This is a genomic window from Streptomyces sp. C36 (assembly GCF_040932295.1).
In the GTDB taxonomy this organism is placed as follows: domain Bacteria; phylum Actinomycetota; class Actinomycetes; order Streptomycetales; family Streptomycetaceae; genus Streptomyces; species Streptomyces triculaminicus.
Genome location: NZ_JBFQGI010000006.1, coordinates 56,912 through 110,898, shown reverse-complemented (window position 1 = coordinate 110,898; position 53,987 = coordinate 56,912). Strand labels below are relative to the sequence as shown.

Annotated in this window: 61 protein-coding genes (2 of these 61 running past the window's edge); 32 read left to right on the top strand and 29 right to left on the bottom strand. The window is 71.4% G+C overall.

Going from position 1 to position 53,987, the window contains the following annotated elements; all coding sequences use genetic code 11:
* The 4 genes from AB4K12_RS19635 to AB4K12_RS19620 form a co-directional block, all read left to right on the top strand.
* Positions 1–629 carry the final stretch of an AAA family ATPase gene (locus AB4K12_RS19635; protein ID WP_368435396.1) on the top strand. The gene continues 2,233 nt to the left of window position 1, outside the view, so only the last 629 of its 2,862 coding nucleotides appear in the window; its start codon lies off the left edge, out of view; it ends in the stop codon at positions 627–629.
* A 146-nt stretch (positions 630–775) separates the two neighbouring features.
* On the top strand, positions 776–1,726 hold the full coding sequence (locus AB4K12_RS19630) for an alpha/beta fold hydrolase (RefSeq protein ID WP_368435395.1): 951 nt from the start codon (positions 776–778) through the stop codon (positions 1,724–1,726).
* A gap of 142 nt (positions 1,727–1,868) precedes the next feature.
* Entirely contained in the window at positions 1,869–2,702 is an 834-nt protein-coding gene (locus AB4K12_RS19625) for a hypothetical protein (protein ID WP_368435394.1), read from the top strand.
* Positions 2,703–2,906: 204 nt separating this feature from the next.
* The gene (locus tag AB4K12_RS19620) at positions 2,907–3,125 is read left to right on the top strand and encodes a hypothetical protein (RefSeq protein WP_368435393.1); all 219 of its coding nucleotides are present in this window, start codon (positions 2,907–2,909) and stop codon (positions 3,123–3,125) included.
* Between the two features lie 134 nt (positions 3,126–3,259).
* On the opposite strand, the gene AB4K12_RS19615 is transcribed toward AB4K12_RS19620, so the two are convergent.
* The 4 genes from AB4K12_RS19615 to AB4K12_RS19600 all read right to left on the bottom strand — a co-directional run bounded on the left by AB4K12_RS19615 (position 3,260) and on the right by AB4K12_RS19600 (position 7,520).
* Entirely contained in the window at positions 3,260–4,678 is a 1,419-nt protein-coding gene (locus AB4K12_RS19615) for an amino acid permease (RefSeq protein WP_368435392.1), read from the bottom strand.
* Positions 4,679–4,829: 151 nt separating this feature from the next.
* Positions 4,830–5,759, bottom strand: a complete 930-nt coding sequence (locus tag AB4K12_RS19610; protein WP_368435391.1) for an anti-sigma factor RsbA family regulatory protein — start codon at positions 5,757–5,759, stop codon at positions 4,830–4,832.
* Between the two features lie 144 nt (positions 5,760–5,903).
* Complete coding sequence (locus AB4K12_RS19605; protein ID WP_368435692.1) at positions 5,904–6,716, bottom strand: SigB/SigF/SigG family RNA polymerase sigma factor; 813 nt, start codon at positions 6,714–6,716, stop codon at positions 5,904–5,906.
* A gap of 354 nt (positions 6,717–7,070) precedes the next feature.
* Entirely contained in the window at positions 7,071–7,520 is a 450-nt protein-coding gene (locus tag AB4K12_RS19600; protein ID WP_368435390.1) for an SRPBCC family protein, read from the bottom strand.
* Between the two features lie 171 nt (positions 7,521–7,691).
* Here AB4K12_RS19600 and AB4K12_RS19595 point away from each other — a divergent pair, with 171 nt between their 5' ends.
* The gene (locus tag AB4K12_RS19595; RefSeq protein ID WP_368435389.1) at positions 7,692–8,123 is read left to right on the top strand and encodes a GNAT family N-acetyltransferase; all 432 of its coding nucleotides are present in this window, start codon (positions 7,692–7,694) and stop codon (positions 8,121–8,123) included.
* Positions 8,124–8,327: 204 nt separating this feature from the next.
* Complete coding sequence (locus tag AB4K12_RS19590; RefSeq protein ID WP_368435388.1) at positions 8,328–9,275, top strand: glycosyltransferase; 948 nt, start codon at positions 8,328–8,330, stop codon at positions 9,273–9,275.
* A gap of 28 nt (positions 9,276–9,303) precedes the next feature.
* Here the strand turns inward: AB4K12_RS19590 and AB4K12_RS19585 are convergent, their stop codons facing one another.
* The 3 genes from AB4K12_RS19585 to AB4K12_RS19575 form a co-directional block, all read right to left on the bottom strand.
* Positions 9,304–9,603: a hypothetical protein gene (locus AB4K12_RS19585; protein WP_368435387.1), complete on the bottom strand. Its 300-nt coding sequence runs from the start codon at positions 9,601–9,603 to the stop codon at positions 9,304–9,306.
* A gap of 111 nt (positions 9,604–9,714) precedes the next feature.
* On the bottom strand, positions 9,715–9,948 hold the full coding sequence (locus tag AB4K12_RS19580) for a hypothetical protein (protein WP_086572687.1): 234 nt from the start codon (positions 9,946–9,948) through the stop codon (positions 9,715–9,717).
* Positions 9,949–10,092: 144 nt separating this feature from the next.
* A complete protein-coding gene (locus AB4K12_RS19575; RefSeq protein WP_368435386.1) occupies positions 10,093–11,265 on the bottom strand; it encodes a PP2C family protein-serine/threonine phosphatase in 1,173 nt (390 codons plus the stop codon).
* A gap of 137 nt (positions 11,266–11,402) precedes the next feature.
* Between AB4K12_RS19575 and AB4K12_RS19570 the strand changes: the two genes are divergently transcribed.
* On the top strand, positions 11,403–11,834 hold the full coding sequence (locus tag AB4K12_RS19570) for a protein phosphatase (protein ID WP_368435385.1): 432 nt from the start codon (positions 11,403–11,405) through the stop codon (positions 11,832–11,834).
* Positions 11,835–11,855: 21 nt separating this feature from the next.
* On the opposite strand, the gene AB4K12_RS19565 is transcribed toward AB4K12_RS19570, so the two are convergent.
* Entirely contained in the window at positions 11,856–12,218 is a 363-nt protein-coding gene (locus tag AB4K12_RS19565) for a cupin domain-containing protein (RefSeq protein ID WP_368435384.1), read from the bottom strand.
* 134 nt (positions 12,219–12,352) lie between these two features.
* Positions 12,353–13,228 carry a class A beta-lactamase gene (gene bla / locus AB4K12_RS19560; RefSeq protein ID WP_368435691.1) on the bottom strand — a complete coding sequence of 292 codons (876 nt, stop codon included), beginning with the start codon at positions 13,226–13,228 and terminating at the stop codon, positions 12,353–12,355.
* 164 nt (positions 13,229–13,392) lie between these two features.
* Here bla and AB4K12_RS19555 point away from each other — a divergent pair, with 164 nt between their 5' ends.
* The gene (locus AB4K12_RS19555; protein WP_368435383.1) at positions 13,393–13,938 is read left to right on the top strand and encodes a hypothetical protein; all 546 of its coding nucleotides are present in this window, start codon (positions 13,393–13,395) and stop codon (positions 13,936–13,938) included.
* A gap of 230 nt (positions 13,939–14,168) precedes the next feature.
* Positions 14,169–14,939, top strand: a complete 771-nt coding sequence (locus tag AB4K12_RS19550; RefSeq protein WP_368435382.1) for a hypothetical protein — start codon at positions 14,169–14,171, stop codon at positions 14,937–14,939.
* Between the two features lie 76 nt (positions 14,940–15,015).
* Here AB4K12_RS19550 and AB4K12_RS19545 read toward each other — a convergent pair whose 3' ends face one another.
* Positions 15,016–15,792, bottom strand: coding sequence for a hypothetical protein (locus AB4K12_RS19545; protein ID WP_368435381.1), 777 nt, complete (start codon positions 15,790–15,792; stop codon positions 15,016–15,018).
* Positions 15,793–16,008: 216 nt separating this feature from the next.
* Between AB4K12_RS19545 and AB4K12_RS19540 the strand changes: the two genes are divergently transcribed.
* A complete protein-coding gene (locus AB4K12_RS19540) occupies positions 16,009–16,449 on the top strand; it encodes an enediyne antibiotic chromoprotein (protein ID WP_368435380.1) in 441 nt (146 codons plus the stop codon).
* Between the two features lie 68 nt (positions 16,450–16,517).
* Here the strand turns inward: AB4K12_RS19540 and AB4K12_RS19535 are convergent, their stop codons facing one another.
* Positions 16,518–16,889 carry an arsenate reductase family protein gene (locus AB4K12_RS19535; RefSeq protein WP_207246397.1) on the bottom strand — a complete coding sequence of 124 codons (372 nt, stop codon included), beginning with the start codon at positions 16,887–16,889 and terminating at the stop codon, positions 16,518–16,520.
* Positions 16,890–17,028: 139 nt separating this feature from the next.
* Here AB4K12_RS19535 and AB4K12_RS19530 point away from each other — a divergent pair, with 139 nt between their 5' ends.
* Complete coding sequence (locus AB4K12_RS19530) at positions 17,029–17,220, top strand: DUF5133 domain-containing protein (protein ID WP_362255990.1); 192 nt, start codon at positions 17,029–17,031, stop codon at positions 17,218–17,220.
* Between the two features lie 67 nt (positions 17,221–17,287).
* Here the strand turns inward: AB4K12_RS19530 and AB4K12_RS19525 are convergent, their stop codons facing one another.
* From AB4K12_RS19525 to AB4K12_RS19510, 4 genes are all read right to left on the bottom strand, one after another.
* Positions 17,288–18,022, bottom strand: a complete 735-nt coding sequence (locus tag AB4K12_RS19525) for a TrkA family potassium uptake protein (protein ID WP_368435379.1) — start codon at positions 18,020–18,022, stop codon at positions 17,288–17,290.
* Positions 18,015–19,388 (bottom strand): TrkH family potassium uptake protein, encoded by a 1,374-nt coding sequence (locus tag AB4K12_RS19520; RefSeq protein ID WP_368435378.1) that lies wholly within the window; start codon positions 19,386–19,388, stop codon positions 18,015–18,017. Before AB4K12_RS19520 ends, AB4K12_RS19525 begins: the two co-directional genes overlap by 8 nt.
* 164 nt (positions 19,389–19,552) lie before the next feature.
* The gene (locus AB4K12_RS19515; RefSeq protein WP_368435377.1) at positions 19,553–20,200 is read right to left on the bottom strand and encodes a response regulator; all 648 of its coding nucleotides are present in this window, start codon (positions 20,198–20,200) and stop codon (positions 19,553–19,555) included.
* Entirely contained in the window at positions 20,185–21,444 is a 1,260-nt protein-coding gene (locus AB4K12_RS19510; protein WP_368435376.1) for a sensor histidine kinase, read from the bottom strand. The genes AB4K12_RS19515 and AB4K12_RS19510 overlap by 16 nt, the downstream gene beginning before the upstream one ends.
* 151 nt (positions 21,445–21,595) lie before the next feature.
* On the opposite strand from AB4K12_RS19510, the gene AB4K12_RS19505 reads away from it, so the two are divergent.
* Positions 21,596–22,036: a hypothetical protein gene (locus AB4K12_RS19505; RefSeq protein ID WP_368435375.1), complete on the top strand. Its 441-nt coding sequence runs from the start codon at positions 21,596–21,598 to the stop codon at positions 22,034–22,036.
* A 73-nt stretch (positions 22,037–22,109) separates the two neighbouring features.
* On the opposite strand, the gene AB4K12_RS19500 is transcribed toward AB4K12_RS19505, so the two are convergent.
* Positions 22,110–22,982: a LysR family transcriptional regulator gene (locus AB4K12_RS19500; protein ID WP_368435374.1), complete on the bottom strand. Its 873-nt coding sequence runs from the start codon at positions 22,980–22,982 to the stop codon at positions 22,110–22,112.
* A gap of 192 nt (positions 22,983–23,174) precedes the next feature.
* Here AB4K12_RS19500 and AB4K12_RS19495 point away from each other — a divergent pair, with 192 nt between their 5' ends.
* The 4 genes from AB4K12_RS19495 (at position 23,175) to AB4K12_RS19480 (ending at position 26,126) form a co-directional block, all read left to right on the top strand.
* Positions 23,175–23,870, top strand: a complete 696-nt coding sequence (locus AB4K12_RS19495) for an SDR family NAD(P)-dependent oxidoreductase (RefSeq protein WP_368435373.1) — start codon at positions 23,175–23,177, stop codon at positions 23,868–23,870.
* Between the two features lie 241 nt (positions 23,871–24,111).
* On the top strand, positions 24,112–24,576 hold the full coding sequence (locus AB4K12_RS19490) for a hypothetical protein (RefSeq protein WP_368435372.1): 465 nt from the start codon (positions 24,112–24,114) through the stop codon (positions 24,574–24,576).
* Between the two features lie 280 nt (positions 24,577–24,856).
* Positions 24,857–25,234 (top strand): DUF6355 family natural product biosynthesis protein, encoded by a 378-nt coding sequence (locus AB4K12_RS19485; RefSeq protein ID WP_368435371.1) that lies wholly within the window; start codon positions 24,857–24,859, stop codon positions 25,232–25,234.
* Positions 25,235–25,391: 157 nt separating this feature from the next.
* Positions 25,392–26,126: a tyrosine-protein phosphatase gene (locus tag AB4K12_RS19480; protein ID WP_368435370.1), complete on the top strand. Its 735-nt coding sequence runs from the start codon at positions 25,392–25,394 to the stop codon at positions 26,124–26,126.
* A gap of 5 nt (positions 26,127–26,131) precedes the next feature.
* Here AB4K12_RS19480 and AB4K12_RS19475 read toward each other — a convergent pair whose 3' ends face one another.
* Together AB4K12_RS19475 and AB4K12_RS19470 are read right to left on the bottom strand one after the other, a co-directional pair.
* Positions 26,132–27,022, bottom strand: a complete 891-nt coding sequence (locus AB4K12_RS19475; protein ID WP_368435369.1) for an HNH endonuclease family protein — start codon at positions 27,020–27,022, stop codon at positions 26,132–26,134.
* Positions 27,023–27,331: 309 nt separating this feature from the next.
* Positions 27,332–27,904, bottom strand: a complete 573-nt coding sequence (locus AB4K12_RS19470) for a TetR/AcrR family transcriptional regulator (RefSeq protein WP_368435368.1) — start codon at positions 27,902–27,904, stop codon at positions 27,332–27,334.
* A gap of 148 nt (positions 27,905–28,052) precedes the next feature.
* Between AB4K12_RS19470 and AB4K12_RS19465 the strand changes: the two genes are divergently transcribed.
* Together AB4K12_RS19465 and AB4K12_RS19460 are read left to right on the top strand one after the other, a co-directional pair.
* Entirely contained in the window at positions 28,053–28,790 is a 738-nt protein-coding gene (locus AB4K12_RS19465) for an SDR family oxidoreductase (RefSeq protein ID WP_368435367.1), read from the top strand.
* A gap of 93 nt (positions 28,791–28,883) precedes the next feature.
* Entirely contained in the window at positions 28,884–29,258 is a 375-nt protein-coding gene (locus AB4K12_RS19460) for a VOC family protein (RefSeq protein ID WP_368435366.1), read from the top strand.
* A gap of 151 nt (positions 29,259–29,409) precedes the next feature.
* On the opposite strand, the gene AB4K12_RS19455 is transcribed toward AB4K12_RS19460, so the two are convergent.
* Positions 29,410–29,721 carry an SH3 domain-containing protein gene (locus AB4K12_RS19455; RefSeq protein WP_107431169.1) on the bottom strand — a complete coding sequence of 104 codons (312 nt, stop codon included), beginning with the start codon at positions 29,719–29,721 and terminating at the stop codon, positions 29,410–29,412.
* A gap of 147 nt (positions 29,722–29,868) precedes the next feature.
* Positions 29,869–30,906 carry a hypothetical protein gene (locus AB4K12_RS19450; protein WP_368435365.1) on the bottom strand — a complete coding sequence of 346 codons (1,038 nt, stop codon included), beginning with the start codon at positions 30,904–30,906 and terminating at the stop codon, positions 29,869–29,871.
* A gap of 238 nt (positions 30,907–31,144) precedes the next feature.
* Between AB4K12_RS19450 and AB4K12_RS19445 the strand changes: the two genes are divergently transcribed.
* A complete protein-coding gene (locus tag AB4K12_RS19445) occupies positions 31,145–31,633 on the top strand; it encodes a hypothetical protein (protein WP_368435690.1) in 489 nt (162 codons plus the stop codon).
* Between the two features lie 71 nt (positions 31,634–31,704).
* Here AB4K12_RS19445 and AB4K12_RS19440 read toward each other — a convergent pair whose 3' ends face one another.
* Positions 31,705–32,196 (bottom strand): hypothetical protein, encoded by a 492-nt coding sequence (locus AB4K12_RS19440; protein ID WP_368435364.1) that lies wholly within the window; start codon positions 32,194–32,196, stop codon positions 31,705–31,707.
* A 122-nt stretch (positions 32,197–32,318) separates the two neighbouring features.
* Complete coding sequence (locus AB4K12_RS19435) at positions 32,319–33,047, bottom strand: Crp/Fnr family transcriptional regulator (RefSeq protein WP_368435363.1); 729 nt, start codon at positions 33,045–33,047, stop codon at positions 32,319–32,321.
* Between the two features lie 187 nt (positions 33,048–33,234).
* Here AB4K12_RS19435 and AB4K12_RS19430 point away from each other — a divergent pair, with 187 nt between their 5' ends.
* From AB4K12_RS19430 to AB4K12_RS19420, 3 genes are read left to right on the top strand one after another with little or no spacing between them, the layout of a single operon-like run.
* Positions 33,235–33,978, top strand: coding sequence for a hypothetical protein (locus AB4K12_RS19430; protein ID WP_368435362.1), 744 nt, complete (start codon positions 33,235–33,237; stop codon positions 33,976–33,978).
* A 29-nt stretch (positions 33,979–34,007) separates the two neighbouring features.
* The gene (locus AB4K12_RS19425; RefSeq protein ID WP_368435361.1) at positions 34,008–36,158 is read left to right on the top strand and encodes a hypothetical protein; all 2,151 of its coding nucleotides are present in this window, start codon (positions 34,008–34,010) and stop codon (positions 36,156–36,158) included.
* 9 nt (positions 36,159–36,167) lie between these two features.
* Complete coding sequence (locus AB4K12_RS19420; RefSeq protein ID WP_368435360.1) at positions 36,168–36,704, top strand: Pycsar system effector family protein; 537 nt, start codon at positions 36,168–36,170, stop codon at positions 36,702–36,704.
* Between the two features lie 87 nt (positions 36,705–36,791).
* Here AB4K12_RS19420 and AB4K12_RS19415 read toward each other — a convergent pair whose 3' ends face one another.
* The 4 genes from AB4K12_RS19415 to AB4K12_RS19400 all read right to left on the bottom strand — a co-directional run bounded on the left by AB4K12_RS19415 (position 36,792) and on the right by AB4K12_RS19400 (position 43,210).
* Positions 36,792–37,898, bottom strand: a complete 1,107-nt coding sequence (locus AB4K12_RS19415; RefSeq protein WP_368435359.1) for an NAD(P)/FAD-dependent oxidoreductase — start codon at positions 37,896–37,898, stop codon at positions 36,792–36,794.
* Positions 37,898–41,308: a LodA/GoxA family CTQ-dependent oxidase gene (locus AB4K12_RS19410; protein ID WP_368435358.1), complete on the bottom strand. Its 3,411-nt coding sequence runs from the start codon at positions 41,306–41,308 to the stop codon at positions 37,898–37,900. The genes AB4K12_RS19415 and AB4K12_RS19410 overlap by 1 nt, the downstream gene beginning before the upstream one ends.
* A gap of 200 nt (positions 41,309–41,508) precedes the next feature.
* On the bottom strand, positions 41,509–42,210 hold the full coding sequence (locus AB4K12_RS19405; protein ID WP_368435357.1) for an SMI1/KNR4 family protein: 702 nt from the start codon (positions 42,208–42,210) through the stop codon (positions 41,509–41,511).
* A gap of 181 nt (positions 42,211–42,391) precedes the next feature.
* Positions 42,392–43,210: an NAD(P)H-binding protein gene (locus tag AB4K12_RS19400; RefSeq protein ID WP_368435356.1), complete on the bottom strand. Its 819-nt coding sequence runs from the start codon at positions 43,208–43,210 to the stop codon at positions 42,392–42,394.
* Between the two features lie 73 nt (positions 43,211–43,283).
* Here AB4K12_RS19400 and AB4K12_RS19395 point away from each other — a divergent pair, with 73 nt between their 5' ends.
* Positions 43,284–44,228: an AraC family transcriptional regulator gene (locus AB4K12_RS19395; RefSeq protein WP_368435355.1), complete on the top strand. Its 945-nt coding sequence runs from the start codon at positions 43,284–43,286 to the stop codon at positions 44,226–44,228.
* A 12-nt stretch (positions 44,229–44,240) separates the two neighbouring features.
* Here the strand turns inward: AB4K12_RS19395 and AB4K12_RS19390 are convergent, their stop codons facing one another.
* From AB4K12_RS19390 to AB4K12_RS19380, 3 genes are all read right to left on the bottom strand, one after another.
* The gene (locus AB4K12_RS19390) at positions 44,241–44,654 is read right to left on the bottom strand and encodes a VOC family protein (RefSeq protein WP_368435354.1); all 414 of its coding nucleotides are present in this window, start codon (positions 44,652–44,654) and stop codon (positions 44,241–44,243) included.
* Between the two features lie 143 nt (positions 44,655–44,797).
* Complete coding sequence (locus AB4K12_RS19385) at positions 44,798–45,736, bottom strand: oxidoreductase (RefSeq protein ID WP_368435353.1); 939 nt, start codon at positions 45,734–45,736, stop codon at positions 44,798–44,800.
* 170 nt (positions 45,737–45,906) lie between these two features.
* Complete coding sequence (locus tag AB4K12_RS19380; protein ID WP_368435352.1) at positions 45,907–46,737, bottom strand: SDR family NAD(P)-dependent oxidoreductase; 831 nt, start codon at positions 46,735–46,737, stop codon at positions 45,907–45,909.
* Positions 46,738–47,018: 281 nt separating this feature from the next.
* Here AB4K12_RS19380 and legP point away from each other — a divergent pair, with 281 nt between their 5' ends.
* The 9 genes from legP to AB4K12_RS19335 form a co-directional block, all read left to right on the top strand.
* The gene (legP, locus tag AB4K12_RS19375; RefSeq protein WP_368435351.1) at positions 47,019–48,149 is read left to right on the top strand and encodes a Dot/Icm T4SS effector Zinc-dependent metalloprotease LegP; all 1,131 of its coding nucleotides are present in this window, start codon (positions 47,019–47,021) and stop codon (positions 48,147–48,149) included.
* Entirely contained in the window at positions 48,146–49,141 is a 996-nt protein-coding gene (locus AB4K12_RS19370) for an MvdC/MvdD family ATP grasp protein (protein WP_368435350.1), read from the top strand. The genes legP and AB4K12_RS19370 overlap by 4 nt, the downstream gene beginning before the upstream one ends.
* A complete protein-coding gene (locus AB4K12_RS19365) occupies positions 49,138–49,479 on the top strand; it encodes a YbaY family lipoprotein (protein WP_368435349.1) in 342 nt (113 codons plus the stop codon). Before AB4K12_RS19370 ends, AB4K12_RS19365 begins: the two co-directional genes overlap by 4 nt.
* A gap of 174 nt (positions 49,480–49,653) precedes the next feature.
* Positions 49,654–50,616 (top strand): quinone oxidoreductase, encoded by a 963-nt coding sequence (locus AB4K12_RS19360; protein ID WP_368435348.1) that lies wholly within the window; start codon positions 49,654–49,656, stop codon positions 50,614–50,616.
* Between the two features lie 79 nt (positions 50,617–50,695).
* Positions 50,696–51,298, top strand: coding sequence for a TetR/AcrR family transcriptional regulator (locus AB4K12_RS19355; protein WP_368435347.1), 603 nt, complete (start codon positions 50,696–50,698; stop codon positions 51,296–51,298).
* Between the two features lie 138 nt (positions 51,299–51,436).
* A complete protein-coding gene (locus AB4K12_RS19350) occupies positions 51,437–52,813 on the top strand; it encodes a cytochrome P450 (RefSeq protein WP_368435346.1) in 1,377 nt (458 codons plus the stop codon).
* 109 nt (positions 52,814–52,922) lie between these two features.
* Positions 52,923–53,336: a hypothetical protein gene (locus AB4K12_RS19345; protein ID WP_368435345.1), complete on the top strand. Its 414-nt coding sequence runs from the start codon at positions 52,923–52,925 to the stop codon at positions 53,334–53,336.
* A complete protein-coding gene (locus AB4K12_RS19340; RefSeq protein ID WP_368435689.1) occupies positions 53,337–53,882 on the top strand; it encodes a terpene synthase family protein in 546 nt (181 codons plus the stop codon).
* Positions 53,883–53,958: 76 nt separating this feature from the next.
* Positions 53,959–53,987 carry the beginning of a cytochrome P450 gene (locus tag AB4K12_RS19335; protein ID WP_368435344.1) on the top strand. The gene runs 1,171 nt beyond the window's last position, so only the first 29 of its 1,200 coding nucleotides appear in the window; it begins with the start codon at positions 53,959–53,961; its stop codon lies beyond the right edge, outside the window.

The window sequence follows — 53,987 nt, the reverse complement described above, 5'->3', positions numbered from 1 at the left end:
CCGGCGCGGGCCATCCCGTCGTGGTGTGGGGCTCGACCGCCGACCGGGTGGAGGCGGCCGTCGCCGCGGGGGACCTCGCGGCGGCCCGCGCCGCCACGGACTTCCTCGGCCGGTGGTCGGCCGACGCCGCCTCCCCCCGCTCCCGGGCGCTGCTCGCCCGCTGCGAGGCCCTGGCCGCCGAGGACGGCGACGCGATCGCCCTCCTGAGGCAGGCGCTCGACCTGCTCGGCGAGGACGACGACCAGGACGCCACCGCGTACGACCGGGCCCGTACCGCGCTCCTGCTGGGCGAGCGGCTGCGCCGCGACCGGCGGGCGGGCGACGCGCGGCCCCACCTGCGGCAGGCGGCGGAGGCCTTCCACCGCATGGGCGCCGGGCCGTGGGAGCGCCGGGCGCGCGGCGAGCTGCGGGCGGCGGGGGAGACGACCGGCGCCGCCCGCCCCGCCGCCCTCGAAACGCTCACCGCCCAGGAGCTGCGCATCGCCCGGCTCGTCGCCGAAGGTGTGAGCAACCGGGATGTCGCGGCCCGCCTTTTCCTCAGCCCGCGCACCGTCGAGTACCACTTGTACAAGGTGTATCCCAAGCTCGGCATCACCTCGCGCGCCGAGCTGGCCCGCCTGCTGCGCTGACGGCCCGCCACCCCCACCGGTCCGGCGGCACGTGGACGGCCAGTGTTCCTACGGATGGCACCGGTGGGCCGGCACGGCAGAGTTCCACCTGTCCGCGGAACGAGCGGACGGCAGGACGAACCGACCGCGGAGAACAGGGGCAACGCATGTCAGCGACGTCAGAGATGTCGACGGTGGGACGCATGGTCGAGGTGGGCGGCATCGAGCTGTGGACCGAGGAGTTCGGGGACCCCTCCCACCCGCCGGTGCTGCTCATCGCCGGCTCGATGAGCCAGGGGCTGCTGTGGCCGGACGCGTTCGTCGGGCGGCTCGCGGCGGCCGGCCACCGGGTCGTCCGGTACGACCACCGGGACGTGGGCCGCTCGACCGCCCTCGACTTCGAGCGGAACCCCTACACCTGGGCCGACCTCAAGGCGGACGCGGTCGGCCTGATGGACGCCCTGGGGATGGGCTCGGCCCACCTGGTGGGCCATTCGGCCGGCGGAACGCTCGCCCAGTGGATCGCGGCCGAGCACCCCGGCCGGGTCGAGAGCCTCACCGTGATCGGCTCCTCGCCCCTCGGCGCCGGCGAGGCGCACGTGCTCGTACGCGCCCTCATGGGGCAGCAGCAGCCGGAGGGCAGCCTGCCCGAGCCCACCGCGGAGTTCGTGGACTTCTTCCGGAAGGCGGCCGCCGGCCCGCAGCCCGTCACCCGGGCCGAGACCGTCGACTTCCAGATCGAGCTCGCGCGCGTCCTGCGCGGCGCCGCGTGCCCGTCCGATTTCGACGAGGACGCCCAGCGCCGCCTGGAGGAGCGGCTCTACGACCGTATGCGCGACCCCCGTAGCGCAGCCAACCACCGGCTCGCCGGGATGGCCGACCCCGACGCCGAGCCGCAGGGCGCGTCGGCACGGGTGAGTGCCCCGACCCTCGTCGTCGAGGGCACCGCCGAACCGGTCAAGCCGGGCCACGGCCGGATCATCGCGCAGGAGATCGCCGGAGCCCGGCTGGTGATGGTCCCGGGGATGGGACACATGCTGACGGCGGACGCCGTCGAGCCGGTGGCGAACGCGCTCGTCGCGCACCTGGACGCCTCGGCGGGAGGACGCGGCGCGTGAGGGCGACGCGACCGGACGGACCGTCGGCGGCGACGCTCGCACCGGGCTCGCGGCCGGACCCTTCGCGGCCTTCGGCCACCCGGCCCGGGCCGGGTGGCCGCCCGGTCGCACCACCGGATTCCGACGGGCGAGGAGACGGACGATGACGGCGGACGCCGCAGAAGGACACGACTGGGGCAAGAGCGATTTCGAGGACGTCTACGACCGGCCCGACCCGCGCGCCTACTTCACCCGGCTGCGGCCGCTGGACTACCGGATCCCCCACCACGCCCAGCCCGTCTACCGGGCCCTGGCCGAGGAGCGGGCCCGCCGGGCCCCCTCCCGGCCGCCCGGCACGGTCGTCGACCTGTGCTGCTCCTACGGCGTCAACGCCGCACTGCTCAACCACGACCTGACCCTGGCCGACCTCTACGGGCACTACACCGGCCCCGCCGCGGCCGCGCTGACGACCGAGGAGCTCGCCCGGCGGGACCGGGAGTTCTACGCCGCGCGCCGCCGCGCGGACGCCGTACCGGTCGTCGGCGTCGACGCCTCGCCGCGGGCCGTCGCCTACGCCCGTGACGTCGGCCTGCTGGACGCCGCCTTCGCCGTGGACCTCGAGACCGCCGACGCCTGCCCCGACCTGGCCCGCGCCGTGGAGAACGCGTGGCTGATCACGGTCACCGGCGGCCTCAGCTACATCGGACCGCGCACCTTCGACCGCGTGCTGACGCACGCGCCCCGGGACGTCCAGGTGGCCGCCTTCGCCCTGCGGACCGTCGACTACGGGCCCATCGCCGGCGTGCTGCGCGACCACGGCCTGGTCACCGAGACCTCGCCCGAGCTCCACCCGCAGCGCCGCTTCACCGACGACGCCGAACAGCGGCGCACGGTGGCCCGTGTCACGGCCCTCGGCATGGACCCGGCCGGATACGAGGCCGAGGGCTACTACTACGCCCGCTACTACCACTCCGGCCCCGTGGAACCCCTCTCGTAACCCCGCCGCCGCACCTCGCGTCACAGGGGGCGCATGCGTATCCGGCAAGCGGGTACTCGGCAGGTCCCGCCGTATCCACGGCGGGCCGAGGCACCAGCCGTACGAGCCGGAGGTGGGTGGCATGGCCCGGGACAAGCACAGGAAGAGCGGTTCCGATCGGTACGAACGGACTGGCGAGGGCGGGACCGGAAAGGACCGGCGCTCATGACGGACCGGCGCCGCGGCGGCATCCCCCGCGACATGCAGGACCAGCAGGCGAGCGGCCCCCGGCGGGACCGGGCGGTCCCCAAGGGCGGAAAGGGGGCCCGCGACCGGCGCGAGGCCCGGGACGCCGGAACCGAGGACGCCGGCGAGAAGGGAACCCGGCGCCGCGACGAGGCGGCCGGCACGGTGGACCCGGCGACGGGCGAGCCGCCGGACTGACGCCGCGACCCGCGACCCGCGACCGCGGTCCGCGCCGGCCGCCGGGGCGGACCGCGCCCGGTGTGCGCGAACGCCCGAAGGCCGGTTCCCCGGGTGCGGGGAACCGGCCTTCGGAAGGCGCCGGAACGGGAAGGTCAGTGTCCGCCGGCGGTGGTGGCGGTGGCGGTGCGCTGGCGCACGTAGCCGGTCACGGCGAGGGCCAGTGCCAGGCCGCCGGTGAAGTACAGCTGGACACGGGTGTCGGTGTCGATGGTCATGAGCACGAGGACTCCGGCCACACCGGCCAGCGTCACCCAGGTCAGATACGGGAAGCCCCACATCCGCACCACGAGCTTCTCGGGCGCCTCGCGCTCCAGCCGACGGCGCAGCAGCAGCTGCGAGGCGGCGATGAAGCCCCACACCACCAGGACGACCGCGCCGACCATGTTGAGCAGCCAGGCGAAGACGGTGGTGGGCCACCAGTACGACAGCAGCACGGCGACGAAGCCGAACGCGGACGAGGCGAGCACCGCGCGGCGGGGCACCCCGCCGGAGACCTTGCCCAGGGCCTTGGGGCCCTGGCCGCGGGAGACCAGCGAGTAGGCCATGCGCGAGGAGCCGTAGATGTTGGCGTTCATCGCCGACAGCAGCGCGACGAGCACGACCACGTTCATGATCTGGCCGCCGGCGGGGACGCCGAGGCGGTCGAGGACAGCGGCGTACGGGCCCATCTCCGTGACGGTCTTGTCGTGCCACGGGATGAGCGTGACGATCACCAGCATCGAGCCGACGTAGACGATGCCGATCCGCCACATCGTCGTCTTCACGGCCTTGGCCACGCCGCGGGCCGGGTCCTCGGACTCGGCGGCCGCGATGGTCACGGTCTCCAGGCCGCCGTAGGCGACGACCGAGGCCAGCAGGCCGGTCAGCAGGCCGTCCGCGCCGTTGGGCAGGAAGCCGCCGTCGTGGAGGAGGTGCGCGGTGCCGGGGGAGTGGCTGCCGGGCAGGAGGCCGAAGACGGCGAGGGCGCCGAGGACCAGGAAGAGGGCGATGGCGCCGATCTTCAGGGCGGCGAACCAGAACTCGAACTCGCCGAAGTTCGCGACCGCGCCCAGGTTGGTGCCGCAGAAGAGGGCCATGAAGACCAGCACCCACATCCAGGACGGGGTGCCCGGGAACCAGCCCTGCACGATGTGGGCCGCGCCGATCGCCTCGACCGCCACGCCCACGACCAGCAGGGTCCAGAACATCCAGCCCGCGGTGAAGCCGGCCCACCGGCCGATCGCGCGGTCGGCGTGTACGGAGAAGGAGCCGGAGGCGGGGTTGGCGGCGGACATCTCGCCGAGCATCCGCATCACGAACATCACGAGAAGGCCGGACACGGCGTACGCGAGCACGATCGACGGGCCCGCCGCGGCGATGCCGGCGCCGGAGCCCACGAAGAGGCCCGCGCCGATGACGCCGCCGAGGGCGATCATCGACAGGTGTCGCTGCTTGAGCCCGTTCGACAGGGCGGAGCCCTGCTGCGGGGGGCTCTCCTCCGGCGTGCGGGGAGAGGAAAGTGTCCGGGTCATGGTCAAAGCCTGTCCATAATGCGAGACTGAAGAAGGCTCGAGTATGGACAAGCGAGAGGAAAGGGCGCTCGCCCGTCCGATATACGGACGGTCCGCTCACGCACCGTGATCACTCTGCGGCGGAGGCTTCGCGTCCCTTTGTCCGCTTCCTTCAGCGGCGCACATAACAGCGCGTGGTGGTGCCGCCCGGGAGGGTGTGGATCCGCACGAGGTCGCTGAGGTAGTGCACCAGGAGCAGGCCGCGCCCGCCCGGCCGGTCCGGCGGCGGTGGGCAGCGGCCCGCCAGCGGGTCGCCGATGTGGCCGCCGTCCGCCACCTCCCACACGACGTGTTCGTCCTCGGCCCAGATCCGTACGGTGCCCGAGCCGCCGCCGTGCAGCACGCTGTTGGTGGTCAGCTCGGCGACGGCCAGGGCGAGATCGTCCCGGCGCGAGGGTGCCAGGCCCAGCGCCACGGCGCGCTCGAGGACGAGGTGCCGGGCGGCCGGGAGAAGGTCGCCGTCGAAGACGAACGCGAAGGCGCTGGCACCGGGCGGCGGCGGGAGCGGCCGGTTGTAGGCGGCGATGACGCGGTCGGGGGCGTACGAGCCGCTCGGCGACTCCTCGCCGTCGGCGATGACCACCGGGTGGGTGGCGTACGCGTCCGCCAGCACCTCCGGGGCCAGCCCCGCCACGTCGTACGGGCACAGTATGGTGACCCGCCGGCCGGTGAAGGCGTGGTTGATCAGCGCCTCGTGCTGGACGCAGGCGGGGTACTCCACCGCGGAACGGCCGGCCCAGATCGGCTCACCGACGAGGCGGACGCGCACGCCGGGATGGGCGTCGGCGAAGGCCAGCAGGACCCGGGGGATGATCCGCCCCGGATTGCGCCCGGCCTGCTCCATGTCGAGGAACCGCACCGCCGCGCCGTCCGTGCCCAGCTCTCCGCGCAACTGCTTCAGGTTGTGCGACGGCACGGCCACCGCCACCGGCTCGCCGGCCTCCAGGCCGGCGCGGATGAACGACACATTGGCGGCGAGGTACTCGTACCGGTCCCGGTAGAACAACGCCGGATGTGTGAAGGCCTCGTCCGCGGCCGTCACGTCCCCCACCCGTCACCCCCCGATCGTCGACAAGCCGGACGACGATGTCTCCACGATACGGCGATGCACGACGAGGGGAAGCGGGGACGATGGGACGCGGCGTCATGACGCCGGCACCTTCCGTACGCCACGGCGCCTCACTGTTCACTGTTCGGCGAGCATGTGCGTCCGCAGCCGCGCGAGCGTTCGGCTCAGCAGGCGGGAGACGTGCATCTGGGAGATGCCGAGCCGCGCCCCGATCTGGGACTGCGTCATCTCCTCGCCGAAGCGCATCCGCAGGATCTGCCGCTCCCGGGTGTCGAGCTCGGGCAGCAGCCGCCCCAGGACCTGGATGTTCTCGACCTTCTCCAGGTTCTCGTCCATGGTGCCGAAGCGTTCGACCCACGCCCTGGAGACCGCGCGGGTCCGCTGGGGGGCCTCGTCGTCGGCCGGCATGTCGAGGGAGTTGGCCCGGTAGCCGTTGCTGGCGATCTGGGCCTCGACGACCTGCTCCTCGGACAGGTCCATCACCTCCGCCAGCTCCCTGACGCTGGGGGAGCGGCCGAGCCTGCTGCAGAGCTCGTCGGTGGCCTTGGCCAGCTCGACCCTCAGCTCCTGCAGCCGCCGGGGCACGTGCACCGCCCAGCTGGTGTCGCGGAAGAAGCGCTTGATCTCACCGGTGATGTAGGGAATGGCGAAGGTGGTGAACTCCACCTCCCGGGTGAGGTCGAAGCGGTCGATCGCCTTGATGAGGCCGATCGTGCCGACCTGGACGATGTCCTCCATCTGCTCCGAACGCGCCCGGAAGCGGCCGGAGACGAAGCGGACCAGCGAGAGGTTCATCTCTATGAGGGTGTTGCGCACGTACTGGTACTCGTGCGTGCCCTCCTCGAGGACCGCCAGACGGTCGAGGAACACCTTCGTCAGGGACCGGGCGTCCCGCGGGTCGACGCCGGCCGCGTCCTTGACCTCCGGCAGCCCCTCCGCCCGCCCGTGGTACTCCCGCGGGGAGTCGTTCTCCTCGGCCGTCGTCGACCGGGTCGCCTGTATGGTGCTCACGCGCGCCCTCCTTCGTTCGGCTGTCGGACGTGCGCCTGCCCCCCGCCCCCGCCCCTATTCCGCTGTGGGCGAAAAATTCTCCATGTCCTGTTCGTCATGTCAACGCATCGTGTCCACACGGGGTGGCGACGCGTCAGATCCTGGAGGCGGAGCGGGGTATGAGCGAGGCATGAGCGGGGCATGAGCGGGCACGCCGCCGCCCCCGGCCGGACGAGACCGGGGGCGGCGCGGCGCGCTCCCGTCGCCCGGGGCGCGCGTGCGTACCGAGGGCGGTCAGACCGCGCCGCGCCACTCGCCCGTCTCGATGCCCCGCGACTCGATGAAGGTCTTGAAGCGCTCCAGGTCGCCCTTGGCCTGACGGCGGACGAAACCGAGCTTGTCGCCGAGCGTGTCGACGAGCCCCTCGGGGTCGTGGTCGAACTGCAGCATCACCTTGGTCCGCCCCACGTCCAGATGGTGGAAGGTGACGACGCCCGCCTGCCGGACCTCACCGGCCACGGTCGTCCAGGCCACGCGCTCGTCGGGGATCTGCTCGGTGATCACCGCGTCGAACTCCCGCCGGACGCCGTCCGTCCTGGTCACCCAGTGGGTGAGCGTCGGCGTGCGCTGTTCGACGCGTTCCACGCCCTCCATGAACCGCGGGAACTCCTCGAACTGCGTCCACTGGTTGTACGCCGTGGTCACGGGGACGGCCACCTCGATGGATTCCTCGATCTTCGCCATGATGCCTCTCCTTCGACGTCGGTGACGGTCGGTCACCGGTGCGGCTGCCCTCGATCCCCGCGGTCAGACCTCGGGCGGCCGCTGTTTCCGGCCCGCGCCGCCGGGCAGCCGACGACCTGACGCGCAGGGACGACGCCACTGACGGCGGCCGGAAGCCATTAGGGTGCCCGCATGAAGATCATCGACCTCGCTCCCGGCGACGACCGCCTCATATCCGACCTCCTGCCCGTCCTGCTGCAGCTGCGCCCGCATCTGACGGAAGACCTCTTCCGGCAGGTCTACGAGGAGGGACACGGCCAAGGCCTGCGCTTCACGGCCGCGTACGGTGACGACGGCGTGTGCGTGGGCGCGGCCGGCTGGCGCGTCCTGGTCAACACCGTCGCGCTGCGGGCGCTGTACGTGGACGACCTGGTGACCGCCTCCGACGCGCGCTCCACCGGCGTCGGCCACCACCTCCTGGCGCACCTCCAGGAGCACGCCCGCGAGTCCGGCTGCCATCTGTTCACCCTGGACTCCGGAACCCACCGCACCGACGCCCACCGCTTCTACCTGCGGGAGCGGATGGCCATCTCCGCCTTCCACTTCCAGAAGGACGTCGGCTGACACGACCGCCCCGAAGACCGGCCGGCGCGGGCCCACGCCCGGGCCTGCCGGGCGGCGGGCCGCCCCCGTGAGCCCGTACGGCCGAACGAGGCCGAGCGGCGCGGTGCGCGATCCCTCATGCTGGTCTCGGCGGCCCTGCGCGCCGCACGCGTCGAGGGGGTGACCGCACCGGGGGGCCGACCGAGGGCCGAAGGGCTGAGCACAGTGACGATCAAGACCTTCCTCGAGCCCGGCACGGACCGCCCCCAGGACCTCGCCGCCGCCAGACAGGCCTGCACGACGTCCGGCGGCGCGCCCCCGCGGATCTCCGTCGTCATCCCGGCGCGCGACTGCGGTCCGACGATCGAGGGCGTGGTGCGGCCGGTCGTCGAGGAGCTGATGGCGGCCGGGGCGATCGACGAGGTGCTGGTCGTCAATCACCACTCCATGGACGACACCGCCGAGCGGGCGGCCCGCGCGGGAGCCCGAGTGATCGACTTCTCGTCGGCCGGCCCGATCACCGAGATCCCGGACTCCGGCAAGGGCTCGGTCATGTGGAAGGGCATCTGGGCCAGCGACGGCGACATCGTCGTCTTCATCGACGGCGACCACCTGAGATTCGACTCCTCCAAGGTCTCCCGGCTGATCGGCCCCCTGCTGGGCGACGCCTCGCTCCAGCACGTACGGGCCTTCTACGACCAGTACGGGGGCGGCCGCACCACCGAGGCCATGGCCCGTCCGATGCTGTCCCTGCTGCACCCGGAGCTGGCCGGCATGCGCCAGCCGCTCAGCGGCGAGCACGCCACGCGCCGCGCGACGCTGGCCGAGCTGGTGTTCCCCGTCGGGTGGGGAACGGAGTTCGGGATCCTCGACCAGATCTGCCGCCGCCACGGCGCCGCGGCGATCGGCCAGGTGGACCTTCAGTACAAGGAGCACGTCAAGGGGGACTGGGCGCACATCTCGATGCAGGCCTTCGAGCTGCTCTACGTGGCCATGCGGACGGAGTTCCGCGCGCAGGGCCGCCCGCTGCCGGAGCACTGGGGCAGCGTCGTGCTGACGCCCGGCGACCGTCCCGGCGAGGTCCTCCGGCGCCCCGCCCGGACGGCGGAACTGCCGCCGCTGATGAGCCTTCCGGGCTGGCCGGAGCGGGAGCGGCAGCGCCTCGGTCCGTGATCCGGCCGGCCCGGTGCGGACCCTTGGGTCACGCGACGCCGCGGCCGCCCCGGCCGGCCGCGCCGCGGAGCTCGTCCGCGCTCACCTCGACGAAGCCGGCCGTGCGCGTGGCGGGAAGGCTGCCGTCCGTGTCGACGAGGCTCCTGAGGCCTTCGACGCGCGGGCGTTCCGCCTCGAACTCCTGGACGAAGCCGACCCAGTGGCGCAGGAGGCGGGGAAGGGCGTCGACGTCCGTGAACGACACCTCGCGCAGGAAGGTGGCGCGGAGTTCGGGGTGGGGGAGCGCGTCACTGATGCCGTCGACGGTCCACTGCCTGCCGGTGCTCATCGGGTCCTCCACGCTTTCGCGGCCGGCTGTCACGGTAGCGGATGAAGGGGCCCGGGGCCTCGCCCTCGGGCATGCCCGCCGCCACCGTCGCCGCGGCGCGAGCGCGCCGGTTCAGGCGTGGTCGGTGAGCTGGGTGTAGCCCTTCGCCCGTGCGCAGTGGGCGCAGCAGAAGAACATGCCGTCCGTCTCCAGGCCGTGGCCCAGGATGCGGCATCCGCAGTTGTCGCAGATCGGCGCGAGTTTGTGGGCCGCGCATTCGAAGCTGTCGAAGACGTGCACGGCCCCTGCGGCACGTACCTCGAAGGACAGTTCGTAGTCGTTGCCGCAGACCTCGCACACCGTCATGTCGCTCATTCCTCGCCGCTCTCCCGGTTCGGGGTGCTGTCGCCTCTGGGGCGCTGGGTCGTCAGGATGCAACACGCCGGGTCGCGGAGACCGTCGGCGCCACGACGACGCGGGCACGGGGGCGCGGGCATCGCCCGTCCGGCCTCACCGCCCGTCCGCGGGCGGGCTTCCGCCGTCCTCCTCCGCCCCGTGGGCCGTGCCGGGCACCGGCACGAGCGGGTCACGCCGTTCGATGGCCAGGATGGCCACGTCGTCGCTCACGGATCCCCCGGCGTGGGCGAGCAGATCGCGGTGGACACGATGGACGAGCCGCTGCGGATCGGTCTCCTGCCAGGAGGCGATCCGTTCGGCGAGCGGGTAGAAGCGTCCGTCGGCGTCACGGGTCTCGATGACGCCGTCCGTGTACAGCAGCAGCACATCGCCCACCGCGTAGGGGAAGGACTCGGTCGTGTAGTCGTCCTCCGTCAGGGCGCCGGTCATGCCGAGCGGCAGCGCGGGGTCGGCGACCGCCAGGGCGGTGACCCCGCCCCCGCTCAGCAGCAGCGGGGGAGGGTGACCGCAGTTGATCAACTGGATCAGCGGCCGGTCGTCGGGGATGTCCAGGACCGCCGCGGTGACGAACCGTTCCCCGCTCGCGTCCGGCTCCGTCATCTCCCAGTACGAGGCGTTCTGCAGATGGGCCACCAGCCTGGGCAGCGGAGGGTTGCGGTGCGCCGCCGCGCGGAAGGCGCCGAGCAGCAGGGCGGCGTCCCCGATCGCCGAGAGCCCCTTGCCGCGCACGTCGCCGATCATGACGCGGGTGCCGTGCCGGGTCCGCGCGACGGCGTAGAGGTCGCCGCCCATGCGGGTCTCGGCCTCGGCGGCGAGGTAGACCGACGCGCACGACAGGGGTCCGATGCGGGCGGGGACCGGCCGCAGGAACACCCGCTGGGTCACCTCGGCGACCAGGCGGGCCTGGCTGAGCTGCCGCTCGTGGCCCTCCTGGGTGTGCCGGAAGATCACCAGGAGGACGGAGATGAGGAGCAGGGCGGCGATCTGGGCCTGGTGGTTCGGCGTCGTCAGGCCGCCGTGGAAGACCCCGATGACGACCTGGGCGGTCACGGCCAGGGCCCCGATGACGGCGGTGAGCGCCGCGCCGCCGATGGCGGCGGTGATGGCGGGCGCGGCGACCAGGAGCGGCCCCAGGTGGATGTCCGGGGGTGTCAGCAGATCGACCACCGTGACCAGGGCGATGAGCCCGAGCGGCACCGCGATGAGCGAGCGGCGGCCGAGCGGCCGTCGCCGTCCGGAACCGAACCGTCTCCGCTGAAGGGCCATGGTTCCTGCTTACCTCGTCGGCGCGCTCCCTGCTCACCTGCCTCGACCGTGACCCTCGTCGTCACACGATCCGCGTCGTCGCCGCCGGGGCGGCTCTCCACCTGGGCGCCCCGGCGCGCGGCGGCTACGGTGAACGGGTGGCGGGAACGTGGGCGATCGACGACGTGGGTGTTCTGCGGCTGCCCTCCGGGCGGCTGATCCGGGGCCGGGGGCTGCGCCGGGGCCTTCCGCCCGGCCCGCTCCCCGGCTTCGCCGTCCACCTCCTGGGCAAGCGGCCCCCGGAGGTTCCCTGGGAGTCCCGCTGGCTGCGCTGGCCCGACTTCCGGCTGCCCGCCAGCCCCACGGACGCCCAGGCGGTGCTCGGCGAGGCATGGGCGCGGGCGGGATGCGACCGCGTCGAGATCGCCTGCGGCGGCGGCCGCGGCCGCACGGGCACCGCCCTGGCCTGCCTCGCCGTCCTGGACGGCGTCCCCGCCGACGCGGCGGTGGAGTTCGTACGCCGCCACTACGACCGCCACGCCGTCGAAACGCCCTGGCAGAAGCGCTACGTCCGCCGCTTCGCCGACTGAGCTCCGGGGCCGGCGGACCGGTCAGCGCTTGGCGTAGTCGGCGAAGCCCCGCCAGTCGACGAGGACGCACGGCTCGTCCCCGATGACCCAGGCGTCGTGACCGGGCGGGCAGATCATGTAGTCGCCCGGCCCGAAGTCGTCCTCCTGGCCGTCGTCCATGGCGATGTGCATCCGGCCCGAGATGACGTAGCAGGCGTGGGAGGCCTGGCAGCTGTCGGTCCCGGCGATCGGCTTGATGTGCTGGGTCCAGCGCCAGCCGGGTTCGAAGGTGCCCCTGCCGACGGCGCCGGCACCGGCGTCCACCAGCTCGAGCTTTCCTTTGCCGTCCTCGAAGGGGCGGACTTCCTCGGGCGAATCGAGGCTCTTGCGTACGAGACCGGCCATCGGGCGCTCTCCTCGGTAGCTGATCGGCTGCCTCGAACGTAGTGGCCGCGGCGGCGGGCGGCGAGCCGTGCGCGGCGGGCGGGTGACGGTCCCCGCCCGCCGCGTCCCGGTGCGTTCCCGGGCGTTCCCGGCCGTCAGGCCAGGGCACCCACCAGGATCTTCGCGACCTCGGCGACCAGCTCGTCCTCACCCTTGGCGTCGGCGCTGTGCTTGGTCGTCAGAACGGACAGCACGAGGGGCGAGCCGTCGGGCCTCCAGGCGATGCCCACGTCGTTGTTGGTGCCGTAGCTTCCGGCTCCGGTCTTGTCCCCGAGGGTCCAGCCGGGGCGCAGCGCCTTGCGGAAACGGTCGGCGCTGGTGGTGTTGCCCAGCAGCCACTTCGTCAGCCGCTCGCGGTCCTCGGGCGCGAGGGCGTTGCCGAGGACGAGCCGGGCGTAGGTACGGCCGACGGCGCCGGGGGTCGTGGTGTCCTCGACGCGCCACGGCTCGGCCGAGTTCAGCGTGGGCTCCCAGCGGTCGAGGCGGGTGACAGGGTCTCCGACGGAGCGGCAGAAGCGCGTGACGGCGGTCGGGCCGCCCAGCTCACGGAGCAGCAGGTTGGCGGCGGCGTTGTCGCTCTGCTGGATCGTGGCCTCGCACAGCGCGGCCACGGTCATGCCGTCGGCGATGTGGTCCTTCGTGACCGGCGCATAGACGGCCTTCTTCACGTCGTCCAGGGTGTAGTGGACGCGCTTGGCGAGGAACGTCCCGTCGTGGTCGAGGTCCCGCAGGACGGCCGCGACGGCGAGCGTCTTGAAGACCGAGCACATCGGGAAGCGCTCGTCGGCCCGGTGGCGGACGGTCCGGCCCGTCCTCGGGTCGTACGCGAACACGCCCACGCGCGCGGAGTGCTCACGCTCGAGCCGGCTCAGCCGCCGGCGGATCTCGTCGTCGCCGGGCGTCGACGCGTAGGCCGTGCCGCTCGTGGCGAGGGCGGCGGTCAGCGCCGTTCCCGCGCCGAGCGTCAGCATCGCGCGGCGGGAGAGGGCGCCACGGGCGGTCTGCGGCAGTGGTGTCACGGTCGTACTCTTCTCTGTCGTTACGGCAAAGACGATCTTGAAGACGCCGGCAGTAGACCGTTCAGTTCCACTTGCGCGCTATGACGCCGATGACCGCCCTCGCGAGGAGAGTCCCGATGAGCGAGCCCACCGTTCCCGACCCGGCCTGGTGGCAGGCGGACCCCGACCGCTGGGAACTGCTGGCCTTCGACGGCCGCTACGACGCCGACGGCCTCCCGTACGACGCGGGCTGGAAGGACCGCGAGGAAGTGCTGGACCTGCTCCTCGCGGACCCCGGCCCCTGCTCCGCGGATTTCGCGCGCTTTCTGCTGCGCCAGGAAATCCTCGGTCACGGCCATGCCTGGGGGTACAGCGATCGCATCGGCATGGCGGCCCTGCTCGTCGCCGAACAGCGGCGGATCGAGGACGTCTGGCTGCTGTGGGAGGCGAAGTCCAGAAGCTTCGACACCTTTTGCGGGCTGCCCGATGCCTTCCTCGTCGTCAACGGCGTCGAACGGACCCTGGAGTACATACGCGGAAGTGATGACTCCGGGCGGGACTGGTGTCTCGAGGTCCTCGACGGGATGGCATCGGTCACGGACGAAGCCGTCGCGGAAAAACTCGTCCGCCTACGCGAGTACTACGGCGGGCTCAGGGAACTGCGGAGCGACGGGCCGGCCTGACACCGGACGGCACGCCTTTTGATTCGTTATCAGGAAAGGAATGCGCCCGCAAGCCTCGGTCGGATAGACGAGTGATTGCGCCGACGTCACGATTGAGGTCAGAGGCGAAATTATGTTGATCTGTCGGCCGGTGGGGGACGTAGATTGATCCGCACACGACGGTCCGCGTGAACGCCAAGGAATCCGGCGCGCGGGAGCGTTGTCTCACCGATCGAAAAGAAAGCTGTTCCATGCGTCGCATCACCGTCCGTCGTACCGCCATCGCCGCTTCCGCGATGTCGCTGGCCCTGCTCGCCGGCGCTTGTGGCTCCAAGGAGTCCGAGGCGAAGGACGAGCCCAAGGCCAAGGCCTCCGCCGGCGCGCCCGCCGCCCCGGCCGGGAAGGCCCTGTCGCAGGCCGAGCTGGAGAAGCTCGCGCTGGCCGAGAGCGACCTTCCGGGCCTCAAGGTCGCCGGCGCCACCAAGGCGGACACCGAGTCGACCAAGGCCATGGGCAGCGACAAGGCCGAGTGCAAGCCGCTGGTCGACGTCATGGCGATGCGCGGTGCCGGCAAGCCCGGCGCGACCGTGACCCGCAAGGCCATGAAGATGCCCGCGAAGCCGGCCGAGGGCGCCTCGGCCGAGGAGAAGATGAAGGCCGGCCTCGGCGCGCTCGGCACCACCGTCACGGCCGCCACGCTGGGCTCGCACGAGGGCCAGGGCGCGGCGGACGCCGTGGCCGCGGTGAAGAAGGCGGGTGCGGCCTGCGCCGGCGGCTTCGCCATGACGGCCGACGGTGAGAAGACGAAGTTCACCAAGGTCGAGCCCCTCTCCCTCACGGCGGGCGACGAGTCCGTGGCCTTCACCTTCGCCATGGAGGCGGAGGGCGGCGAGTCCGCCACCACCCACATGGTGGTGGCCCGCAAGGGCGGTACGGTCGCCTCCTTCTACTCCCTGAGCCTGGCCGGCAAGGCGGAGCAGCCCAAGGACGTCGTCGACGCCCAGATGAAGAAGCTCGGCTGAGCCTTCCGGCGAACGCCGCGGCAGGCCGGGCCCGTACGGGGGCCCGGCCTGCCGCGGTGCGTTCCGGGGCCGTCGCTCAGCCCCGGACGCGCACCCCGTACCGGGTGCGCAGGACGCGCACCTCCCAGTACGAGACGGCCGTGACCGACAGGGGGCCGCCGAGGAAGGCCGCGATCTGCACGGGCAGCGGCCCGTTGGGCAGGCCGTCGCCGAGCTGGACGAGGTTGAGCACCCACACGAGGACGGTGGTGAGCACGGCCGGCAGCGCGGCGTGCACGTCGGCGGTGTTGAAGGCGTAGCGGGCGGCGGGACCCGAGGCGGAGAAGAGGAAGCACGCCGACCAGACCAGATACGGAACCCCGACGACCAGGGTGAGCAGCCCGACCAGCATCTGGACGGCGACGACGTCCTCCATCAGCTTCAGCAGCCCGCCCAGGCCGAGGAACCCGCCGACGGCGAGGGCGGGAACGCCCAGGTACCAGCCGATGGCCTTGAGGGGGTAGCGCAGGCGTGAGCGGAGCAACGCCCGGTGCCGCGGCGGCGCGTACCAGATGAAGCCGACGATGACGAGCGGCCCCACCAGTATCAGGATCAGCGGGGCGAGGAACAGCTTGGTGAGCCCGTCCGCGAACACCGCGCTCCAGCCGCCGTCCACGCCGTAGACGGATATCAGCGCGAACGTCGTCAGCAGGCCGGCGATCGCGCGTGCCTTTTGCACGCGGCCTATGACGGGATCGCTCACCCGGCCCGTGCTGGGAGCCGCGAAGATGGCGACGGCCCGGGCGCGGGCGTGCCGGGCGGACCCCCATGCGGGGTTTCCCCGGATTCCCGCGGTCTGGTCTCTGAGCGCCATCGAGGCGTCCTCCCCTGTGAAGATCGATCTCGGGGGAGTTTATCGAGGGCCGCCGAGCCCTCCTCCGGCCCTCGCGCAGCAATATCGAAGATGCCCTTCCGCTCAGCGGCATGTGATCATTCCAGAGGATCCAAAACGGACGGAATAGCGGAAGTGCCGCCAGCCGCCCGTGAGTTCTCGTTTCCGACCACTCGGATGGGAAGGGACAACGACGCCATGGTGAATTTCAGGACCGGACCGTTACCCGGACTGGGCGCGGCCGCCGCGCTGGCCCTCGGCCTCTCCATCGCGGCCCAGGCCCCCGCGCTCGCCGTCAAGGCCGCACAGATCACGGTCACCCCGTCGGAGAACCTCAACGACGGCCAGAGCGTCACCGTCTCGGTGACCGGCGCCCAGCCCGGCGCGGAGTACTTCGTCGGGCAGTGCGCCAAGGTCAACGGAGCCGACGCCTGCAACTGGGGCAGCGCCACCCCCTATCGCACCGACGACAAGGGCGCCGCCACCTTCCAGCTCGTGGTGAACAAGGCGTTCCAGGGCAAGTCGCCCACCACCGGCGAGATCGTCGGGCCCGTCGACTGCGCCGCCGTCCAGTGCTACGTCGACTCGGGCGGACCGAACGAGCACATCGGCCAGGTACGGCTGAGCTTCGCCGGATAACGCCCCGCAGGACCGGTGGGTACGGGCAGAGGCCGCGTACCCACCACCGTTCCCGGGCGAGGCGGCGGCTAGCGGCGCCCGGACCGTGCCAGGGCCTCCCGCACGGCCTCCTCGGTACGCCCCACCACGGCCGAGCCGTCGTCCGCCGTGATGATCGGCCGCTGGATCAGCTTCGGATGCCGGGTCAGGGCCTCCACCCACCGCTCCCGGGAACCCTCCTCGCGAGGCCAGTCCTTCATCCCGAGCTCCTTGGCCTCGGCCTCCGTGGTCCGGGTGATGTCCCACGGCTCCAGCCCGAGCCGGCCGAGCACCGCACGGATCTCCTCCGCGCTCGGCACGTCGTCGAGGTAACGCCGGACCGTGTAGCCGGCGCCCTCCGCGTCGAGCAGCGTGAGGGCGCTGCGGCACTTCGAACAGGCGGGGTTGATCCAGATCTCCATGGCCCTACGGTAACCGCCGGCTCGCGCCCCACCCGCCCGGGGCCGTGCCCGCCGCGTACCCCCCGCGCATGACCGTACGGGTCCTGGGTAGCCGAGCCCTCGCCCCGGTCAGGGCGGCCGGGGCGGGAGGAGAGAACCCGTGGTGATGGCTCACCCTGCGGTGCTGACCAAACTGATCGAGGAGTACGAGGAACTCCGCGCGCTGTACCGGGGCGAGGGCGGTGAGCAGGTACGGCAGCGCATGGACGACGTCGCCTACACCCTGTGCGTCTCCACCGGCACGCGCGACGTGGACGCCGCGGTCGTCGCCGCCCGGCGGCAGCTGGCCTGACGGACCGGGGGCCGCGCCGCCCGCGGCCTCCGCCGTGCCGGGGCCGGCGCCCCCGAGGGGCAGCGGTTCACCGGTCGAGCTCGGTGAACCGCTCCACGGCCGCCGTCCTGCCGGTGACGACGATGATGTCACCGTGCTCGACGACCGTTTCGGCGGTGGCGTGGGTGAAGTCCTCGCCGGGCCGCTTGATTCCGACGACCGTCACCCCGTACTTGCCGCGCACCCGGCTCTCGCCCAGCGGCATCCCGGTGACGGCCCCCGGGGCGGCGGTCTTCACCAGGGCGTAGTCGTCGTCGAACTGGATGAAGTCCATCATCCGCCCGGTCACCAGATGCGCCACCCGCTCGCCCATGTCATGTTCGGGAAGCACCACATGGTGGGCGCCGAGCCTTTCCAGGATGCGGCCGTGCTGCCGGCTGACCGCCTTGGCCCAGACGTTGGGCACCTCGGCCTCCAGCAGGTTCGACGTCGTCATGATGCTCGCCTCGACGTCGGAGCCGATGGCGACCACGGTGCTGGTGAACTCGTGCACGCCGAGTTGCTGGAGCACCACCGGGTCCGTGCAGTCGGCCGCCACCGCGTGGGTGATCACGTCGCTCAGCTTCTGGACCCGCACCGGGTCGTGGTCCACACCGAGGACGTCCCAGCCGCGCCGCATCAGTTCACGGCACAGCGAATCGCCGAACCGCCCGAGTCCGATCACGACGACCTGCTGGCCGGCCGGGGGCTGGGGGCGCCGCGCGGTGCGCTTGTCACGGCGCGCTCTGAGGGGAGCTCTGAGGGGGTGCAGGTAGTCAGCCAATGACGGGTCGCTCCTTCGGTAGCTCGTAGCGGCGCAGGCGTTCGCGCAGCGCCAGCGCCGACACCAACGTGACCGGCCCGAGCCGGCCGACGAACATCAGCGCGATGAGGATGAGCTTTCCGGCGGTGGACAGCCCCGGGGTGATGCCGGTGGACAGGCCCACCGTCCCGAACGCCGAGACGACTTCGAACAGCACCGCCGAGAGGGACTTCCCCGAGACGGTGAGCAGCGCGAGGGTCGCCACGATCACCAGCCCGATGCTCAGCAGGGCGACGGTCAGGGCCTGGCGCAGGACGGACGGCGCGAGGCGCCGTCGCATCACCTCGGCGGCGGGTTCGCCGCGCACCTCGGCGAACATGGCGGCGGCCAGGACGGCGAAGGTGGTGACCTTGATCCCGCCGGCGGTGCCCGCGCTTCCCCCTCCGATGTACATCAGCACGCAGGTGGCCAGGAGCGTCGACGGCCGCATGGCGCCGATGTCGAGGGTGTTGAAGCCGGCCGTACGGCTCACCGCCGAGTGGAAGAACCCGTTGAGGACCTTCTCGTCCCAGTCGAAGGGGCGCAGCGTGCCGGGGTTGGTCCACTCCAGCAGGCACGTCAGCGCGGTGCCCGTCGCCAGCAGCACCACGGAGGTGAGCACCGTGAGCTTGGTGTGGAGCGACCAGTTGCGCTTGCCTTGAGTCCGTCTGCGGCGCCGGTGGCGCAGCACCTCGAGCAGGACGGGGAAGCCGAGGCCGCCGATGATCACGGTGAACGCCACCGGCAGGGTCACCCACGGGTCCTCGGCGTAGGGGACGAGGTTGTCGGGTCTCAGCCCGAAACCGGCGTTGTTGAACGCCGAGACGGCGTGGAAGAGGCCGAGGTAGGCGGCGTCCCCCAGGCCCCGCCCATAGGCGAGGAAGAGCCGCAGCGCGAGCAGCGTGCTCACCGCGGCCTCGACGGTCAGCGTGATCACGGCGACGCCGACCAGGACGCGCCGTACGTCCCCGAGGCCCAGGCTCTTCGTCTCCGCCTGCGCCGTCAGCCGCATCCGCAGCCGCAGCTTTCCGGAGATCAGCAGCGCCAGCAGCGAGGCCATGGTCATGATGCCGAAGCCGCCGAGCTGGATCAGGGCGATGATCACGCCCTCGCCGAAGCCGCTCCAGTACGTTCCGGTGTCGACGACGACCAGCCCGGTCACACAGGCGGCGGAGGTCGAGGTGAACAGGGCGGTGACGAAGTCCGCACCGCGCGGGCCCTCTGTCGCGACCGGCAGCATCAGCAGCAGCGCGCCACCCGCGATCACCAGGGCGAAGGCGCCCACGAGGGTCCGTGCGGGATGGATGGTCAGCAGCCACCGCAGGAGCTGCGCCGTGTGCCCTGCCACCCGCCGACCTCCCGCCATGATCGGCCTGATATTGCCGAATATCTGACGAAAAGGTACCCGGGGATCCGCTCACGACCGGGTCACCCCGCCGATCGGCGGGATCCGGCTCGCCGGACGAGTGCCGGCGATCAGCCGGCCCGGTGAACGTGCCCGCCCGGATCGGGCTACGGCTTGTTCAGGTAGGTGAGGACGGCGCGGACGCGGCGGTTGGTGTCGTCGTCGTCCATGATGCCGAGCTTGCCGAACAGGGAGGTGGTGTACTTGCCGATGGCGCTCTCGCTGAGGAAGAGGCGGCGGCCGATGGCCTGGTTGGACAGTCCCTCGGCCATGAGGCCCAGCACGGAGTGCTCACGTTCGGTGAGTTGGCCGAGTCCCCGGTTCGGGGAACCGTTGGAGAGCAGTCTCGCGATGACGGCCGGGTCCATGGCGGTCCCGCCGCCCGCGACGCGCTCCAGGGCGTCGATGAACTGGTCGGCGTCGAACACGCTCTCCTTGAGGAGGTAGCCGACGCCGCCGGAGCCGTCGGCCAGGAGCTCGCGGGCGTAGAGCTGCTCGACGTGCTGGGAGAGGATGAGGACCGGCAGCCCGGGTATCTCGCCGCGGGCGGCGAGTGCCGCCCGCAGGCCCTCGTCCGACTGGTGCGGCGGCATACGAACGTCGATGACGGACACGTCCGGACGCCATGTCCGCAGCGCGTCGAGCGTCTCGGGTCCGGTGGCGGCCGTCGCCACCACCTGGTGCCCGTACGCCTCGATCAGGCGGACCATCCCGTCGCGCAGGAGGTAGAGGTCTTCGGCTACAAGGATTCGCATGGCACCGTCATCCTGACATGGGTAGGGCCGCCCGGCGGGCTGGTGATCTCCAGGATGCCGTCGAAGACCGCGAGGCGGCGGCGCAGCCCCGCGAGCCCGCCGTCGGCCCGCACGTCGGCCCCGCCCCGGCCGTCGTCCTCGACCTCGACGACGAGGCCGGTCTCGTCCCTGGCGAGGCGGACGCGCGCCCGCGACGCATGGGCGTGCTTGACCGCGTTGGTCAGCAGCTCGGCGACGCCGAAGTAGACGGCGGACTCGATCGGCGGGTCCAGGCGCAGCGGGGCGCCGGCGCCGACGGCCACGTCGAGGGGGACGTCCAGAGCGAGGGCACGGACGGCGTCGACGAGTCCCCGCTCGTTCAGCACCGGCGGGCTGATGCCCCGGATCAGCTCGCGGAGCTCAGTCAGCGAGGCGGTGGCGCCGGCCCGCGCGTCCCGCATCAGCGCCCTGGCCTGGTCGGGGTGGGTCTCCATCAGTTTTTCTGCGGTCGCCAGGGAGAGCCCGAGCGCGACCAGGCGGGCCTGCGCGCCGTCGTGCAGGTCCCGCTCGATCCGGCGGATCTCGGCGGCCTGCGCGACCGTCGCGTCCGCGCGCTGGGCGGTCAGCTCCTCCACCCGGTCCGCCAGCGCCATCGCGGACGACGGGCGCAGGAAGCGGACGGCCACCGGCTCGACGGTCCGCCAGGCGTACGGGGCGGAGGCGACGGCCACGACCAGGCCGAGCGCCCCGACGAGGCGCCCGGCGGGCACCGGCAGGCGGAGCGCGAGAACCGCCGAGGCCGCCGCGGCCGGCGGGAAGGCGGCGACCACTCCCGCGGTGAGCGGCGCGATCCCCGTGAACCGAAGGTCACGCCAGGTGGCCGGGTCGCCCCACCACGTCCGCCACTTCTGATCCATGATGGCGTCCCGGCGGCTGCGCTCGTAGCCGAAGCCGTTCCACCAGTACCCGGTGGACATCCGCGTCACCGGCCCGGCCTGCCGGTATCCGGCGGGGATGACGGTGGCGGTCCACCGCGCGACGAGGAAGCGGATCATCCGGCAGACCGGGCGGGACAGGGCGAGCGTGCCCACGCACACCAGCACGAACGGCGCTGTCCACGACCACGGGTTGCCCGCGCCCCACCAGATCCCCAGCGCCACGGCGGCGGCCCACACGGCCGGGACCAGCATGCTCACGGCCGCTACGACGCACGCCTGCACGAACCCCACGCCGGCGCGCGCCACCCACGAACCCAGCTGTCTCATGACTCTTCCTCCGCTTGCCGTTCGGTGCTCCCACTGTGCACCGCGCGGAGCCCGCCACCGCCCCGGTCGGTCAGGGAGTGGGGCTAGCCCCACCCACCCGTGGGTCCAGGCCGATACCGCGTCGGTCGAGCGCTCCGTAGCGTCGGTGAGCATGGAAACCAACACCCGCACCATGACCGGGACGGCACACCTCAACAGCCCCCGCACCCAAGGGGCCTTCGGCACGGCGAAGATCAGCGTCAAAGTCTACGGCGCACTCAGCGCCGCCACCCTCGTGGCCGTCATCGCGGTGTCGAGCAGCGGTCACATGGTGAACACCTTCATGTGGGTCCGGGCAGTCCTGCTGCCGGTGGTCGCCGTGCTGATCCACCGCTTGACCGTCTCCGCGTCCCGGGGATCCCGACGGGCCTTCGAGCGCGTGAGCGCCCTCGCCGTCATCATGCCGATCGCGATCATCGGCGTCGACCTGATCCCGGGTGTCTGCCCGCCGTGGTACGCCGTGATGCAGACCGTCTGCATGCTGCCCATCGTCCGGGTCGCGTTCCTCACCCGCGGCTCCGCACTGCGCGCCGCCTTCCCCAAGGGGCGCTGATCGGGCGCCGGGCGCGTCGGTCCGCCATCGGCCGACACGTTCGGGCTGTCTCATCGCCGAGCACGGCTCCGGGTCAGTCCGTGGACGACACGGGCGCCCGGCTCGTGGGCCCGGGGTTCTTCCCCTCCGCACCGCCGGTGCCCCGGCGCAGAGTCGCTGTGGCGATGTCCAGGAAGTCCGATGCGGGGCCCGCGCGACTGCTCTCCGGTACCGCCAGGCAGGTCTCGACCGGCAGGGCGTCGGCGACGGTCAGATAGACGAGGCCAGGGCGGGAGTAGGAGTCCGCGACGCTGACGGGGACGAGCGCGATGCCCTGCCCGGAGGCGATGAGCTCGAACTTCTCCTCCAGCGACGACGTCCGCCGCGTCCTGCCGCCAAGCATCGGCTCACCGTCGAGATCGGCCGATGTGAGGGTGGTGCGGCCGGCCAGCGGATGTGTCACCGGCAGGCACGCGACCTTGCTCTCGTGCCCGATGGGGACGGTGCGCAGCCCCGAGTCGTCGAAGGGGCGCCGGAGGTATGCCACGTGCGCGCGGCCGTCGCGGAGCGGCGCGTCCCGTTCCCACCAGCGCAGCGGGAAGACATCGACGACGACCTTGGGATGCCTCGCCGTGAACGCCCGGATCGCGTCCGACACGTGCAGACCGGGCGAGAACGCGACGACGAGCCGCTGCTCGCCCCGCCGTGCCTCGTGCACGCGCCGCAGCGCCACGTCCACCACCGTGGTGATCCTTGACGCCTCGTCATACAGCTGTATCCCCGCGGGGGTCAGCTCCACGCTGCGCGTGGTCCGCGTGAACAGCGAGCATCCCAGCTCCTGCTCGAACGCGCGGATCTGTCGGCTGAGGACCGGCTGCGCGATGAACAGCGCCTGTGCCGCCCGGCCGAAGTGCCGGTGCTCGGCCACCGCGACGAAATAGCGGAGCTTCCGCAGATCCAGATCCATGCCGTAACGGTATCAATGCGGCTCCAAGGGTATTGGACGTCCGGCCGCCCCCACTCGGAGACTTGCGGCGTGCGCGCCGCACTCACTCCACGGCCGTGAACGACGCTCCGCGACAGTGCCGACGCCCTGACCGCGAGAGGAATCACATCAGTCGCACCCGGCCCGCCGGACCGCCTCAACTCAAGGAATCACATGAACGACACCCGCAGGACCGCCGTCATCATCGGGGCCTCACGGACCCTGGGCCTGGGGCTCGCCGCCGAGTACCTCCGTCGCGGCTGGGACGTCGTCGGCACGGTCCGCGGCAGCCGGCGCACCGGCCTCCACGACCTGGCCGAAGCATCCGGAGGACGGCTTACCGTCGAGTCGCTGGAGATGACCGAGCCGGAGCAGATCTCGGCACTGCGCGACCGCCTGGCAGGGCGCACTCTCGACCTGCTCTTCGTCAACGCCGCCATCACACGAGGCGATATCCCGATCGGTGAGGTCCCGACGGACATGTTCACCGAAGTCATGGTCACCAACTCCCTCAGCCCGATGCGCGTCGTGGAGTCCCTCCGCGGGCTGGTCGCGCCGGCCGGGACCATCGGCGTCATGTCCTCCGACCAGGGAAGCATCGCTTTGAACACGGAAGGCGGGCAGGACCTGTACCGGGCCAGCAAGTCCGCGCTGAACCAGTTGATGCGCTGCTTCGCCGCCCGCCACGCCGAGGACACGCGGACGCTGCTGCTCATGGACCCGGGCTGGGTCCGCACCGAACTGGGCGGACCCGACGCCGATCTCAGCGTGGAGGAGAGCATTCCAGGGGTGGCGGAGACGATCGAGCACCACCGGGGGAAGCCCGGCCTTCACTTCGTCGACCACCAGGGGCAGGTCGTGCCCTGGTAGGCCTGGGCGTCCGCTGCGGCCGCACCTCTTCCGCCGCTGGAGCGTTCTCCCAGGGGCACCCTGAGGCCATGCCCTGCCCGAAAACGGGTGCGATCCCGCCGGTTCCCCGGCCAAAGAGGGAATCGAACACGTCATGGCGCCGTAGAGGGTGTTCGTCCGGCACATCAGGCTGCGAGAGTCCGGGGTGCCGCCCCCGTCCGGGGGCGCCGGTGGATGAACAACTCGACGAAGGGACACTTTCGTGGGGAAGAAGACCGCCACGATCCTCGCGGCTGCCGCACTCGCGGCCATGACGCTCGCCGGACAGGCGAGCGCGACGCCCTCCGGCCACGCCGTAACGACCGCCAAGGGCACGACGGCAGGGCAGACGATCAAGCAGAGCCGGACCATACACGCCACGTTCACCCTGGAAAGAAACAAGTCGGTGAGCTCCAACACCGCCCGGCTGGTCATGCAGTCGGACGGCAACCTCGTCATCTACGACGAGTTCAACCGGGCCCGCTGGGCCACCGGAACCGTCGGCCAGGGCTGGAAGGCCGTCTTCCAGACGGACGGCAACTTCGTGGTCTACACCCGCTCGAACCGCGCCGTCTGGGCCTCGAACACCGACGGCCACCCCGGCTCCCGGCTGGTCGTGCAGGACGACGGCAACGTCGTCATCTACGACGGCAGCCGCGCGATCTGGGCCTCCGGCACCGACCACTGATCCACCGCGCTCACCCGTCACCGTCACCCGGTGAACCGGGGCCCCGTCGCCCGCACGCCACGTGCCGGGCGACGGGGCGAGGCCGGCCCGTCATCGCGACGGGCCGGCCTCGCCTGGTTCGGCCCCGGCGCCCGGCGGTTCCGCTCGTATGACTGTTCGTCCTCTGTCATCTCTTTCTCCCCCTTCGACCACCTTCGAAGGCTCTGGCCACGCTATGGGTACGACGGCCAGGCTGATGTCCACGGCATCAGCCGTCCTTCCAACGAAGAGGGAGAGCACCATGACGTTTCGCGGATCATCCGCATCAGAGCCCGCCCGCCGTGGCCGTCGGCTCGGCCTGGCGACTGTCGTACTGGCCGGTGCCCTGGCCGCTTCCGTGGCCGCTCCCGCCAGTGCTTCCGCCCCGGCGGGCGCCGCCGCCCCGATGAAGATCCAGGCCTGCGGCTGGAACAAGGGCGAGAACGGTGAGCGTGCCTACTACGAGCACTGCGCCACCAACACCAACGTCTGGATCCAGGTCACGCGCTGGCCGCGGTCCAACTACCACCGCTGCGTCGGACCGGGCCGTACCAACCTGGACCTCGACGCCACGGGAGCCTGGTACGACAGCAACTACCGCGGCGGTCTGTGCTCCCACCCGGGGGACACCGGCCCCTGATCCGAGCGCCGCGGGTCCACGGGCACGCGCGGACCGGCCCCCCGCCCGCTGTCGGCGGCAGGCGGGGGCGCCGCACCGCGTCCGAGCGGGCGCCTGATCGGTGATGTCGCTCTCGCCGGCCGCCACGGCCGGTGCGGGCGGCCGTAGGGTGGCCCGCGTGACGAGACACATCGCGTTCGAGCGACTGCACAACTTCCGTGATCTGGGCGGCTATCGGGCGGCCGACGGCCGCACGGTGCGCTGGGGCCTGCTGTTCCGCTCCGACTCGCTGGGCAAGCTGAGCGGCCAGGACGAGGACCAGGACCGCTTCCGCGCCCTGGGCATCCGCACCGTCATCGACCTCCGCTATCCCTGGGAGATCGAACGCAGCGGACGCGTTCCGCCCCACCACGGTCTGGCCTACCACAACCTGAGCATCGAACACCGGCCGTACGACCAGGCGGGCCTGGGCCCCGACGTCGAGCCCGCCCGCTTCCTGGCCGACAAATACGGCGAGGTCGCCCACGACGGCGTCAAGGAACTCCGCCGCGCCCTGGAGATCGTCGCGGACGACACCGGCCCGCTGGTGTTCCACTGCCACTCCGGCAAGGACCGCACCGGCCTGCTGGCCATGCTGGTCCTCGCCCTGCTCGGCGTGCACGAGGACGACATCGTCGCCGACTTCGCCCTGACCGGACTGGCCACCGAACGCCTGGTCGCCGAGTGGCACACCAACTATCCGGACCTGACCCTCACCTGGCCCGCCTACGGCCGCGCCCCCGCCGAGATCATGCGGCTCTTCCTGGCCGACCTGACCTCGCGCTACGGATCGGTGCACGGCTACGCCGCCGAGTGCCTCGGTGCCGACGAGGACCTGGTGACGGCACTGCGCGAACGGCTACTGCGGCCCTGACGCCTTCACGAGCCGCCCGCCTGGTGCTCTCCGCACTGGCCGAGGACCTCCTCGAGCCTGCTCTTCTCGGCGGAGGTGACGCTGAGCCCGTAGTAGTCCTTGACCCCGATCCAGGCGCGGCCGTAGGCGCATTCGTGGCCCTTGGGCAGCCACTTGTCCGGCATCTTGTCGCCCTTCTCGCGGTTGCTCCAGGTGGAGACCGCGATGAGCTGCGGGGAGCCGCTGAGGTCGTTGGCGAACGCGCGACGCTTGTGCTCCGGCCAGTCACGGGCTCCCGAGCCCCACGCGACCCTGAGCGGCACGATGTGATCGATGTCGACACGCAAGGGGTTGGTGAGCGTCATGTTGTCGTAGGCGCTGTGCCAGCGCCCTCCGACGACCTTGCAGTTGCCCTGCAGAGTGGCCGGGATCTCGGACAGGGCCTTGAGGGCGAGCTCACGGGTCGAGCACTTGTCGGCACCGTGCAGCACCCAGCAGCTCTTGCCGCCGAACCGGGTCCGCTCGAAACCCTTGCTGTCGAACGCCCGGACGTCCAACTCGCGGAGCATGCGCGTGGCGTCGTCCAGGTCGGGCATGTTGCGCGGCCACTTGACGGCGGGGACGCGGCGCGCCTCCAGGGAGCGCGGCCCGGCAGGGCCCGCAGCAGTTCCGGCCGCGCCGCCCCCGGGCTGGTGCACGGCGCCCAGTCCCGTATCGGAGACGGGAAGCCGGTCCTCCTCGGCTCCCTCGCAGTCGAGCTCGTCGAAGTTGAGCGGAGCCCCGTGCTGCCTGCCGCTCTGCGGGCCGGGGGCCGGTGCCTCCGCGACGGCCGTCGCCCCCGGCAGCATCGCCGCGGGAAGCGCGGCGGCGACGAGGGCCGAGGCTATGACCAGTCCTCTGTACGGATACCGGGGCATGAGGATCTCCTTCGACGGATGTGCCGTGACGCCCACGTGTGACCCCCCCCGCCGGGCCGCCGGAAGCCCTGGCCGGTGCGGGCGACGGGCTGAACGCGAGGACGACGGCCTTTCGGACAGGCCGCGTTCTCGAGCCTGACCCGGATGAACCGGCCACGCAGTACCAGGACGCCCGTCCGAGCGGCTGCCGGAGCGCGTTCCACCTGTTCGGCCCAAGCGGTGCGCGGGAGCGCTCGCACGCGTGGCGTACCCGGCCACGGTCGTTGTCCTCAACGCCGCCGCACACCTGTCAGCGCCGACCGCGCCACCTCAGGGACGGGTCTTCAGGCCGTCCAGGGTGAGGTCGAGCAGGCGCTCTGCCTGCTGTCGTCGTTCGGGGCCCGCCGAGGTCAGGGCGATGCCTTCCAGGGCGGCGCCGATATCGGTGGGGCTGATGTCGGTGCGGATCGCCCCGGTGGCCGCGCACGCGTCCATGAGGGTGGTCAGGGCGGCCCGGATCATTTCCCGGCTGTGGCCGTAGGGGTTGCTTCCTGTCGCGGCGATGGCGCGCAGGGCGTCGATCATGCCGTACTTGGCCGTCACGTAGTCCAGGAAGAGGCGGGTCCAGGCACGCAGGGCCTCAAGGGGCGGTTTCGCTGCCAGCAAGGCGGGGGCCGCGTCGCACAGTTGGGCCACCTCGTTGCGGTAGACCGCCTCGACCAGTGCCTCGCGGGTGGGGAAGTTGCGGTACAGCGTGGCACTGCCCACCCCCGCCTCTTTGGCGATGCGCTCCAAGTGGGCGTCGAGTCCCTCCGACGCGAATACGCGCACCGCAGCCGCGAGGATCTTCTCCCGGTTGCGCCGCGCGTCAGCTCGCAACGGTCGTTGCGCTCCGTCGACCATCAGCGCTTGCCATCTCCTCTCAGGCTCTCCGACGTGCTGATCGGAGGCGCCTCCACATGATCTACGCTAAGTGGAGGCGCCTCCACTTCCACTGTAGGTCAACGCGCCGACCTGCGCACAGCCCCCCCCCCATGAAAGGAAGCTGGTCATGTCAGGTATCGAGGGCAAGGTCGTCGCGATTACGGGCGCCAGTAGCGGCATCGGAGAGGCGGCGGCGACCTACCTCGCCGAACGTGGGGCCCGCTTGGTGCTCGGAGCCCGGCGGGAGGGCCGGCTGAACGCGGTGGTGGACCGGATCACGGCGCAGGGTGGCTCGGCTGTCGGGGTCGTCGTCGACGTGACGCGCCGCGAGGACCTCAAGCGCCTGGCGGACACGGCGGTCGACCACTTCGGCCGGCTCGACGTTCTGGTCTCCAACGCGGGCACCATGGCGATCTCGCCGTTCGACGAGCTGCGCCAGGACGACTGGGACGCCATGGTCGCCACCCACATCACGGGCCTGCTGAACGGTATCGGGGCAGCGCTGCCCATCTTCCGGCGGCAGCGCTCCGGGCAGTTCGTCAACGTCGCCTCCACCGCGGCCTATGTGGTGAAGTCCCCCCAGGCCGTCTACGCGGCCACCAAGACCGCGGTGAAGGTGCTGACCGAGGGCCTGCGGCAGGAGTCGGGTCCCGACCTGCGGGTCACCCTCGTCTCGCCGGGTTTCACCAACACGGAGGGCGTGGGCAAGGGGGGAAGCCCCGAAGCGGCGGCGGCAGTCGTCCGGCACCGCGACGAGATCGCCATGCCGCCCTCCGCTGTCGCCTCCGCCATCGGTTATGCGATTGAGCAGCCCGACGGTGTCGACGTCAGCGAGATCGTCGTCCGACCCACCGTGCAAGCCTGAGTCTGCCGCCCTGCATGCACGCCGCGGCGGCGGGTACGACCCTTCCCGTACGGGGGAGTCGTGGAAGTGGCCGAGGGGCGAGGGGTGTCGGAAGTGATTCGAAAGCTGCAGGCGATCGCGCTGGACTGCGCCGATCCGGTACGGCTCGCGGAGTTCTACGCGGATCTGCTCGGCGGCCGGGTGGTCGCGGAGCCGGAGAACCCCGACTGGGTCGAGGTGCACGGGTTCGAGGGAACGCCGCTGGCCTGCCAGCGGGTGGACGGCCACCGGCCGCCGGAATGGCCCGGTCGGCAGTACCCGCAGCAGCTCCACCTGGACTTCGACGTCGACGACCTCGACGGGGAGGAGAAGCGGGCGCTCGCCCTCGGCGCGACCGTGCTGGAGCGGACGGACCAGCTCCGCCCGGGGGCCAACTGGCGGGTCTACGCGGACCCGGCCGGTCATCCGTTCTGCCTCTGCCTCCACTGAGTCCACCGGGCAGGGCGCCTGGGGTGCCGGTGGGACGCGCGGCGGATCGCCCTTACCGGGCTCGGAATCGAGTGGTACGGCCGAGGGGCCTCGCCCGAGAAGAAAGCCCAGGGGGCCGCGGGGTGAGAACCCCGCGGCCCCCGGCTGCTGTTTACCAGCTCCAGTAACCGTGCGAGATCCAGCCGGACACGCCGGTGTTCACGTCGTAGACCTTGTCCCAGTTACCGTCGCCCGAGACGTCACGGTGGGCCAGGCGGTGGTCGCTGTAGCAGAGACCGACGACCGAGCTGGAGGTGCTCGCGGCGGCGCGGATGCGCACGCCCTCGCCCGTGCAGTGGCCGTAGACGTCGTCGGCGTACGCCGGCGCCGCCAGAGCCGCGCCGCCGAGCGTGGCGGCGACCAGCAGGCCCGCCACGGCAGCGGCACGCTTGCCCGCGCTCTTCCCCCGAATTACCGAATTCACTTGTTACTCCTCAGAGATGGTCCGGTCGAGCACCAATGATCTTGGACCCGACGAGACGGAAAACTACCAGCAGATGATCTTGAAAAGGTCCCTGAAGCCGTTTCGAGACATGTCCATGACGAATCGGTGACAGTCCGTGCGACCGCACTACGCCCGGCAGTTGGCGACCGTTCCGCCCGCGCGCCGGTCGATGCGGCAGAGGTTGTCGCCACGCCCGCCGTCGACGGTTCCGTATTCGCCGACGACGACTGCCGTGCCGCCGGGCCCCTGGATGACGTCATCGTCGTCGTCCCCCAGGACCGTGACGTACGCGGCCTGTCCGACGGACGGCGCCTCGATGAGGTCGGCTCCGGCGCCCCCTCGGACGTGGACGGGGCGCGCTTCGGAGTCGGTGCCGATGGCCCCGGCGCGGATGACGTCGTTGCCTTCGTCGCCGTCGACGGTGACGGGGGTGGGCAGGCGGGACGACAGACGCGAGGTCCTCTCCACGGTGATGGTGTCGTCACCGGGGCCGCCATGGAGCGGCCCGCCGAGTTCCCCGACCGTGATGGTGTCGTCCCCGGGTCCGCCGTCGAGCCTGCTCGTCCTGTCCAGCGCGGTGACGCGGAAGGAGGCGAGGCGGAGAATGTCGTTCCCGTCGCCGCCGTCGACGCTGATGCCGTACGCGGCGCCGGTGGCGATCACGTCGGCCCCGGCGCCGCCGCTGATGTGCCCCCGGTAGGACACGTCGCCGGTGGTGATGGTGTCGTTGCCCGCGCCGCCGTGGATGGTGCCCTGGACGCTCCACTTGTCCTTGTCGGTCACGGTGATCTCGTCGTCGCCGGTACCACCGTCGATGAGCCCACGGATGTCCCCTCCGCTGCCACCGGCGAGGATCCTGTCGACGATGATGACGTCGTCCCCGCCGAGGCCGTTGACCACGCCGGACAGGTGGCCGCTGACGGCGTCGCCGCCCCTGACCTCGATGATGTCCGCCTTGTCGGTGCCGTTGAGGGGCCCGTCGGAGGAACGGAGCCCCTCCGTGCACACGATGTGGACGCCGCCGGTCGGCAGGTCGCCGCTGGTGCAGCCGGGCGGGAGGGCCGGGGCGGCGGTCGCGGCCGGGGCCGTGGGCGCTGCTATGAGTACGAGACACGTGACGAGTGCGCCGACGGCGGTGTGTCCGGCGGTCTGTCTGAAGGGCATGGCTGTTCCCTCCTGAAGGCTGTGAATATGCCACTGGTGAGGGCCAACAGCGTTCTCGCCGACTGCGGACTTCACAAGCGGGAAACCAGCCTGGCCGGATGGGTGCGTGCGGAGGCCGGGGCGGAAAGACGCGAGGAGCGGGGCGCGCGCCGACGTGTGGCGTGTGCGTAGACCGGGACGGCAGGCCCGCCGGGCCGGTGGACGGCGGGACGTACGGCAGAATCCCGCTGTGACGTCCATGAGGGTCCTGACCGAGCTGGAAGCCGGCATGGCGGAGCTGTCCACGCCGATGCGGGTGTACGTGGCGGCCGGGCGGTTCGCCGAACCGGACCCCGACCTGCCGGAGCTGGCGGCCCGGATCCGCGCGCTGCTGGCCGTGGTCGCGGTGGACGAGGCCTGGCGGCGCTTTCTGCCCGGGTACGCCCCGCCGTCCGTTCCTGAGATCTGCGCCGCTCTGGAACCGGTGGAAACGCACGGGGCCGCCGCGTTCCTGGCCCTGGTCGCGGGCGTCGACCTGGTCTGGCCGAGCCACCGGCATCTGCCCGTCGAGACCGCCGAGCGCGCGGCGGACCGTGTGGTGTCCCTGCTCGGACCGGAGGCCGGTTGGTGGACCAACCACGACGCCGGATGCGGCGCCGTGAACGGGCTGACCCCGCTGTTCGACAGCCTGCTCGCCGGAACGGACGGTGAGCACTTCGCGCTGGCCCTGCAGATCGCCGACGACTGAGCGCTCCACATCCGCCGGCGTGGAGCGCCCTGCGCACTCCCGCGTGCGCAGGGCGCTCGTCATGGTGTGCCTCAGGAGCAGCGGCCGCCGGTGCCGGTGCTCCAGATCGGCTGCCCGCCGGGCCGGTAGATGACCAGGTTGCCGTCGTTCTGGACCTGGAGGTAGGCACCCGGGTTGCCGTTGGTGCCCGAAGCCCACAGGGCGCGGCCATTGGAGTCGTAGACGACGAAGTTTCCGTCGTCCTGCATGGTCGCCCGGTAGCCGTTGGGCCAGGCGTTCGACGCCTGCCATATTCCCGCGTTGCCGCAGTAGAGCACCAGGTTTCCGTCGTCCTGGAGCTCGATCCTGGTGTTGCCCGCCTTCATGTAGCCGCCGCGGTAGAGCGACGACCCGCCGGGCAGGGACAGATCGAAGGCTCTCGGCGGGGCGGCGGTCGTGCTGGTGGCCGCCGTGGTCGCCGAAGGCGCGGCGGAAGCGGTGGCGGCCGTGGTGGCGACCGTGGAACCCGCCAGTGCGAGTGCTGCCAGCGCGAGAACCGCGCGCTGCCTTCCGGTTCGCTTCATGGTGTCCTCCATCGTCTGCACAGGCAGGGCCTGTGGCTGTGGTTCGGGGAGTTGCCCGCGCCGTCGGTGCGGTGCGGTGGCTCCGGCGCGTTCACAGCCTGCCGGTGTGGGGAGGGAGGCCACTACGACAAGTGGCGCGTTCGCGGACGGGATGTGCGCGGCGGTCTGTTGTGGTCGCCGTCGTCGTACGCGGCATCGGTGAGGGCGTCACACGACAGGACCGTGATGCCGCGACGCCGGGTGGCCACGGCGCCGTCGGCACGCAGCTGTTCCAGGGCGCGGGCGACGGAGCGCAAGGACGTGCCGAGGTGGTCGGCGAGTTCGGCCTGGGACAGCGGGATCGGGCGGGGCGGAGAGGCCTCGGAGCGACCGGGGCTGAGGTCGAGCAGGAGCAGGGCCAGGCGCTGGTGGACGGTGTGGGCGGCCGCGTCCAGGCGTCGGTGGTCGGAGGTGCGGAGCCGGTCGGCGACCGTGCCCAGCAGGGCGAGGGCGGCGCCCGGAGTGTCCCGCAGGTAGCGCACGAAGTCGTCGGCGGGGATGGTCACCGCCCGTACCGCGTCGGCGGCGGTGACCCGGGCCAGGCGGGGATGGCCGTCGATGGCGGCGAGTTCTCCGACGACGCTTCCGGGCCCCCGCAGGGCGAGCAGGATCCTGCGGCCGTTGCCGGCGGAGAGGGTGATCTTCAGATAGCCCTCCTGGACGAGGAGGACATGACGGGAGGTGTCGTTCTCGTGGAGCAACACGTCGTCGGCCGCGTAGGTTCTGGCCGTGCCCATCGCGAGCAGTCGCCGACGGGCCTGCTCGTCGAGCCGGTCGACGTAGGCGTACCGGTCGGTGAAGGTGTGCTCCATCTGTTCCTCCGTTTGCGGTGCGGCCTGTTCCTCCGTTTGCGGCGCGGCGGGAACACGCCATCTGTCGTGGTCTTCACGGCCGCCGTCCGGCATCCTGAACCGAACACAAGTGCAGCACCAACCGGCCCGCTCCCATGACCCGTTCACCCGGCCATGCGCGGCGGCTTTGCGTCACGGAGGTTGTTTGATGACGGTCGTACCGGCCCGGCGGACCATGCTCCTGTTCGACATCGAGGACTCGCAGCGCCACCACGACGCCGGTCAGCAGGCGATCCGGCAGACCTTGTACGACGTCGTGGGCGCACTGCTCGAGCAGTCGGGCGCCGATGAGGCCGCGTGCCGCACGGAGTACCGGGGCGACGGGCTGTTCGTCCTGGTGGACCCGGCCGTCCGGCTGCCCGCGCTGTTACGGCAGTTGCTCATCACCCTGCCCGAGGAGCTGGCCCATCGCCGGCAGAACCACGGCCACGGCGCCCCCGTCCGGCTGCGGACAGTGCTGCACCGGGGCACGGTCGTCGAGGACGAGAACGATGTGGTCGGTTCGACCCTCAACTCGGCTTTCCGCCTGCTCGACAGCGATCCGCTCAGGTCGGCCCTGCGCGGGGCCGGACCGGGGACCGACTTCGTCCTGTGCGTCTCGGAGACCGTGTACGACGACGCGGTGTGGCCGGGGCACAAGGGCGTCGACCGGGAGGCGTTCCGGCAGGTGGTCGTCCCGGCCAAGAACGGCAGCCGGGTCCTGACCGGCTGGCTCTACGCACCGGAGAGACGGGGGCAGGGGGCCGGACCCTCCGAGCCCGGACCGGATTCGGCCGCTCGGCCCGAGCGGACGGATCCGGCGGCCCCGGGCGGAGCGGGGGTGGTCAACGTCAAGGGGGCCCAGGTCAGCGGCGGTCACGTCGGCACCCTCACCAACACCTTCAACGGCTGAGGGCGCAGAGGCCACAGGAGACCAGACGCATGGACCGACAGCAGACCCCGGGGCACCGTTCCCTGGCCCAGCGCAGACGGCAGCGGGCCGCGGCCGGCCACCCGGACCTCTCGCACAAGGTCAAGGGAGCCCAGGTCAGCGGTGGCCATGTCGGCACGCTGACCAACAACTTCCACGCGGCGGCGCAGCACCACCACTACCACGGGCCCGCCGACACCGCGCTGCCGCAGGCGGGCCGGGTGCCCTCGGAGCGGCTGGAGCAGCTGGAGCGCGTGTACGTACCCGGTCCGTACCACGCCGAGGCGCTCGAGCACCTGCTCGCGCAGCGTTACGTGGTGCTGCGCGGACAGCCCGGCACCGGCCGCTCCACGGCCGCGGCCAGGATGCTCGCCGAGGCGGCCGGCACCGACGTGTACCGCCTCGCGGAGACGACGGAACCGGAGAGGATCCCCGACCGGGAGTCCCGGACGGGCGGCTTCATCCTGCCCGTCTCGTCGCGGGGCCGCGTACTGACCCGCGGCGCTCTGGAGACCACGGCCTCCCGGTTGCTCGAGAACGAGCAGTACCTCGTGCTCGTCGTCGACCACAACGTCCGGCTCGGCGGTGTGGAGCCGGTGGACTGGGAGCCCGCGCCGCCTCGCGACGTGCTCGCCCGGCACCTCGAGTCGCTGCTCGGCGGCGACGACTACCGCGCCTTCGGCACGGAGCTGATGGAGCTGGAGGCGACTCACCGATTCCTGGCCTCGCCCCCGGTACCACGCGAATGCCCCACGTACGCCCAACTCCTGGCCGGGTACCGGCGCGGCACGGTGTCGGAAGCGGAGCTGGAGGACTTCGACACCGAGGCCGACCGGCGCCGGGTCGCGTCCGCCCTGGGCGATCCGGACGTCTCGCTGTGGGACAAGGCGTTCCTGATCGCCCTGTCGGTCCTGGGCCCCGCGCCGTATCCGCTGCTGATCCAGTGCGGTGACCGGCTCGCGGAAGGGTTGTACGCCGTCGAGCAACCCGGCACGCCCGTGGGGCGCCCGGTGTTCGACCCGGACCGGATGAGCAGGCTGCTGGGGCTGGCGCACGCCTTCCTGGCGGAGCCCGCCGGGACACGGTTCGACGGCGCCGAGCGGCCGGTCGTCCGCATGTACGACGAGGACGACCGCCTGCATGTGCTGGCGCAGGTCTGGTGGCAGCACCCCGAGACCCGTGCTCCGCTGACCGAGTGGCTGGATTCGCTGGCGTACGACGGCGAGGACAGCCCGGTCCCGCTGAGCCAGGTCCGGCCGGCGGAGGACGCCCTGGCGGAGGGAGCGATGCTCCTCGGCCTGGTGGACTTCCCCGGCGCCTCGGACGACCTGCTGACCGTGTGGGCGATGTCCCCGAACGAGTCGGCCCGCCGCGTCGCCGCCACGGCGATGAACTACCTGGCGGAGTACGACGCGTCGGCCGACGACGTGCACGACGTGCTCGCCGACTGGAGCAGCGGTCCGGAACCGGAACTGTGCTGGACCGCGGTGCACGCCTACAGCACCCGCACCGACACGCTCGGTGCCCGCACGCCCGCCGAGGCGCTGACGGTCGTCGAGAACGCACTGCACGCCATGCCGGACCAGGCGACCGGAGCCGAGGACGAAGGGGAGGACGGGGGCGAGGGCGACGAACCGGACCTGCTCGGCGAGTGCGGCGACGCGCTGTGGTGGATCGCCGAGGTGGGCGACGCCACCGCCATCCGGACGGTGACCGAGCACCTGCACTCCTGGGTGTTCGGCACCGACGAAGCCGATGAGGAGAGCGAGGAGGGCGAGGCGCGGTGGCGGAGCCTGGGCCTCACGCTCTTCCTGCGCGCCAACCACACCGCCGACGCCGACGAGGACACGCTGATGGGAGTCACCTTGCTCGCCCTTCTGGCCGACGACCGGCCCGGTGTACCGCAGCGGACCCGCGACCAGGTCCGCGACCTGTGGACCGAAGCGCTCAGCGCCCCGGACAGTGCCGACGACGTCCGGGAGCTGCTGCACACCTGGCTCGCCTGCGCCCGGACGCACAAGCCGTCACGCCACTACCTGGCCGAGCGGCTGCTGCCCGAGCTCACCACCGATCACGACGGCAGCGAACGGCTGCGCCTCCTCGTCCAGGAGACCGCCGCCGCCTCGGGCCGACCCGACGACGCCCGTCTCCTCACCCCATAGGCAGCCCCCATGACAGCAGCCCTCCCCCCGGCGGCACCGCCCTCCCCACCGGCCGACACCACCACCGACCTCGCGCTCCGGCTCCTGACGGAGAGCCGGAGGGAGATCGGCCAGGCCGACACCAAGGCGACCACCCTCCTCACCGTGGCGGTCGCGGCCGCCGGCATCACCGTCACCGTCCTCGTCGGCCGCCCCTGGCGCCCCGCGGTTCTCTCCGCCCCCGCCCAATCGCTGTGGTGGACCGGGTGCGTCGCCTGGACCGCCGCCCTGATCCTCCTCCTCGCGGCCATCACCCCCCGCCGCCTGCGCAGCCCCTGGCGGCGAGGACACCCCCTCGCCTACTTCGCCGACATCCGCCGGGCCCCCGACCCCCGCACGCTGCGCCAAGCGCTCGCCGACACCGCCCGGGACCCCCTCACCCCCCTGATCGGCGAACTCGTCACCGTCGCCCGCATCGCCACGGCCAAGCACCGCTGCGTCCACGCGGGCGCGTTGTGCGAGATCACCGCGATCCTGCTCATCACCACGGCTCTGATGGCCGGATGAACCACCGGCTCAGGGCGCCCCGGCACGCCGGCTCACCGGCCACCGTCAGCCGCACCGCCAGGCTCGAGGCCGGGCCCACCGTCGGCGTCAGCTGCCGGTCTCTGCCCGGCGCCGGGCCCAGAAGGGTGTGTCCCAGCGTTGTTCGCCCCGGTAGCAGAGGGTGCGCGCACGCAGGTACTCGCTGTGGATCATCCTGACCCGTTCCGCATAGGTCTCCAGTGCCCTCGGCCTTCCGGCGGCGTCCGCGTGAACGGCGTCGGCGGCCGTGATGCCCGTGGCGAGGGCCGTGAGGATGCCCCGCGCGGCGATGGGATCGGACGAGGTGGCGGCGTCGCCGACCGCGGCCCAGCCCGGCCCGGCCGCCGCGGTCGTACAGGACGTCGCCGCCCGTGCGACGCGCAGCCGGACTCGAGGTGTCGCCGCTCCGTGAACGACGCGTTCGCGGACGTGCGTGGTCGCCATCAGGGCGCTCCACCAGCGTTCGGGCGCGTGGAATGCCTGTTCGGCGACGAGGTCGGCGTCCGTCATCATCATGACGACCGCATGGCCACCCGGCAGCGGTGCGGTGTACCACCAGCCGTGGGTCGTGGACTCGACGAGCGAGGTGTGCGGAACGCCGCGGCGCACGGCACCACGCGGTAGGCGTGCCGCGATCGCGACCAGACGGTCGGTCCGGGTGACCGTGCCCCCGGCGAGGCGTGCGAGGCGCGCACCCGGTCCGGTGGCGTCGATGAAGTAGCGGGCACGGATCGTCTCCCGGCCGAGTGCCAGCCGCCAATGACCGGGCAGCCGTCGTACGGTCGAGACCCGCCCGGCCCGTACGCGGGCCCCCGCCCCGCGGGCCGCATCGGCGAGCGTACGGTCGAAGAGGGTGCGATCGAGATGCCAGCCCGGCCCATGGGGGCCGGCGAGGAAATCGGTCTCGTCCAGCGTGCTCCTTCCCCAGGCGGACTGATACCCGTAGCAGGGCCTGTGCGATCCGTCGGCAACGCGTTCGAGCGCGCCGAGGCGTGCGAGCAGGGGCCCGGCCCGTGGCGAGAGGCTCTCACCGGGCTTCCACCGGGGCGCGCGGCCGGGGTCGACGAGGGTGACCGAAGCACCGTGACGCGAGAGGGCGATGGCGGCCGCGGCACCCGCGGGCCCCCCGCCCGCGATCACCGCGTCGCAGACCTCCTCGGGCGCGCGGGTGCTCATCAGTGGACGGCTCCCATGCCGGTGATCTCGGGCTCGACGGCCCCGGCGACGGCCCCTGAGAGGGCGTCGGCCATCACCGCTGTGGGCGTGGACAGCAGGACCCTGGCCTGTGGAGGTGCCAGGTCCGGCAGGGGGCATCCCGCCGCGATCCACGCGATGGTGACGTCGCGGCCGGTCCTGCCCGTGCCCGGCACCACCGCGGAGAACGCCCTGCCCATGGCGTTGGTGGGGGCGAGCAGATCCTCGACGAAGGAGCTCAGCTCAGGGTGACCGGGTGAGACGAGCCCGTTGTCCGGATGGGCGATGGCGGCCAGGAGCGAAGCGGTCGGCTGTGTGAACCACCAGGCCACCGGTTCCGTTCTGGTCCCGGCGGGATCCACGGGATCGGGGCCGGTGATGATTCTGCGGGCGTGTGCGGAGACCCCCGTCTGGCGGGGACGCAGGGTGTCGACCAGCAGCGTCATGGCCTTGAGCGGGGTGACGACGGGGACGGGGTGCGGGGCGGGGGCGGCCAGCGACCGTGTCCACTGACGCCACAGCTCCAGCTCGCTGTCGGTGAAGACCTTGTACATGGGGCCGGTGTAGGCGGTCAGTTCGAAGAAGGGGCTGTGCTCCGGGTCGCCCGCCTGGATGAGACCGGATTCCTGCAGGGCTCGGAGCAGGCCGGGCGGGTCGAGGAACCAGTCGTTGATCCTGGTCCCGTCCAGTTGCTTTCCGTCGTGGTTGAGCGAGGCGAACGGCGCCTTGCGCTGGATCAGATCGATCAGGCGATCACTCGTGGTGGGCGGTGCGGTCAGCAGCGCCTTCAGGTCCTCGCCCAGTTGCCCGGTGATCGAAAAGGCCACGTAGCCGTTCCAGATGCGCTGCCACTGCTGCTGGACGGCCTCTTCGCCACCGCTGTTGTAGACCTCTTCCAGGTACTGGACAACCGCGTCGCGGGCCTTGGCGCCATGCCCCGAGACGGCGTTGTCGATGCCGATGTGCATCCTGTAGAACTGCGCGTTGATGCCGTGGTGGTCGAACAGCCTGACCGTGGGGACCAGCCCCACCACCTCCCACTCCAACTGCAGCGTCATCCCGAGGATCTCCGGGAAGAACTGCTGGGAGTGCTGGGAGATGGCCAGTTGGAACGCCCCGACGGTGTACGCCGAGTCGAGCATCTCGGGCAGCATCGCGAACTCGTAGGAGTCCACCGGCGGCAGGTACAGGCCGACGCTGTGCAGCAGGTCGTCGTAGAGATTGGCATGGTTCAGGGTGGGATCGCCGCCGCCCATCTCGTCGATCCAGATGGAGAACAGCAGCGACTGGATCTCGCTGATCGGCCCGGCCCGGGTGATGTTGCGCAGCCACGCGCCGTCGAGGAGGTTGAACGGCGCGAACTGCCGGATGCGCTCGACCATGTCGTGGCGGGCGCGGAAGGTCGGGTTCAGCCCCGGGTCGAAGTTCTCCGATTCGGTCACCAGCGTGGTGTAGATCAGCTGCAGGCGTGCCTCCAGCGCCTCACGCGTATACCGGAACGGGCGCAGTGTCAGGGGGAGGAAGGGCTCTGCCCGGGCCGCTTCGAGTACGGCCTCCGCGTAGTGCCGGGCGGCCTGCGCCTGCTGGGGGAACTGGTCGGGGTGCTGGAGCGTGTAGAACCACTCGCGGTCGCTCAGTCCGACCTGCCCGGCGCGCTCCGTCTCCACCAGCACCGGCTCCCCGTCCGGGCCGGGGCGGGAGACGACGAAGCCGAGGCTGCTCCACTTCTCGACCATCTCATTGTCGCCCGCCTTGCCGCGGAGTACGGCCCAGAGCCTGTTGACCCGCTCCCGGTAGTGCTGGGCGCTCTCGCCCGGCAGTCGCTCGAGCTCGGGGGCGGGGACCAGCTGGATCCCCACACCGCGCGCCCACGGTTTGCGGTAGACGTCCATCTCGGTCGGTTCCGACGGGTCCGACGCGGCCCGGATCAGCTCGCGGTACTGCTCTTCGGGGAGGACGTCGTCCGGGCGTTGGGCCGGCCACCAGTGCGTGTTGCACTCGTAGAAGTCGGCCTGCCACGGAACGGCCATGTACTTGGTGATGTCCCCTGCCGCCAGGCCCTCCCGGAGCCGGAACGGTGCCGCCCAGGTCGTGGGCTCGTCGGCGATGAACGTCATCTCGATGCCGGGGAAGAACGGGCCGCCCACACATGCCTCGAGCGCGGCCCGAACCAGTGCGTGCGGCCGTTCCGCCGGCGGCAGGTCGTCCAGCGGCAGGTCGTTCGGGGACAGGGGCTCGGCGGCGGTACCGGTGCTGTCGGCGACGAAGTCGCCTTCGGCCCACCTGCGCATCCGTTCGTACTGGCCGGGCAGGAGCGTGAACCAGGTGCGGGGCTTTCCTTCGATCGGATCTCCGTCGTCTCCCGCGAGCTGCGGCATGAACGTGTAGTTCGCCTGGGTCACGTCGTCGGCGCCGGGAGTGCGCAGCCTGCCGAACACCGACTGTCGCAGCGGTGCGGCCTCGGGGGCGCTCGATGCCAGCTGTGCGAAGCGATCAGGGTCGAGGAAGTCGGCCGACTCGCCCTTGCCGTGCCCGCGCGCGGCGTTCGCGCTCACCCAGGAGTACCCGCAGATCCGGGTGAGCAGCGGTTCGATGTCGCGGACGAACGACACCTCCTGCGCCTGCGGCAGCAGGCCGGCGCGTTCGGCGGCCTCGCGGGCGACGTCGTAGAGCGTCACCAGGTTCGGGACGTCCGGCGCGAAGTCGGGAGGCGCGACGATCACCCAGGCGGGGGTCACCGGAATCGTTCGCCCGCCCGGCACGCTCACGGTCGCCCTGACGGGCCCGTCGGAGGTGTCGTCGTACCAGAAGTCGTTGTTGGCGTAGGTGATCAACGGGTTGTTCGGCTTCACGGACGCCGAGTGCCCGAATCCGCCCAGCACGAGAAGGCGCCCCGCCTCGTCCGTACGCAGTTCTCCCAGGGGGACGGGGGTGCCCAGGAACGTTCCCGTGTCGAACCGGGCATCGGACCCGCCGGCGTCCGGGCCGCTCACGCTACGGGGTCCGGGCCCGATCACCAGTGCGGTACGCGCCTCGGGGTCAGCGGGATCCACGTGTTTGTTACGTCGGTTGTCCGGTGATTCCGACTGATGGAAACGGCCGTTGAACTGGAACCAGGCCCCTTTGGCGTTCGCCAGCTCGACAGCCCACGTCACGTCCGCCTCGGCTGCCGTGACCTCCCCCAGCACGTTGTGGTCCTTGTCGAACCCGTAGACGCGGAAGCGCGCCGCCTGACGTTTGACCCGCCCGTCGGCATCCTTGAATCCCCCTGCCGGGTGAACCCCGGCCCCCGGCACCTCCGGGCCCGGAAAGAACTCGTCCGGGCTGTTGCCGACCCGTGCGATGCCGACCGTGGGGTGGATTTCGCAGTAGGCGACGTCGTCGAGGTTCACAGCGGTCTCCAGTCGGTGCGCGGCGGGCGTGACCAGGCCCGGTGTCCCCCGGGGCGACCGCTCGCCGAGTCCGGCTGATCTCTGGTGATTTCATGATGAACGGGCGTGAACGGGATCGGGGAGCGCCGCGCCGGAGGCATCCGGAATGTCGTGCACGGCGCGCGTACGGCTCACCCCGTCAGCCCGCCGGCTGTCAGCTGTCAGCCGAGGATCTCGGCGTTGGGCACGAAGCGGTACCTGCGTTCAGGGTCGACCATGTCGTCGAGGTCGGAGAAGTAGAACGACGTCGTCGTGCCGGCCACCACGTCGAGAAGGAAGCGACTGCAGGAGACGGGAGCGGCCTCCCACAGAGGGCCGCGGCCCTCGTTGAGGATGACGGTCCACTCCTCCGGCTCGGCATCGGGCCGGACCAGCCAGTACAGGAAGTGCCCCGCGCCTTCGTCGAATCCCCAGGGCACCAGCCGGACGTCACGGTCCCCGAGTTCCCGCGGCCGCTCCTCACCCGCCTCCCAGAGCCCTTCGAGGATCTCCTCGCGCTCCGCGGTCTGGGCGATGAGGTCGTACATCGCATCCGGGTATCCGGGCGCCAGCAACCAGAGCGTTCCCGCGAAGAGTCCGCCACCGTACGCCTGGACGATCCGCTTGTAGTCGGCCGGCAGGGGAGTACCCAGGGCCTCCTCCACCGCGGCCCACTCCACGTCCGGGGCGCCGGTCGGCGGTGGTGGGCACAGCCGCTCCAGCGGTGCGGTGTGGCGCAGGGCGCGGGCCATCCGGATGTCGTCGGACAGAGCGCTGAGCCGCGGCGGGGTCCTGCTGGCGTCCAGCACGACCGCGCGCATCCGGTCACCGACGGCGGGACGCGGCGCGTCCGACCACCATGAGGGGTGTTTGACCTGATCCATGAAGCCTTCGCGCCCGTCCACGTCGACAACGGCCCCAACCGGAGCCACGGCCGTGACGACGACGTCGCACTCTTGGTGATCGGTAAGCATGACGTCCACCCTGCACCATGAGGCGGGCCGTGGACGCGGCGGGTGGACGCACTGCCGGACGACCGCCTCCGTCGAAGCGAGGCGGGCCGTATCAGATGTCCCAAACCCCCGTCGCGGCCGCCATGGCGGCGTACTCCTCGAACGTGCGAGGAGCGCGGCCGAGGGCCTCTCGCACGCCATCGCTGACGTAGTCGTCCTCGCCGCGCCGGATGTCGTCCAGGTACGAGGCGATGGCTTCGGCGTCCGCCGCGGAGTGGCCCTCGGCGATCCGGTCGGCGACGAAGTCGGCCGGGGCCCGGTGGCGGTGGCGGAGGTCGCGTCCGATGGCGGCGCCGATGACGGCGAGGGCCTCGGCGAAGGTGAGCGCGCGGGGGCCGGACAGGTCGTACGCCTTCCCCGCGTGGCCGTCGGCGGTGAGCGCGGCGACCGCCACGTCGGCGATGTCTTCGACGTCGATGAACGGTTCGCGGCCGTCCCCGGTGGGAGTCGGCAGATCACCGGCGAGCACACCGGACAGTAAGAAGTCCGGGGCCGCGAAGTCCTGCGCGAACCAGCAGGGCCGCAGCATGGTCCACTCGAGGCCCGACTCCCTGACCGCGGACTCCGTCTCCGGTACGCCGCCGTCGCGGTCGAGACCGCGCACCGACAACTGGACGATCCGGCGGACGCCGGCCGCCTTCGCCCGGTCCACGAACGCGCTGCGCTCGGGCAGACCGAGCGTCTCCGTCGGGACGAGATACACGGCCTCCGCTCCGGCCAAGGCGGGGTCCCAGGTGGAGCGGTCGGTCCAATCGAAGCGGGTCGTTCCCGAGCGCGAAGCGGAACGGACGGTGTGGCCGAGGGCCTGGAGGCGAGGGACGACGCGACTGCCGGTCTTGCCGGTCGCGCCGAGGACGAGAATCTGTGTCATGCCCCCAGCCAACCCGGGCCGGTCCGTACGATCCATGGTTGATACGGCCGATTCCCTGTGCGATCGTCCCGCTATGGATCTTCTTGACGACTACCTCGCCGGGGTCCGGGCGCACGGAGCCGTGTTCTGCAGCACGGTCAGTGCCCCGCCCTGGGGGCTGCGATTCACCGAGCCCGCACCGCTCGCGCTCACCGCGATGCTGCGCGGTGACGGATGGCTCGTGCCCGCCGAGGGCGACCCGGTCGAACTGCCGGAGGGCGGCGTCGCGCTGATCCGGACGCGGCAGCCCTACACCGTCGCCGACCACCCAGACAGCGGGCCGCGGGTACACGTCGACGGCGCCGACCGCTGCACCCTCACCGGCGACGATCCGGCCGAGGAGGGACGCAACTGGCGGGTCACCGGTCGCCTCGTCGGCGAGAGCGCGGGCACCGGACCGGACCTCCTGGTCACCGCCGGATACCGGGGCGGCGGCGATCTGTGCGGCCCCCTGCTCGACGCCCTGCCGCCGGTCGCGGTCGTGCGGGCGGAGCCGGGCCTGGCCTCGCTCCTCGCCCTGATCGCCGCCGAGGTGGAGCACGACGAGCCGGGCCAGCAGGTCGTCCTGGACCGCTTCCTGGACCTGCTCCTCGTCCGGGCCCTGCGCTCGTGGTTCGCCCGCTCCGACACCGCACCGCCCACCGGATACCGGGCCCTTTCCGACCCCCACATCGGACACGTGCTGCGTCGGCTGCACGAGGACCCGGCCCGGCCGTGGACGGTCGCCTCACTGGCGAACGAGGCCGGCATGTCCCGTACGGCGTTCGCCCGCCGCTTCTCCGCCCTGGTCGGCCGGCCGCCCCTGACGTACCTCACGGAGTGGCGGATGACCCTGGCCGCCGCCCGGCTGCGCACGCCGGGGGCCACGGTCACGAGGGTTGCCAAGGACGTCGGATACGGGGACGGCTTCGCGTTCAGCGCGGCCTTCAAACGCGTACGGGGCGTAAGCCCCACCGCCTACCGCGAGAGTGCGCTCTGACCCGCACACAGGCTACGCCGAGCCGTCAGCGGCCGGCTCGCGCAGCACCAGCCACTCCTGGAGCTCGATCAGATTCCCTTCCGGGTCTTCCAAGTAGGCGACCCGCATCCGGTCGCCCATCGGGCCCGGATCCCGGGTGAACTCCGCCCCCCGCGAGGTGAACTCGGCATGGGCGGCGTCCAGGTCGTCCACCCGCAGCACCACCAGCGCGCGGTATCCCTCCGGCTCCGCCCCCGATCGCCCCAGCATGTCGGCCATCTGAACCCGGTCCTGCAGCGCGATCGCGGCGTGTCCGGTGTCGGGGCTGAGCTTGGCGTACGGGCCGCCCTCGGCCTCGAACTGCGGCTCGAGCCCGAGCACGTCCCGGTAGAAGCGGTAGACGGCGGGGAAGTCGGACACCAACAGGCGTATCTGGGTGAGCTCCATACTGACCTTTCTACCCGGTTCCGGCTCCTGTTCCGGCTTGATCGCGATCTCTGATGCTGTTCTTCATCGCCGACGACCAGCAGGCGCGTGCCGCGGTGACCGGGCGCCTCGTGGGTCGGAGACATCGGCCGCGCGTTTCGGGGTCAGGCGCCGGCCGGAACGACGAAGCGTACGTCCGTCAGCTGCTCCGACAGTTCCCACAGGCGGCGGCCCGTCTCGCTGTCGGCGGCAGCGGGGGCGAGTTCCACCCGCGTCGGGCCGCCGCGCAGTTCGGCCGTGCCGTCCGGCCCGATGAACTCGCCTCCCCGCGCATCGGGGTCGGTCGCGGCGTACAGCTGGGGCAGGGCGCCGCGGGCCGGGTCCTGGGCGAGGAGCGGGTTGCCGATTCCGCCGAACACGATCCGCCACAGGCCGGTCGGCGCGCTCGTCTGCAGGTTGGTGGCGGTGTAGCCGGGGTGGGCGAGCAGGCTGCGCACCGGGCTGCCGGCCCGGGTCAGCCGCAGGTGGAGTTCTCGCCCGAAGACGGCATTGGCGAACTTCGACTGGTTGTAGAAGCCCATGGGCGAGTAGCCGCGCTCGCCCATGAGGTCATCGAAGCGTATGTACGCCTTCCGGTGGTTGACCGAGCTCACCGTGACCACGCGCGGGTCGTGCCCGGCGGTCAGCGGATCGAGCAGCAGGCCGGTCAGCGCGAAGTGGCCGAGGTGGTTGCAGGCGAACTGCAGCTCGTGGCCCTGCGCGCTCAGCGACCGGGGAGGTGCCATCACGCCGGCGTTGTTGATGAGCCCGTCCAGCCGTGCATGGTCGGCGCGCAGCTTCTCGGCGAAGGCCCGCACCGAGTCGAGGTCGGCCAGGTCGAGGTGGCGCACTTCGAGGGCGGCGCCCGGCTGTTCGGCCGTGATGCCGGCGGCCGCCCGGCGGCCCTTGTCCTCGTCGCGCACCGCGAGGATCACGTGCCCGCCCCGGCGGGCGAGCGCCCGGGTGGTCGCCAGGCCGAGGCCGCTGTTGGCCCCGGTCACCACGAACACCCGCCCGGTCTGGTCCGGGATCCGTTCGGCAGTCCAGTTCCGCTGCTTTGTCATGCGACACACACTCCGACGACATGACCGCCCGCGACTACTACGCCCACACCTCGCCCGAGGGCCGCGGCCCCGCTCGTCCCCCTGGAGACAGTTCGAGCGGGGCCGCGAGACTCCGCCGAGGACGAACGGTCCGTGCGGTGGCAAGTCGAAGCCTTTGACGCGCCGTACCGTCAGCTTCGTTCGGGGGCACCGCCAGCACGCGGCTCGATACGGAAGTCGAAGGCGACGGTCCCCGGGTCGACGGCTGTCACACCGCCGTCGACGGTGAGGGCCGCGCCGTTGACGAAGGAGGCGGCGGGCGAGAGCAGCCAGGTGATGGCCTCGGCCACCTCCTCCGGTTCCCCGGGCCGGCGGGCGGGAATGAGGCGGGTCGCCTCCTCGTACGCGGCGTCCGTGCCGCCGTCCCCGAGGCCCGCCTCGTCGGCGAAGCGCGTCATCCTCCGGTCGGCCATCTCGGTGCGTACCCAGCTGGGGCAGACGGTGTTGGCGCGCAGTCCGTCGCGGCCGTAGTCGACGGCCAGGGAGCGGCAGAGCTGCAGCAGGGCCGCCTTGGACGTGGCGTAGGCGGCGTTGCCCACGCCGTTGCGCAGCGCGGACACCGAGGCGACGGCGACGACCGAGCCGCGTGCGGTCAGCAGGTGCGGGAGCGCGGCTCGCAGCAGGAGGAAGGGGCCCGTGAGGTTGGTGCGCATCACGTTCTCCCAGTCCTCGACCGAGAGTTCGCCGACGCCCCCGCCGACGCCGATGCCCGCGTTGAGCACCAGGCCGTCCAGCCGTCCGTACGCCCCTACGGTCGCTTCGACGAGCTCGCGCACGGCGTCGGGGTCGGCGGCATCGGAGGGATGTGCGAGGGCCCCGGTCTCCTCCGCGATCTTCCGCAGTGGCTCGGGCCGCCGCCCGGAGACGACGACGTGGTGCCCGGCAGCGCGCAGCATCCGTGTGGTGGCGGCTCCGATGCCCGTGCCTCCGCCGGTAACGAGGTAAACCCGCTGGTCCGTCACGGTCGTTCCGCCCTCCGCAGTGGTCGCGTGCTCTCCTCGTGATCGTACCCGGCGCGTTCGAACGGACAGGAGCCCGCCGGCACGCCGAGGGGACGTTCGGTTTGCAGCTCACCTGGTACAGGGTGAAGGTTGGGTAAGAGGGGGTTGTGACGTGCCCGTATGGAATATCGACAGGCTGCAGTCCAGCACGCGGGCGGCCTCAGCGCATGCGTGTCGAAAGTGCATGCACGCTGAACTCATTCGGATTCCCGCCCGACGATTCCCGATGAATCGAGGTCGCGATGAACGCGAATCCGACTGTGAACGGCTGTGGCGAGCACCGTTCCGGCCCCGTCGTCGGTACGGCTCTGGTGAGGGGCGTGACGTTCCAGGTCAAGGGCGCCCAATATGCAGAGGTGGACGGGATGGCGATGTTCGAGGGCGACATCGTCCTCGGTACCGTCAATGAGATACAGGCCGCCGCCACGTCCGTCCAGGACGAACTGATCCTCGCCTCCGTAGGAGTCACGGGGGAGGAGTTCCGCTGGCCGAACGCGACCGTCCCCTTCGAGATCGACCCTGGTCTTCCCGACCCGCAGCGCGTCACGACCGCCATCCAGCATTGGACGTCCCGTACTCGTATCCGCTTCGTGGCGCGGACTCCCGCCAACGCTGCGCAGTTCCCGGACTTCGTGCGCTTCGTGCCGGGCGGTGGATGTTCCTCCAACGTCGGTCGACGGGGTGGTCCGCAAACCATCACCTTGGGTTCGAACTGCAGCGCCGGAAATGCCATCCACGAGATCGGGCACACCGTGGGGCTGTGGCACGAGCAGAGCCGCGAGGACCGCGATCAGTTTGTCACCATCGTCTTCGCGAACATCGAGCCCGACATGCAGCACAACTTCGTCCAGCAGATCACCGACGGCGATGACCTGGGCCCGTACGACTACGGCTCGATCATGCATTACCCGCCGGGGGCGTTCGCCGTGGACACCAGCAAGCCGACCATCATCCCCAGGCAACCGCTGCCTCCGGGGGTGGTGCTGGGACAACGAACAGGGCTGTCCCAGGGCGACATCAACGGAGTCCACACGATGTACCCGGCGCCTGCTGTCACGATCAAGGAAGTGGCCAAGGACCCGACCGCCGATATACCGCCCAAGCACCCGACCGGCGATATACCGACCAAGCATCCCTTCCTGGAACCGATGAGCCCGGGCGCTGCCAGCCCCTTCGTGCTGGGCACTCCGCATCAGGCTCCTTCCATGACCTCCACGACCGCTCAGCCCGACGGACTCGTCGAACAGGTCCGTCAGCTCACCCAGACGCTGGCCGCCCTTCAGCAAGGCCTCGCGGTCGCGGTCGCCAACCAGAACAACCTCATGGCCCAGCTCGGAGCAGCGGCCGTGAGCGGTACCGGACAGCCTCGATGATTCTGGTCGTCTCCTACGACGAGGACCACACAGCCGAAGTAGTGCGCCGGCTGGAGGCCGCCGGCCGCGAGGTGGTCCGCGTCGACCTGGCCGACCTTCCCGTCCGTGGCGAAATCACCATCGACTATCCCACGGACGGCCGACCGGAGTACGCGCTCGCCACCCCGGCGGGGCGCACTCGACTGGACGAGTGCCGCGTCGCCTGGTGGCGGCGCATCCGGCCCTTCACCGTCGACCGGGCTCTGGGCGCGGCACGGGACCAGGGCTTCGCGGCCAGTGAAACCAGCCACGCGCTGCACGGCCTCTTCCACTCCCTCGGCTGCACCTGGGTCAATCCGCCCGCCCTGGACGCGATGGCCCACCACAAGCCCTACCAATGGGAGACGGCGCGCCAGGCCGGTCTGGCGCTGCCGCGCACTCTGGTCACCAATCGACCGGAAAAGGCCCGCCGGTTCATCGAGGAAGTCGGTGTCGGACGGACCGTGTTCAAGGCGTTCATCGCCGGCGTCGATGCCTGGCGCGAAACCCGACTCGTTCGCGCGGAGGAGCTGGAAGAGCTGGAATCCGTGCGCTATGCCCCCGTGATCTTCCAGGAGTTCGTCCCCGGGGCCGATCTGCGGGTGACCGTCGTCGGCGATCGCGTCTTCGCCGCCGAGATCGATGCCTCGGCCACCAGCTATCCGGTCGACATGCGGATGGTGGTCGACGAGACCCCGGTGCGGCCGGTCGCTCTCCCGCCGCCTCTCACCGCCGGGCTTCTCCGGCTCATGCGCCGTCTGGGCCTGGTGTACGGCGCCATCGACCTGCGTCGGCGCCCCGACGGGCAGTACGTCTTCTTCGAGGTCAATCCGGCGGGACAATGGTTGTTCGTCGAAGAACGCGCGGACATGCCGATCAGTGCGGAGGTCGCCGCTCTCCTGTCACGCATGGACGCACGGGATCCGGGCGCGGAACGGCTCCCCTCACGGACCCTCGCCGGCAGGGCGGGATGAGCGGCGCCGTCAGGGGCCGGGTGTCCCTGCCCTCCGACGCCCCCAGGCTGCGGGCCGCCCGCCTCCTGGTGGAGGTACGGGACGTCTCCCGTTCCGACGCGCCTTCGACGGTGGTCGGCTCACAGGTTCAGGCCGACGTGCCACTGGCCCCGGGAGGCAGCGTCCCCTTCGAGGTGGAAGTGCCCGACCTCGACCCTGCCGGCCGCTACGGCCTCCGCGTCCACGTCGACCTGAGCGGGACCGGAACCCTGGATCCGGGCGACTTGATCAGCACTCAGGCCAGCCCGGTGCCGATGGAGACCACCGATGAGCTGATCGCCCCCGTCAGCAGGATGTGACGGGGCCCTGTGCCTGCCTCCTGCCGGGCCATCGCACGTGATCGTGGGCCGGGCCAACCCGCATGCCAGCACCTGAGTTTGGACTTGTCGGTCCAATTTTGGCGGCCTACGGTGCTGCCATTCCCGACAGCAACGCGCCCGCAAGGCGCTCGCTCAGGCAGAGAGGTGTCACCCATGCATGCGATCCGTATCGAGGAGCACGGCGGTCCCGAGGTCATGCGCTGGACGGAGCTGCCGGACCCGTTACCCGGTCCCGGTGAGGCGCAGGTGCGGCTCGGCGTGGCCGGGGTGAACTACATGGACGTCGGCGCCCGCGCCGAGGGCGGCCCGGGCTGGGCGGCGCCCGCGATCCTCGGCGCCGAGGGGATGGGCCATGTTGCGGCCCTCGGGGAAGGGGTTCGGGACCTGGCCGTCGGTGACCGGGTGGCCTGGTTCTACCACCCCGGCAGCTACGCCGAGCTGCTCGCCGTCCCCGCCCACTCGCTGGTCAAGGTGCCCGACGGCATCAGTGACGAGACCGCCGCCGCCGTGATGATGCAGGGCCTGACCGCCGGCCACCTGAGCACCGAGACCTACCCGATCGGTCCGGGCGACACCGCCGTGGTGCACGCCGCGGCCGGCGGGGTCGGCCAGTTGCTCACGCAGATGGTCAAGGCTCGCGGCGGCCGTGTGATCGGCCTGGTCTCCCGCGAGGAAAAGGCCCCCGCCGCGAAGGAGGCCGGCGCCGACCACGTGCTGGTCCACTCCGGCGGCGGCTTCGAGAAGCAGGTCAGGGAGCTCACCGGCGGGCGCGGTGCCGACGTCGTCTACGACGGCGGCGGCACCGGGACGTTCCACTCCTCCCAGGCGGCCCTGCGCCCGCACGGGGTCCACGCCTACTACGGCCCCTTCATGGGCGTCCCGAGCCTGCGGCCCACCGACCTGCCCAACAGCATCCTGCTGACCTACCCCGTGGTCCACCACCACGTCCCCACCCGCGAGGCCCTGCTGCAGCGGACCGGGGAGATGTTCGACCTGATCCTGGCCGGGCGGCTCACCCCACGCGTCACCGCCCGCTACCCGCTCGCGGAGGCCGCCCGCGCCCACGCGGACATCGAGTCGCGTCGCACCACCGGCAAACTGCTGCTCCTGCCCTGACCGGCCGCTACCCGGTCCGGCCGCACCCGCCGCGCCCGCCCGCTGAACCGAACACAACAAGCTCGTACCGGGAGGACCCATGCCGTTGACCCGTAAGGGCGCCGCGACCAAACAGCGCATCGTCGAAGGCGCCGCCGGCCAGATCCGCGAACAGGGCGTGTTCGCCGTGCGGCTGGAGGACGTCATGGCCCGCACGGCGACGAGCAAGAGCCAGCTCTTCCACTACTTCCCTGGCGGGAAGGACGAACTGCTCCTCGCCGTGGCCCGGCACGAGGCGTCCCGGGTGATCGACGAGCAGCAACCGGAGCTTGGCTCCCTCACCTCCTGGCCCGCCTGGCAGCAGTGGCGCGACAAGGTCGTCGCCCGCTACCGCGCGCAGGGCAGCGACTGTCCCCTCCACGCGGCCCTCGCCCAACTGGGCGGGACCACCGATGCCACCCGGACCGTGGCCGGCGAACTGCTCGGCCGGTGGCAGCGACAACTCGCCGCGGGGATCGGCCACATGCAGGGCAGCGGTGAGATCGCCCCCGAACTGGACGCCGATCGAGAGGCCGCGGCCCTGCTGGCCGGCATCCAGGGCGGCGTGCTGATCCTCATGACCACGGGCGGCTCCACCCACCTGGAGGTCGCGATCGACCTGGGCATAGCCCACCTCCGCGCTTCCGTCCGCAGCGACCGTTGAGAACCCTGCGGTCGGCCGAGGACTCCCCTGACGGATGGTCCGAATCGACAGCACGGCCGACAGCTCCGGCTTGAATTCCGAAGGAATTCACATCCTTCGGCCCAAAGGCCCTCCGGCCGTGCGTTTTCGGCCGGACCCTTGACCTCTCCGGAGGCGGCGGACGATGATCACAGTGCACTACGGACGAGGGAACTTTCCAAAGGCGAGCGATTTTTCGATCTCATACTTGAGGGGGGTGCAGGACTGTGCGACTTCCTGCAGTCGGTCAGGGCGCAGGGCGGCATCGTCAGGATATTCCTCGGGAATCGGCCGGTGTTCGTCCTGAACTCACCGGAGGCCGTCCACAGCGTTCTCGTGACGCAGAGCAGGAAGTTCGGCAAAGGGCTGCTGTTCGACATCGCGCGGCCTTTCATCGGGAACGGCATCATCACGTCCGAGCGGGATTTCCACCGGCGTCAGCGTCGCGCGCTCCAGCCCGCTTTCCACCGTGACAGCATCGCCGCGTGCGTCGGCACGATGACCGACATCGCAGAGGAACAGGTGTCGTCCTGGAGCCCGGGTGAGGTGATCGCCATGGATCTGGTGATGCGCCGGATGATGACGGTCATGCTCGTCGCGACCCTGTTCAGCTCCGAACGCCCGGACGGCGCCGCAGCCGTGGCCGAGCTGGGGGAGCGGGTCGCCGAGCATCTGACCACGGTGATGCGCGGGGTCTTCGTGGGCACCGTCCTGCCCGCGCCGATCGCGTCCTCGCCCGCGCTGGGACACCGCAAGTACCTGTCCGCGGCCGCGGCGCTGCGCGAACTCGCGGACACCGCTGTCCGGCAGGCTCGGCAGGACCCCACCGACCGCGGAGACCTGCTGTCGATCATGTTCGCCGGGACCCCCGGGAATCCGCAGGGGATGACCGACGTGGAAGCCCGCGACGAGCTGCTGTCCCTGCTCATGGCCGGTGCCGAAACCACGTCGACCACCCTGTCCTGGGCGCTCCACGAACTCGGCCGGCGCCCGGAGATCACCGATCGGATCAGGGCCGAGTGCGATGCGCTGCCCGACGGTGTCCTGCCCGGCGCGGCGACGCTTCCCTTCACCGACCGGTTCCTCCGGGAGGTGCTCCGCCTGCACCAGCCCAACTGGCTGCTCATGCGGCGCGCCCTGGAGCCGGTGCGGGTCTGCGGCGTCGAGCTCCCGCAGGGAGCCGAGCTGATCTACAGCGCGGTGACGATGCACCGGGATCCGGCGTACTACCCGGACCCCCTGCGATTCGACCCGGACCGGTGGCTCAGCCGCAACGAGAAGGATCTTCCGCCGGGCGCCTACGTTCCGTTCGCCCTCGGCAACCGGAAGTGCATCGGGGACCACTTCGCGATGACCGAGATGCTGGTCGTCCTCCGCTCGATCGTCTCGCGGTGGCGACCGCAGCCGGTCGAGGGGCGCCGCGTCCGGCCGGTGGTCCAAGCGCTGATCCGGCCCAATGCGCTGCCCATGCGCGTCTCACCCTGGCCGACCAGCTGAAACGGCCCTGCTCCTGGAGGTGCGCCACACCATGATGCCGACCGCAGATCCCTCCGTGCGCGTACCCGGGTCCGCGCCTGTGCCCGCGCCTGTGCCCGTACCCGGGTCCGTGGCCGAGGACAACCCAGGGCCCCCGGCTCCGGCTCCCGTCCCCTTTCGCCACCGGATCAGTCCGGACTTCCGAGCCGCCCACGATCGCCACCTCGCCTGGCCGAAGTCCTTCGGTTTCCTGTCCTCGGAAGCGGAGGAGGCCCATCACCTCAAGGGCCAGTTCCCGCTGATCGCGGCCATGTTCTATCCGAACGCGACCGGAAGCGAACTGGACCTCGGAGTCGACCAGCAGAGCTGGTACTTCCTGTTCGACGACACGCTCGACGAGCAGTGGGGCCGGTCGCCCGAGCGGGTCCGCCACCTCGTCGAGCTCGTCAAGGAGGGCACCACCGGCGAGGCGTCCCCGTTGCCCCTGGCCGGTGCCTTCGCCGACATGCGCCGACGCAGCTGCCAGGGCATGCCCGAGGACTAGATCCAGCGATCGGCGGCCCACTGGTCCTCCTACCTCGACCACCATGTCCACGAGGCGCGCAGCCGGCAGGCCGACGCCCCCATGTCCCTGAGCACGTACCTGCGCGTCCGTCGCCACACCATCGGCGTGGCACCGGTCATCGACCTCGCCGAGCGCCTGTCCTCGTGCGTCCTTCCGGACCACCTGTACGCGCTGCCGCACCTGTCGATCATGCGCGAGATGACGAAGACGTTCATCATCTGCGACAACGACATCGTCTCCCTGGACAAGGACGCGGCACTGGGGGAGCGGAACAACCTCGTGCTCTGCCTGGAGCGGAAACACGGCCTCTCCCGGCCGGAAGCGATCCAGAAAGCCCTCCGCCACCGGAGCGAAGCCCTGGACCTGTTCACCGGCGCCCACCGCGACCTTCTCGGCGCGACGGCGACGAGCCACCTCGACCCGGCCGAACGCGACCTGCTGCGGCGCTACTGCACGGAGGCACTGCAGACCACCATCCGCGGCGCCCACGACTGGCACCACGCCTCCACCCGCTACCGCGTGTAGGCCGGCGCTCGCCACCACAAGAAGACGGCGTTCCCAGGATCGACGCAGCTATCGACACAGCTGAGGAGCACGCACCATGCCCGATCACCGCTCAGCGTCCTTCGT

What these genes read in the sequence shown, in the direction of transcription:
- AB4K12_RS19630 (WP_368435395.1), top strand. Translation starts at nt 776, where the DNA reads ATGTCAGCGACGTCAGAGATGTCGACGGTGGGACGCATGGTCGAGGTG.
- AB4K12_RS19625 (WP_368435394.1), top strand. Translation starts at nt 1,869, where the DNA reads ATGACGGCGGACGCCGCAGAAGGACACGACTGGGGCAAGAGCGATTTC.
- AB4K12_RS19620 (WP_368435393.1), top strand. Translation starts at nt 2,907, where the DNA reads ATGACGGACCGGCGCCGCGGCGGCATCCCCCGCGACATGCAGGACCAG.
- AB4K12_RS19615 (WP_368435392.1), bottom strand. Translation starts at nt 4,678, where the DNA reads ATGACCCGGACACTTTCCTCTCCCCGCACGCCGGAGGAGAGCCCCCCG.
- AB4K12_RS19600 (WP_368435390.1), bottom strand. Translation starts at nt 7,520, where the DNA reads ATGGCGAAGATCGAGGAATCCATCGAGGTGGCCGTCCCCGTGACCACG.
- AB4K12_RS19595 (WP_368435389.1), top strand. Translation starts at nt 7,692, where the DNA reads ATGAAGATCATCGACCTCGCTCCCGGCGACGACCGCCTCATATCCGAC.
- AB4K12_RS19585 (WP_368435387.1), bottom strand. Translation starts at nt 9,603, where the DNA reads ATGAGCACCGGCAGGCAGTGGACCGTCGACGGCATCAGTGACGCGCTC.
- AB4K12_RS19580 (WP_086572687.1), bottom strand. Translation starts at nt 9,948, where the DNA reads ATGACGGTGTGCGAGGTCTGCGGCAACGACTACGAACTGTCCTTCGAG.
- AB4K12_RS19575 (WP_368435386.1), bottom strand. Translation starts at nt 11,265, where the DNA reads ATGGCCCTTCAGCGGAGACGGTTCGGTTCCGGACGGCGACGGCCGCTC.
- AB4K12_RS19565 (WP_368435384.1), bottom strand. Translation starts at nt 12,218, where the DNA reads ATGGCCGGTCTCGTACGCAAGAGCCTCGATTCGCCCGAGGAAGTCCGC.
- bla (WP_368435691.1), bottom strand. Translation starts at nt 13,228, where the DNA reads ATGCTGACGCTCGGCGCGGGAACGGCGCTGACCGCCGCCCTCGCCACG.
- AB4K12_RS19555 (WP_368435383.1), top strand. Translation starts at nt 13,393, where the DNA reads ATGAGCGAGCCCACCGTTCCCGACCCGGCCTGGTGGCAGGCGGACCCC.
- AB4K12_RS19550 (WP_368435382.1), top strand. Translation starts at nt 14,169, where the DNA reads ATGCGTCGCATCACCGTCCGTCGTACCGCCATCGCCGCTTCCGCGATG.
- AB4K12_RS19545 (WP_368435381.1), bottom strand. Translation starts at nt 15,792, where the DNA reads ATGGCGCTCAGAGACCAGACCGCGGGAATCCGGGGAAACCCCGCATGG.
- AB4K12_RS19540 (WP_368435380.1), top strand. Translation starts at nt 16,009, where the DNA reads ATGGTGAATTTCAGGACCGGACCGTTACCCGGACTGGGCGCGGCCGCC.
- AB4K12_RS19535 (WP_207246397.1), bottom strand. Translation starts at nt 16,889, where the DNA reads ATGGAGATCTGGATCAACCCCGCCTGTTCGAAGTGCCGCAGCGCCCTC.
- AB4K12_RS19515 (WP_368435377.1), bottom strand. Translation starts at nt 20,200, where the DNA reads ATGCGAATCCTTGTAGCCGAAGACCTCTACCTCCTGCGCGACGGGATG.
- AB4K12_RS19510 (WP_368435376.1), bottom strand. Translation starts at nt 21,444, where the DNA reads ATGAGACAGCTGGGTTCGTGGGTGGCGCGCGCCGGCGTGGGGTTCGTG.
- AB4K12_RS19505 (WP_368435375.1), top strand. Translation starts at nt 21,596, where the DNA reads ATGGAAACCAACACCCGCACCATGACCGGGACGGCACACCTCAACAGC.
- AB4K12_RS19500 (WP_368435374.1), bottom strand. Translation starts at nt 22,982, where the DNA reads ATGGATCTGGATCTGCGGAAGCTCCGCTATTTCGTCGCGGTGGCCGAG.
- AB4K12_RS19495 (WP_368435373.1), top strand. Translation starts at nt 23,175, where the DNA reads ATGAACGACACCCGCAGGACCGCCGTCATCATCGGGGCCTCACGGACC.
- AB4K12_RS19485 (WP_368435371.1), top strand. Translation starts at nt 24,857, where the DNA reads ATGACGTTTCGCGGATCATCCGCATCAGAGCCCGCCCGCCGTGGCCGT.
- AB4K12_RS19475 (WP_368435369.1), bottom strand. Translation starts at nt 27,022, where the DNA reads ATGCCCCGGTATCCGTACAGAGGACTGGTCATAGCCTCGGCCCTCGTC.
- AB4K12_RS19470 (WP_368435368.1), bottom strand. Translation starts at nt 27,904, where the DNA reads ATGGTCGACGGAGCGCAACGACCGTTGCGAGCTGACGCGCGGCGCAAC.
- AB4K12_RS19465 (WP_368435367.1), top strand. Translation starts at nt 28,053, where the DNA reads ATGTCAGGTATCGAGGGCAAGGTCGTCGCGATTACGGGCGCCAGTAGC.
- AB4K12_RS19450 (WP_368435365.1), bottom strand. Translation starts at nt 30,906, where the DNA reads ATGCCCTTCAGACAGACCGCCGGACACACCGCCGTCGGCGCACTCGTC.
- AB4K12_RS19445 (WP_368435690.1), top strand. Translation starts at nt 31,145, where the DNA reads ATGAGGGTCCTGACCGAGCTGGAAGCCGGCATGGCGGAGCTGTCCACG.
- AB4K12_RS19440 (WP_368435364.1), bottom strand. Translation starts at nt 32,196, where the DNA reads ATGAAGCGAACCGGAAGGCAGCGCGCGGTTCTCGCGCTGGCAGCACTC.
- AB4K12_RS19435 (WP_368435363.1), bottom strand. Translation starts at nt 33,047, where the DNA reads ATGGAGCACACCTTCACCGACCGGTACGCCTACGTCGACCGGCTCGAC.
- AB4K12_RS19430 (WP_368435362.1), top strand. Translation starts at nt 33,235, where the DNA reads ATGACGGTCGTACCGGCCCGGCGGACCATGCTCCTGTTCGACATCGAG.
- AB4K12_RS19425 (WP_368435361.1), top strand. Translation starts at nt 34,008, where the DNA reads ATGGACCGACAGCAGACCCCGGGGCACCGTTCCCTGGCCCAGCGCAGA.
- AB4K12_RS19420 (WP_368435360.1), top strand. Translation starts at nt 36,168, where the DNA reads ATGACAGCAGCCCTCCCCCCGGCGGCACCGCCCTCCCCACCGGCCGAC.
- AB4K12_RS19415 (WP_368435359.1), bottom strand. Translation starts at nt 37,898, where the DNA reads ATGAGCACCCGCGCGCCCGAGGAGGTCTGCGACGCGGTGATCGCGGGC.
- AB4K12_RS19405 (WP_368435357.1), bottom strand. Translation starts at nt 42,210, where the DNA reads ATGGATCAGGTCAAACACCCCTCATGGTGGTCGGACGCGCCGCGTCCC.
- AB4K12_RS19400 (WP_368435356.1), bottom strand. Translation starts at nt 43,210, where the DNA reads ATGACACAGATTCTCGTCCTCGGCGCGACCGGCAAGACCGGCAGTCGC.
- AB4K12_RS19395 (WP_368435355.1), top strand. Translation starts at nt 43,284, where the DNA reads ATGGATCTTCTTGACGACTACCTCGCCGGGGTCCGGGCGCACGGAGCC.
- AB4K12_RS19390 (WP_368435354.1), bottom strand. Translation starts at nt 44,654, where the DNA reads ATGGAGCTCACCCAGATACGCCTGTTGGTGTCCGACTTCCCCGCCGTC.
- AB4K12_RS19385 (WP_368435353.1), bottom strand. Translation starts at nt 45,736, where the DNA reads ATGACAAAGCAGCGGAACTGGACTGCCGAACGGATCCCGGACCAGACC.
- legP (WP_368435351.1), top strand. Translation starts at nt 47,019, where the DNA reads ATGAACGCGAATCCGACTGTGAACGGCTGTGGCGAGCACCGTTCCGGC.
- AB4K12_RS19370 (WP_368435350.1), top strand. Translation starts at nt 48,146, where the DNA reads ATGATTCTGGTCGTCTCCTACGACGAGGACCACACAGCCGAAGTAGTG.
- AB4K12_RS19365 (WP_368435349.1), top strand. Translation starts at nt 49,138, where the DNA reads ATGAGCGGCGCCGTCAGGGGCCGGGTGTCCCTGCCCTCCGACGCCCCC.
- AB4K12_RS19360 (WP_368435348.1), top strand. Translation starts at nt 49,654, where the DNA reads ATGCATGCGATCCGTATCGAGGAGCACGGCGGTCCCGAGGTCATGCGC.
- AB4K12_RS19355 (WP_368435347.1), top strand. Translation starts at nt 50,696, where the DNA reads ATGCCGTTGACCCGTAAGGGCGCCGCGACCAAACAGCGCATCGTCGAA.